At 73.7% G+C, this 46,363-nt stretch carries 42 protein-coding genes and 5 tRNA genes (1 of these 47 running past the window's edge); 10 read left to right on the plus strand and 37 right to left on the minus strand.

The features are described from left to right. The 4 genes from IE329_RS23900 to nsdA all read right to left on the minus strand — a co-directional run. A protein-coding gene (locus IE329_RS23900; protein ID WP_190213016.1) for a [protein-PII] uridylyltransferase crosses the window boundary here: on the minus strand, positions 1-2,118 show its 5' portion. The gene continues 339 nt to the left of window position 1, outside the view; only the first 2,118 of its 2,457 coding nucleotides appear in the window; it begins with the start codon at positions 2,116-2,118; its stop codon lies off the left edge, out of view. A gap of 106 nt (positions 2,119-2,224) precedes the next feature. After that, a complete protein-coding gene (locus tag IE329_RS23905) occupies positions 2,225-2,563 on the minus strand; it encodes a P-II family nitrogen regulator (RefSeq protein ID WP_073925993.1) in 339 nt (112 codons plus the stop codon). Continuing rightward, on the minus strand, positions 2,563-3,891 hold the full coding sequence (locus IE329_RS23910) for an ammonium transporter (RefSeq protein WP_190213017.1): 1,329 nt from the start codon (positions 3,889-3,891) through the stop codon (positions 2,563-2,565). The genes IE329_RS23905 and IE329_RS23910 overlap by 1 nt, the downstream gene beginning before the upstream one ends. Positions 3,892-4,318: 427 nt before the next feature. Then, complete coding sequence (gene nsdA, locus IE329_RS23915) at positions 4,319-5,806, minus strand: transcriptional repressor NsdA (RefSeq protein ID WP_373311270.1); 1,488 nt, start codon at positions 5,804-5,806, stop codon at positions 4,319-4,321. 677 nt (positions 5,807-6,483) lie between these two features. Between nsdA and IE329_RS23920 the strand changes: the two genes are divergently transcribed. Next, positions 6,484-7,137 carry a bifunctional DNA primase/polymerase gene (locus tag IE329_RS23920; RefSeq protein ID WP_190213019.1) on the plus strand — a complete coding sequence of 218 codons (654 nt, stop codon included), beginning with the start codon at positions 6,484-6,486 and terminating at the stop codon, positions 7,135-7,137. A 205-nt stretch (positions 7,138-7,342) separates the two neighbouring features. Here IE329_RS23920 and ftsY read toward each other — a convergent pair whose 3' ends face one another. From ftsY to IE329_RS23940, 4 genes are all read right to left on the minus strand, one after another. Then, positions 7,343-8,539: a signal recognition particle-docking protein FtsY gene (ftsY, locus tag IE329_RS23925; RefSeq protein WP_190213020.1), complete on the minus strand. Its 1,197-nt coding sequence runs from the start codon at positions 8,537-8,539 to the stop codon at positions 7,343-7,345. A gap of 254 nt (positions 8,540-8,793) precedes the next feature. Beyond that, positions 8,794-12,468: a chromosome segregation protein SMC gene (gene smc, locus IE329_RS23930; RefSeq protein WP_190213021.1), complete on the minus strand. Its 3,675-nt coding sequence runs from the start codon at positions 12,466-12,468 to the stop codon at positions 8,794-8,796. A gap of 215 nt (positions 12,469-12,683) precedes the next feature. Then, a complete protein-coding gene (locus tag IE329_RS23935; protein ID WP_073925999.1) occupies positions 12,684-12,887 on the minus strand; it encodes a hypothetical protein in 204 nt (67 codons plus the stop codon). Between the two features lie 470 nt (positions 12,888-13,357). Continuing rightward, the gene (locus IE329_RS23940; protein ID WP_190213022.1) at positions 13,358-13,651 is read right to left on the minus strand and encodes an acylphosphatase; all 294 of its coding nucleotides are present in this window, start codon (positions 13,649-13,651) and stop codon (positions 13,358-13,360) included. A 150-nt stretch (positions 13,652-13,801) separates the two neighbouring features. On the opposite strand from IE329_RS23940, the gene IE329_RS23945 reads away from it, so the two are divergent. Next, positions 13,802-14,689, plus strand: a complete 888-nt coding sequence (locus IE329_RS23945; RefSeq protein ID WP_190213023.1) for a CAP domain-containing protein — start codon at positions 13,802-13,804, stop codon at positions 14,687-14,689. A 72-nt stretch (positions 14,690-14,761) separates the two neighbouring features. On the opposite strand, the gene IE329_RS23950 is transcribed toward IE329_RS23945, so the two are convergent. Then, entirely contained in the window at positions 14,762-16,123 is a 1,362-nt protein-coding gene (locus tag IE329_RS23950; RefSeq protein ID WP_190213024.1) for a hypothetical protein, read from the minus strand. 260 nt (positions 16,124-16,383) lie between these two features. Between IE329_RS23950 and IE329_RS23955 the strand changes: the two genes are divergently transcribed. Then, entirely contained in the window at positions 16,384-17,301 is a 918-nt protein-coding gene (locus tag IE329_RS23955; protein ID WP_190213025.1) for a DMT family protein, read from the plus strand. A 53-nt stretch (positions 17,302-17,354) separates the two neighbouring features. Here the strand turns inward: IE329_RS23955 and mutM are convergent, their stop codons facing one another. The 9 genes from mutM to IE329_RS24000 form a co-directional block, all read right to left on the minus strand. Continuing rightward, positions 17,355-18,236, minus strand: coding sequence for a bifunctional DNA-formamidopyrimidine glycosylase/DNA-(apurinic or apyrimidinic site) lyase (mutM, locus tag IE329_RS23960; protein WP_190213026.1), 882 nt, complete (start codon positions 18,234-18,236; stop codon positions 17,355-17,357). 85 nt (positions 18,237-18,321) lie between these two features. Then, the gene (gene rnc / locus IE329_RS23965; protein ID WP_073926005.1) at positions 18,322-19,098 is read right to left on the minus strand and encodes a ribonuclease III; all 777 of its coding nucleotides are present in this window, start codon (positions 19,096-19,098) and stop codon (positions 18,322-18,324) included. A gap of 20 nt (positions 19,099-19,118) precedes the next feature. Then, positions 19,119-19,292, minus strand: a complete 174-nt coding sequence (gene rpmF / locus IE329_RS23970; RefSeq protein ID WP_030056747.1) for a 50S ribosomal protein L32 — start codon at positions 19,290-19,292, stop codon at positions 19,119-19,121. A gap of 2 nt (positions 19,293-19,294) precedes the next feature. Then, positions 19,295-19,942, minus strand: coding sequence for a YceD family protein (locus IE329_RS23975; RefSeq protein ID WP_190213027.1), 648 nt, complete (start codon positions 19,940-19,942; stop codon positions 19,295-19,297). Positions 19,943-20,144: 202 nt separating this feature from the next. Continuing rightward, a complete protein-coding gene (locus IE329_RS23980; RefSeq protein ID WP_190213028.1) occupies positions 20,145-21,389 on the minus strand; it encodes an ATP synthase F0 subunit B in 1,245 nt (414 codons plus the stop codon). Between the two features lie 186 nt (positions 21,390-21,575). After that, a complete protein-coding gene (gene coaD, locus IE329_RS23985; RefSeq protein ID WP_190213029.1) occupies positions 21,576-22,064 on the minus strand; it encodes a pantetheine-phosphate adenylyltransferase in 489 nt (162 codons plus the stop codon). A 46-nt stretch (positions 22,065-22,110) separates the two neighbouring features. Then, on the minus strand, positions 22,111-22,695 hold the full coding sequence (gene rsmD, locus IE329_RS23990; RefSeq protein ID WP_190213030.1) for a 16S rRNA (guanine(966)-N(2))-methyltransferase RsmD: 585 nt from the start codon (positions 22,693-22,695) through the stop codon (positions 22,111-22,113). 120 nt (positions 22,696-22,815) lie between these two features. Further along, positions 22,816-25,038: an ATP-dependent DNA helicase RecG gene (gene recG, locus IE329_RS23995; RefSeq protein ID WP_190213031.1), complete on the minus strand. Its 2,223-nt coding sequence runs from the start codon at positions 25,036-25,038 to the stop codon at positions 22,816-22,818. Between the two features lie 72 nt (positions 25,039-25,110). Further along, on the minus strand, positions 25,111-26,766 hold the full coding sequence (locus IE329_RS24000; RefSeq protein ID WP_190213032.1) for a DAK2 domain-containing protein: 1,656 nt from the start codon (positions 26,764-26,766) through the stop codon (positions 25,111-25,113). Between the two features lie 355 nt (positions 26,767-27,121). On the opposite strand from IE329_RS24000, the gene rpmB reads away from it, so the two are divergent. Continuing rightward, positions 27,122-27,307 carry a 50S ribosomal protein L28 gene (gene rpmB, locus IE329_RS24005; protein WP_035846000.1) on the plus strand — a complete coding sequence of 62 codons (186 nt, stop codon included), beginning with the start codon at positions 27,122-27,124 and terminating at the stop codon, positions 27,305-27,307. 243 nt (positions 27,308-27,550) lie between these two features. Here rpmB and thiD read toward each other — a convergent pair whose 3' ends face one another. The 3 genes from thiD to IE329_RS24020 all read right to left on the minus strand — a co-directional run bounded on the left by thiD (position 27,551) and on the right by IE329_RS24020 (position 30,747). Continuing rightward, complete coding sequence (gene thiD / locus IE329_RS24010; RefSeq protein WP_190213033.1) at positions 27,551-28,372, minus strand: bifunctional hydroxymethylpyrimidine kinase/phosphomethylpyrimidine kinase; 822 nt, start codon at positions 28,370-28,372, stop codon at positions 27,551-27,553. Positions 28,373-28,511: 139 nt separating this feature from the next. Continuing rightward, positions 28,512-29,537, minus strand: coding sequence for a 6-phosphofructokinase (locus IE329_RS24015; RefSeq protein WP_190213034.1), 1,026 nt, complete (start codon positions 29,535-29,537; stop codon positions 28,512-28,514). Positions 29,538-29,781: 244 nt separating this feature from the next. After that, entirely contained in the window at positions 29,782-30,747 is a 966-nt protein-coding gene (locus tag IE329_RS24020) for a thiamine-phosphate kinase (RefSeq protein WP_073926014.1), read from the minus strand. 253 nt (positions 30,748-31,000) lie between these two features. Between IE329_RS24020 and IE329_RS24025 the strand changes: the two genes are divergently transcribed. After that, positions 31,001-31,234, plus strand: a complete 234-nt coding sequence (locus IE329_RS24025) for an Lrp/AsnC family transcriptional regulator (RefSeq protein WP_190213035.1) — start codon at positions 31,001-31,003, stop codon at positions 31,232-31,234. Positions 31,235-31,283: 49 nt separating this feature from the next. Further along, positions 31,284-31,838 carry a DUF3515 family protein gene (locus IE329_RS24030; protein WP_190213036.1) on the plus strand — a complete coding sequence of 185 codons (555 nt, stop codon included), beginning with the start codon at positions 31,284-31,286 and terminating at the stop codon, positions 31,836-31,838. Between the two features lie 97 nt (positions 31,839-31,935). Here the strand turns inward: IE329_RS24030 and IE329_RS24035 are convergent, their stop codons facing one another. The 3 genes from IE329_RS24035 to IE329_RS24045 all read right to left on the minus strand — a co-directional run bounded on the left by IE329_RS24035 (position 31,936) and on the right by IE329_RS24045 (position 35,115). Continuing rightward, on the minus strand, positions 31,936-33,087 hold the full coding sequence (locus IE329_RS24035) for a D-alanine--D-alanine ligase family protein (protein ID WP_190213037.1): 1,152 nt from the start codon (positions 33,085-33,087) through the stop codon (positions 31,936-31,938). Positions 33,088-33,250: 163 nt separating this feature from the next. Beyond that, complete coding sequence (locus IE329_RS24040; protein ID WP_190213038.1) at positions 33,251-34,252, minus strand: NAD(P)H-dependent glycerol-3-phosphate dehydrogenase; 1,002 nt, start codon at positions 34,250-34,252, stop codon at positions 33,251-33,253. Next, the gene (locus IE329_RS24045) at positions 34,249-35,115 is read right to left on the minus strand and encodes a lysophospholipid acyltransferase family protein (RefSeq protein ID WP_190213039.1); all 867 of its coding nucleotides are present in this window, start codon (positions 35,113-35,115) and stop codon (positions 34,249-34,251) included. The genes IE329_RS24040 and IE329_RS24045 overlap by 4 nt, the downstream gene beginning before the upstream one ends. A 231-nt stretch (positions 35,116-35,346) precedes the next feature. On the opposite strand from IE329_RS24045, the gene cofC reads away from it, so the two are divergent. After that, the gene (gene cofC, locus IE329_RS24050) at positions 35,347-36,033 is read left to right on the plus strand and encodes a 2-phospho-L-lactate guanylyltransferase (RefSeq protein ID WP_229927707.1); all 687 of its coding nucleotides are present in this window, start codon (positions 35,347-35,349) and stop codon (positions 36,031-36,033) included. A 137-nt stretch (positions 36,034-36,170) separates the two neighbouring features. Then, positions 36,171-36,389 carry a hypothetical protein gene (locus IE329_RS24055; protein WP_190213041.1) on the plus strand — a complete coding sequence of 73 codons (219 nt, stop codon included), beginning with the start codon at positions 36,171-36,173 and terminating at the stop codon, positions 36,387-36,389. A gap of 58 nt (positions 36,390-36,447) precedes the next feature. Here IE329_RS24055 and IE329_RS24060 read toward each other — a convergent pair whose 3' ends face one another. Both IE329_RS24060 and IE329_RS24065 read right to left on the minus strand, forming a co-directional pair. Then, positions 36,448-36,783 carry a hypothetical protein gene (locus IE329_RS24060; RefSeq protein ID WP_190213042.1) on the minus strand — a complete coding sequence of 112 codons (336 nt, stop codon included), beginning with the start codon at positions 36,781-36,783 and terminating at the stop codon, positions 36,448-36,450. Continuing rightward, entirely contained in the window at positions 36,765-37,025 is a 261-nt protein-coding gene (locus tag IE329_RS24065; protein WP_190213043.1) for a hypothetical protein, read from the minus strand. The genes IE329_RS24060 and IE329_RS24065 overlap by 19 nt, the downstream gene beginning before the upstream one ends. Before the next feature lie 137 nt (positions 37,026-37,162). On the opposite strand from IE329_RS24065, the gene IE329_RS24070 reads away from it, so the two are divergent. Then, positions 37,163-37,924: a GntR family transcriptional regulator gene (locus IE329_RS24070; RefSeq protein ID WP_190213044.1), complete on the plus strand. Its 762-nt coding sequence runs from the start codon at positions 37,163-37,165 to the stop codon at positions 37,922-37,924. A gap of 299 nt (positions 37,925-38,223) precedes the next feature. Here IE329_RS24070 and IE329_RS24075 read toward each other — a convergent pair whose 3' ends face one another. The 4 genes from IE329_RS24075 to leuC all read right to left on the minus strand — a co-directional run bounded on the left by IE329_RS24075 (position 38,224) and on the right by leuC (position 41,596). Beyond that, positions 38,224-38,940, minus strand: coding sequence for an HU family DNA-binding protein (locus IE329_RS24075; protein ID WP_190213045.1), 717 nt, complete (start codon positions 38,938-38,940; stop codon positions 38,224-38,226). Between the two features lie 133 nt (positions 38,941-39,073). Next, a complete protein-coding gene (locus IE329_RS42220; protein WP_073926024.1) occupies positions 39,074-39,301 on the minus strand; it encodes an SCO5555 family protein in 228 nt (75 codons plus the stop codon). A gap of 271 nt (positions 39,302-39,572) precedes the next feature. Then, the gene (leuD, locus tag IE329_RS24085; RefSeq protein ID WP_190213046.1) at positions 39,573-40,169 is read right to left on the minus strand and encodes a 3-isopropylmalate dehydratase small subunit; all 597 of its coding nucleotides are present in this window, start codon (positions 40,167-40,169) and stop codon (positions 39,573-39,575) included. 5 nt (positions 40,170-40,174) lie between these two features. Next, the gene (gene leuC, locus IE329_RS24090) at positions 40,175-41,596 is read right to left on the minus strand and encodes a 3-isopropylmalate dehydratase large subunit (protein WP_073926026.1); all 1,422 of its coding nucleotides are present in this window, start codon (positions 41,594-41,596) and stop codon (positions 40,175-40,177) included. Between the two features lie 231 nt (positions 41,597-41,827). Here leuC and IE329_RS24095 point away from each other — a divergent pair, with 231 nt between their 5' ends. After that, positions 41,828-42,541: an IclR family transcriptional regulator gene (locus IE329_RS24095; protein ID WP_030306825.1), complete on the plus strand. Its 714-nt coding sequence runs from the start codon at positions 41,828-41,830 to the stop codon at positions 42,539-42,541. A gap of 426 nt (positions 42,542-42,967) precedes the next feature. On the opposite strand, the gene IE329_RS24100 is transcribed toward IE329_RS24095, so the two are convergent. The 7 genes from IE329_RS24100 to IE329_RS24130 form a co-directional block, all read right to left on the minus strand. Further along, a tRNA-Gln gene (locus tag IE329_RS24100) sits at positions 42,968-43,042 on the minus strand. Between the two features lie 44 nt (positions 43,043-43,086). Beyond that, positions 43,087-43,162: transfer RNA gene (locus IE329_RS24105), tRNA-Glu, on the minus strand. Positions 43,163-43,232: 70 nt separating this feature from the next. Beyond that, a tRNA-Glu gene (locus IE329_RS24110) sits at positions 43,233-43,308 on the minus strand. Between the two features lie 61 nt (positions 43,309-43,369). Beyond that, a tRNA-Glu gene (locus tag IE329_RS24115) sits at positions 43,370-43,442 on the minus strand. Positions 43,443-43,469: 27 nt separating this feature from the next. Continuing rightward, positions 43,470-43,541 (minus strand) — tRNA-Gln (locus IE329_RS24120). A 250-nt stretch (positions 43,542-43,791) separates the two neighbouring features. Next, a complete protein-coding gene (gene gltX, locus IE329_RS24125) occupies positions 43,792-45,303 on the minus strand; it encodes a glutamate--tRNA ligase (RefSeq protein ID WP_190213047.1) in 1,512 nt (503 codons plus the stop codon). A gap of 10 nt (positions 45,304-45,313) precedes the next feature. After that, positions 45,314-46,129, minus strand: coding sequence for a fumarylacetoacetate hydrolase family protein (locus IE329_RS24130; RefSeq protein WP_190213048.1), 816 nt, complete (start codon positions 46,127-46,129; stop codon positions 45,314-45,316). Between the last annotated feature and the right edge of the window lie 234 nt (positions 46,130-46,363).

Raw genomic sequence — 46,363 nt, forward strand, 5'->3', positions numbered from 1 at the left:
CAGGGCACGCCGCAGGTCGGCCCGGAGCCGGGCGGCCTCGGGCAGCTCGCCGTACTCGGCGGTGACCGTCCAGGAGATCAGCAGGACGGCCCCGACCCCGATCGGGTCGAGTTCGCGCAGGCTCGCCGCCCGGACGGTGAGCCGGTGCAGGGCCAGGACGCCGGCCACCGTGCCCAGCAGGCCGGGGCGGTCCGGGATGGCCAGGGTGAGCTCCACGCCCATCGGCTCGGTGGCGAAGGAGTCCTGGTTGCTCTGGGCGTGCAGGGACAGCGCGGGGCCGCCGGTGCGGGCCGCCTCCACGGCGAGGCGCTCCTCCTCGGCGGTCGGCTCGACGTCGGCGGGGAAGGGATAGCCGCCGGCGAGCTGGGCGGCCGCCCGGCCGACCAGGCCGTCGACCAGCGAGGCCCGCCAGCTGCTCCAGGCGGCCGGGCCGGTCGCGGTGGCGTCCGCCTCGGTCAGCGCGTGCAGCAGCTCCAGGTGCGGCAGGGTGCCGACCACCTTGGTGATCAGGTCGACGGTGGCCGGGTCGTCCGGGTCACGCCGGGTCGCGGTGTCGACCAGCGTGAGGTGGTGGCGCACCAGCACCGCGAGGGTCTCGGTGTCGGCCGTGTCGAAGCCCATCCGGACGGCCACGTCGCGGACGATCACCTCGCCGGCCTCCGAGTGGTCCCCGGGCCAGCCCTTGCCGAGGTCGTGCAGCAGTGCGGCGACCAGCAGCAGGTCGGGGCGGGCCACCCGGCGGGTCATCGCGGCGGCCTTCACCGCCGTCTCGACCAGGTGCCGGTCGACCGTCCAGCGGTGCACGGCGTTGCGCTGCGGGCGGCAGCGGACCCGCTCCCAGTCCGGCAGCAGCCGGGTGATCAGGCCCTCGGCCTCCAGCGCCTCCCAGACCGGGATGCAGGCCTCGCCGGCGCCCAGCAGGGTGATGAGCTGCTCGCGGGCCTCGTCCGGCCAGGGCACCGGCAGCGGCCGGGTCTCGGCGGCCAGCCGCCGCACGGTCGCGTAGGAGATGGTCAGGCCGGCCTGGGCCGCCGCGGCGGCGGCGCGCAGCGGCAGCACCGGGTCGGTGGCGGGGCGGGCGCCCTGGGCGAGGACGGCCTCGCCGTCCTGCTCGACCACGCCCTCGGCGAGCGGTCTGCGGTCCACCGCGCCGCGGGCCACCGCGCCGGACCCGCGGCCGGTCCCGGTGAACGGGAAGGACAGGCGGGAGGAGCGCCGGCCCCGCGAGGAGCGGGCCGCGAGCACCCGGTCGACGGCCCGCCAGGTGACGTCGCCGGCGTAGGTGATGGTGCGGGCGGCTTCGTAGACCTGGCGCAGCAGGGTGTCCGCGTCGAGCACCCCGAGGGTCGCGGCGACCTGGTCCTGGTCCTGGAGGCTGAGCCGTTCGGTGGCCCGGCCGGTGGTCAGGTGCAGCGCGTCCCGGACGTCGCTGAGACGGCGGGACGCGGCCTCCAGGCCGTCGCGGGGGGCGTCGGCGAGCCAGGAGGCGGCGATCGCATTGAGCGCGACGACGTCGCGCAGGCCGCCCCTGGCCTCCTTGAGGTCGGGCTCCAGCAGGAAGGAGAGTTCGCCGTGCCGTTCGGCCCGCTCGGCGCCGAGTTCCTGCAGCTCCGGAAGGCGGGTGGAGGCGGTGGCGCGCCAGTCGGAGAGGACGGCGGAGCGCAGCGAGGCGGTCAGGGCGGCGTCGCCGGCGATGTGCCGGGCGTCCAGCAGGCCGAGCTGGGCCTTGAGGTCCTCGGCGGCGACGGTACGGGCCTCGGCGAGGGTGCGGACGGAGTGGTCCAGGGAGGCGCCGGAGTCCCAGACCGGGTACCAGATGCGCTCGGGCAGGGCGCTGTCCACCGGGCCGTCGTGCAGCAGCAGGAGGTCGAGGTCGCTGCGCGGCGAGAGTTCGCCGCGCCCGTAGCCGCCGACGGCGACCAGTGCGACGCCCGACGGGGCGCCGGCCGCGGCGAACAGGCCGGCCAGCCAGCGGTCGGTGAGCCCGGCGAGGGCGGCCCGGCGCCGGCTGCCCGCGACGGCGGGGTCGGCGAGCAGCCGGCTACGGGCGTCGGCGTAGGCGACGGGCCCGTCCGGTCCGGCGGCGGGCGAGGAGGGAGAGCTGGCTTCGCTGGTCATTTCGGGATCCCCATCCGTCGTCCGGCGGTGCTCGGTCCTGATATGCCGTCAGCGGACCTGCGGCCGGTAGCCGGCCGCAGGTCCGCGTGAGTGATCGATGTGAATGTTAGAGGGCGTCGGGCCCGCGCTCCCCGGTGCGGACCCGGACGGCGGTCTCGACGGGGACGCTCCAGACCTTGCCGTCGCCGATCTTTCCGGTCCTGGCGGCCTTCACCAGGACGTCGATCAGCTGCTCCGCGTCGTCGTCCTCGACGAGGACCTCGATGCGGACCTTCGGCACCAGGTCGACGGTGTACTCGGCGCCCCGGTAGACCTCGGTGTGGCCGCGCTGGCGGCCGTAGCCACTGGCCTCGGTGACGGTCAGACCGTGCACCCCGAAGGCCTGCAGTGCGGCCTTCACGTCGTCCAGCCGGTGCGGCTTGATGATCGCGGTGATGAGCTTCATCAGGCGCCAACCTCGGTCTTCTCGGCGGTCTTCTCGGTCTTCCCGGCGGGGGCCGGGGTGGCGCGGGACAGGCTGGCGCCCATCGCGCTGAAGTCGTACGCGGACTCGGCGTGCTCGGCCTGGTCGATGCCGGCCACCTCGACGTCCTCGGTGACCCGGAAGCCGATGGTCTTGTGGATCGCCTGGCCGAGCAGCCAGGAGACCACGAAGGAGTAGACGGCGACCGCTGCCACGCCCATCGCCTGCTTGCCGAGCTGGTCGAAGCCGCCGCCGTAGAACAGGCCCTTGGCGGTCTGGCCGACGGTGCCGGTGGCGAACAGGCCGACCAGGAGGGAGCCGATGGCGCCACCGATGGCGTGCACGCCGACCACGTCGAGCGAGTCGTCGAAGCCGAAGCGGTACTTCAGGCTGATCGCGGCGGCACAGGCGGCGCCGGCGATCAGGCCGATGGCGATCGAGCCGAGCGGGCTGACCGAGCCGCAGGCCGGGGTGATGGCGACCAGGCCGGCGACCGCGCCGGAGGCCGCGCCGAGGGTGGTGAAGGCGCCGTGCTTGAGCTTCTCGTAGACCAGCCAGCCGAGCACCGCGGCGGCGGTGGCGATCTGGGTGTTGATCAGGGCCATCGAGGCGACGCCGTTGGCGGCCAGCGCGGAGCCGGCGTTGAAGCCGAACCAGCCGAACCACAGCAGGCCGGAGCCGAGCATCACCAGCGGCAGGCTGTGCGGGCGCATCGGGTCACGCTTGAAGCCGACCCGCTTGCCGAGCACCAGGCAGAGCGCGAGGCCCGCGACACCGGCGTTGATGTGCACCGCGGTACCGCCGGCGAAGTCGATCACGCCGTTGCGGTCGCCGAGCCAGCCGCCGTTGCCCTTGTCGAAGAAGAAGACCCAGTGCGCGACGGGGAAGTAGACCACCGTCACCCAGAGGGCGATGAACAGTGCCCAGGCGCCGAACTTGGCCCGGTCCGCGATCGCGCCGCTGATCAGCGCGGGGGTGATGATCGCGAACATCAGCTGGAACACCGCGAAGGTGGTGACCGGGATGGTGCCGGTCAGGTCGTTCAGGCCGATGCCCTGCATCCCCAGGAAGTCCAGGTTGCCGATCAGGCCCGCCCCCGCGTCCGGGCCGAAGCTCAGGCTGTAGCCGTAGAGCACCCAGAGCACGGTGACGATCGCCAGCGAGATGAAGCTCATGACCAGCATGTTGAGCGTGCTCTTGACCCTGACCATGCCTCCGTAGAAGAAGGCCAGGCCCGGGGTCATCAACATGACCAGGGCCGCACTGATGAGCACAAAGGCGGTATCGCCTGCGCTGAAGCCGTCCGGCATCGGCGTCTCCTCGTAAATGAATGCCGCTCCACCCGCGGGATACCTGTCCCGTGCCACCCGGGGTGTCGGCGATGAAGAGGAGAGTGTCGAAGTACGGTTTCGGCCGATGCGGCTCGGTGTTTCGCACCCGTGACGACGTGAACGCGCGGGTTACACCGACGTGAACTACGGCCGTGCCATGACAGAAGATGGGCTACCGTACGGCCGCACAGCACCGGACGTGCCCAGGCGATCACCGACCGTGGGGATCCGGGCCCCCGGGGCCGGCCGGGCGGCCCGCCGGACGGGTCCCGGTGGCCGGAACTCTACGGTCGCCGCGCCGCAGCCGTGCCCGAACGGCCCCGGCCCGCCCGCCCGGACGGGGGCGGGCGGGCCGGGGCCGGCCACCGGGACGGGCACGGCGGGCCGAGGGGCGGTCCGGGGCGGGTCAGACGGCCGAGGCGAACTCCGGGATCTCCTGCACCACGCGGTCCGCCAGCCGGCTGACCCCGGGCACGCCCTTGAAGTTGCGGTTGGCGGCCTCCGAGGTCTTGCGGACCCGGGTGTTGAGCCGCTCCGAGCGCACCTTGGTGGCGATGTCCACCGCCTGCTCCGCCATCACGGCGGCCTGCTCGGGCTCGTTCTGCAGCAGGTGGACGCTGGCCATGCCGACCAGGTTGAAGGCGTACGAGCGGACGTGGTCGTCGTCCTGGCGGAACAGGTCGACCGCCCGCTCCATCACCGGCGCGGCCATCGAGGCGTACAGGTCGCTGCGGCTGGAGTGGTAGGCGAGGTCGCGGTAGGAGTGCGCGTTCTCGGCGTTGAGCTCGGCGGCCGAGAAGAACTTCAGCCAGTCCGGGTCGTTGTCGCCCTCGCGGATGTCGGTGAAGGTGTCCTCCGCCAGCCGGACGGCCCGGGCGCAGCGGTTGACCTCGCCGATCGTCGAGTAGGCGCGCGCCTCCATCGCGTACAGCAGGGACTGCTGCTTGGGGGTGGCGGTGTCACGGCTGCCGTACTGGGCGAGGTGGATCAGCTCCAGGGCGTCCTCGCCGCGGTTCAGGTGGATCATCTGCCGGCTCATGTCGGTGAGGATCAGCGCGCCGAACGGGCGGTCGCCGGCCTCCTTGGCGGCGTGCAGCGCGAGCACGTAGTACTTCTGCGCGCTGGGGTGCATGCCGACGTCGTAGGACATCCAGCCGGCGAGGTGGGCGAGTTCGGCGGTGAGCCGGAACAGCCGCCGGGTGGTCTGCTCGGGGTAGCTCTCCTGCAGCAGGTCGGTGACCTCGTGCAGCTGGCCGACCACCGCCTTGCGGCGCAGGCCGCCGCCGTTCTGGGCGTCCCACTGGCGGAACGTCACCGTGGTCTGCTCCAGCAGTTCCAGCTCGGGCTCGGACAGCCGGCCGCTGAACGGCTCGCCGCCGTTGGCGGCGGCCAGGATCGGGGTCGGGGCGCCGCCGGGGCCGGGGGTGAGCCAGCGCTGCATCGGCTCGATCAGCGCCGCACCGGCCGTCAGGGCGAGCGAAGTGCCCAGGAATCCGCGCCGGTTGAGCATCAGGTCGCTGCGCGAGTACTCGCTGATCAACTGGACGGTCTGCGGGGCGCTCCAGGGCAGGTCGACGCCGCCGCCCACGGTGGAGACCGGGACGATCGCGCGCAGGCCGAGGTCCTCGATCGAGACCACCGAGCCGAAGCGCTCGGAGAACAGCTCGGACATGATCTTCGGGATGGGTTCGCGGGGTTGTTCACCGTCGAGCCAGCGACGCACCCGTGAGGTGTCGGTGGAGACGTGGTGCGCGCCGATCTGGCGTGCCCGGCGGTTGACCTGCCGGGCCAACTCGCCCTTGGACCAGCCGCTCCGGCCGAACCACGAGGCCAGCTTCTCGTTGGGTTGCTTCTCTGCCATGGGAACGTCCCCATCCCGCCCGGCCCCGCCCACGGGGCCCCGCTCGTGATGCCCGACGGTCGCGGGCGATTCCTAGACGTGCCGTACCTGTCCGTACCGCCGAGGTGCTCGCTCGTACCGCTGTTTCGCGCACCGGATGCTGTCTCATCCGGGTGCGGTCCTCCTGTGCGCCGCCGGGCCGGTCCGGTGTCCTGCCCGTGCGTCATCCTGCGTCGTCGTACTGGTGTTCAAGCACCTCGCACCGGCTGCCGGAGTCCCAACTCCCGCCCCCGGAAGGGCCGGAGCGGACACTCCGCCGTGCTCGGCGAGCTGAACGTAACGCTCTTTCGACCATCCGGGGGAGCATCGCCGGGGAAACGCCACCTTTCGCCACCCCCACGGGTGAACTATGCGCAGTCCGCACACGCTTCACTGGTACTCCGGCCCGCCCGGCATATGCGGGCCGCCAAGTCACCCGAGATATCCCGATCAGCACGGCAATCACCAGCAGCCCCAGGTGAGTTTGCCACCCCGGTCGCACCGGGGGCGCGCTCGCACCCGACGATCCGGCATCCGCGGCGGCCGCCGCAAGGCGACTCCGCGATCGCGCCGCACGAACGGGCGCACGCCGTAAGCCGCGCGCCGCCCCCGCACCACTCGCACCACATCGGACGATCCACCCGACGTCACGATCCCGTAACCACCGGCAACGAGAACCTGTTGGGGGAGGCATGGACAACCTGTTCGGCGATCTTCGACTGGGACACCTGCGGCTCGCACCACGCGGCACCCGGCGCCGCACCCGCGCCACCGCGTTCCAGGCGGCGGCGTTCCAGGCGGCGGCGGAGTACACCGGACGCTGGGGCTGGGCGGTCGCCGCCGGCGCCCCGGCCACCCCGGACGGGCCGCACCGGGGCGCACCGCACCAGGACGGGCCGACGGCCGACGGGCGCCCCGGCCCCGCGAGCGCCGTCCTCCTCCCCACCGGGCGGGCCTTCGACGTGCTGGACGTGCCCGAGCAGGCGGGGCTGCAGGCGCTGGTCCGGCTGGAGCGGATGGGCACCCAGGTCGGCCCGGTGCTGGCCCCGCCGACCGGCCGCCTGCAGTTCCTGGTCGCGGCCGGCGCCGCCCGCCGGCTGCCCGACCTGCTGTACCGGATGGGCTGGGACGACGCCGCGCTCGACCTGGCCTGCCACGGCGAGGGCGGCCACGTCGCCGCGCCGCCGACCGTCCTCGACGGCCTCGGCCCGGTCCGCTGGCTCCGCCGCCCCACCCGGGACAACGCGGGCTGTCCGCCGGAGGCCCGCCTGCTGCTCGGCACGCTCGCGTACGCCTGCCACCGCAGCCGCGAGCGCAGCTCCGAGCCCGCCTGGCTCGCCTCCTGACCGTCCCCGGACCGGCCCGGCCGGACCGCCGGGCCAGACCGCCGGGCCACGCGACCGGCCGGCGTGGCCCCGGCCGCTCCCGCGACACCCCGGGTACGACGAAGGGCCGCTCCCCCGGTCTCCCGGGAAAGCGGCCCCTGCCGCGAGGCTCCGGCCCGCCCGGCCGGCCATGGCGTCGGTCGGGTCGGTCGCCGATCAGGTCGGGTCAGTCACCGATCAGGGCGTCGACGAACGCGGCCGGCTCGAAGGGCGCCAGGTCGTCCGCGCCCTCGCCGAGCCCGATCAGCTTGACCGGGACGCCCAGCTCGCGCTGGACCGCGATCACGATGCCGCCCTTGGCGGTACCGTCCAGCTTGGTCAGCACGATGCCGGTGATGTCGACCACCTCGGCGAAGACCCGGGCCTGCACCAGGCCGTTCTGGCCGGTGGTGGCGTCCAGCACGAGCAGCACCTCGTCGACCGGGCCGTGCTTCTCGACGACCCGCTTGACCTTGCCCAGCTCGTCCATCAGGCCGGTCTTGGTGTGCAGCCGCCCGGCGGTGTCCACCAGGACGGTGTCGGCGCCCTCGGCGATGCCCTCCTTGACGGCGTCGAACGCGACCGAGGCCGGGTCGCCGCCCTCGGGCCCGCGGACGGTCCGGGCGCCGACCCGCTCGCCCCAGGTCTGCAGCTGGTCGGCGGCGGCGGCGCGGAAGGTGTCGGCCGCACCGAGCACGACCTTGCGGCCGTCGGCCACCAGGACCCGGCCGAGCTTGCCCGAGGTGGTGGTCTTGCCGACCCCGTTGACGCCGACCACCAGCACGACGGCCGGCCGGCCGTCCTCGTGCCGGGCGGTGTGCAGCGTGCGGTCGGTGTCCTCGCCGATCAGCTGGACCAGCTCCTCCTGGAGCAGGCCGCGCAGCTCGGCGGGCGTGCGGGTGCCGAGCACCTTGACCCGGGTGCGCAGCCGGTCGACCAGCTCCTGGGTGGGCTTCACACCGACATCGGCGACCAGCAGGGTCTCCTCGATCTCCTCCCAGGTGTCCTCGTCCAGCCGCTCCCGGGAGAGCAGCGTGAGCAGGCCCTTCCCGAGCGAGTTCTGCGAGCGGGAGAGCCGCGAGCGCAGCCGGACCAGGCGGCCGGCGGTCGGCTCGGGGACTTCGAGGGCCGGCAGCTCCTCGATCTCGGCGACCGGCGGGAGCTCCACCTCCTCGACGGTCTGGACCGGGGCCTCGACCGGTGGCGCCGCCTCGTCCCCCACCTGGGGTTCGGGCGCGGGCTCGGCCGGGGCCTTCGGCGCCGTGATGACCGGTGCCGTCGCCTTCGGCGGCAGCTCCTTGCGTCGCCTCCCGCTGACGACGAGGCCCGCGATCGCGCCGATGACGGCCACCGCGATGACCACGGCAAGGATCACGAATTCCACATCTAACTCCTTCGCTGGGTGCCCGTCCGTGAGGCCGGGAGTGCTGGTGATCCTTCGCCCGGCGGGCCGGAGCGCCGCCGCTTCACTGCTTGACCACCGCCCCTCGGCGGCGGTCGTGGCCGGCCGGCCCGACGTCGTCGGTCGGCTGAGTGCGCAGCCCCCCTCGCGGGCGAGGGGGAGGAGTCACAACCCTCCCAGTATCCGCGACGGGCCCTCGGAAGCGGCACATGCCCGGCCCCGGGGGCCCGGCCGTCTCAGGAGTCCCCGCCCGCCGCCGGGGCCGGCCGCCCCGGCGCGGCGCTCCCCCGCCCGGCGGACTCTCCCCCGGCCCCGCGGCCGGGCGCCGGGACCGCCCGCAGGCGCTGGCTGATCACCTGCGAGATGCCGTCCCCCTTCATGGTCACGCCGTAGAGCGCGTCGGCGGACTCCATGGTGAGCTTCTGGTGGGTGATCACGATGAGCTGGGAGCTCTCCCGCAGCTCCTCCATGATCGCGATCAGCCGCCGCAGGTTGGTCTCGTCGAGCGCCGCCTCGACCTCGTCCATCACGTAGAACGGGCTGGGTCGCGCCTTGAAGATCGAGACCAGCAGGGCCACCGCCGTCAGGGACCGCTCGCCGCCGGAGAGCAGCGACAGCCGCTTGACCTTCTTCCCCGGCGGGCGGGCCTCCACCTCGACGCCGGTGGTCAGCATGTTGTCGGGGTCGGTCAGCACCAGCCGCCCCTCCCCACCGGGGAAGAGCCGGGAGAAGACGCCCTCGAACTGCGCCGCCGTGTCGTGGTAGGCGGCCGTGAACAGCTGCTCGACCCTGGTGTCCACGTCCTTGACGATCTCCAGCAGGTCGCGCCGGCTGCGCTTGAGGTCGTCCAGCTGCTCGCCGAGGAACTGGTGGCGTTCCTCCAGGGCCGCGAACTCCTCCAGCGCCAGCGGGTTGACCTTGCCCAGCTGCTGGTACGCCCGCTCGGCGGCCCGCAGCCGCTTCTCCTGCTCGGCCCGGACGTACGGCCGGGGCTCCCCCGGCTCCTGGCCCTCCTCGGGGACCCCGGGCGGTACCGGTACGCCCGGCCCGTAGCCGGCCAGCAGTTCCCCGGACCCGATGCCGAACTCGTCCAGGGCCTTGGCCTCCAGCTGCTCGATCCGCAGCCGCTTCTCGGCCCGGAGCACCTCGTCCCGGTGGCCGGCGTCGACCAGCTTGTCGAGTTCGGCCTTGAGCTCCCGGCCGTGCTCGCGGCCGGCCCGCAGTTCGCCCTCCCGGGCGGCGCGCGCCTGCTCGGCCTCGTCACGTTCGGCGGCGGCCCTGGCCAGCGAGATCTCCAGGCAGGCGAGCAGCTGCCGGGTGCCGGCCGCGACCGCGCCGGCCACCGCGGACTCGTGCCGGGCCCGCTCCCGCCGGGCCGCGGCCCTGGCCCGGGCCTCCCGCTCGGCGCGGGCGGAGCGGTCCAGCTGGTCGGCCCGGCCGGTCAGGGCCCGGACGCGCTCCTCGTGGGTGCGGACCGAGAGCCGGGTCTCCAGTTCGGTCTGCCGGGCCCGGACGGCGGCCTCGGCGAGCCGGTCCTGCTCGGTGCTGTCGGGCTCCTGGTCGTCCGCGCCGGCCGACTCCTCGGCCGTGGCCAGCCGGCCGGCCAGCTCCTCGGCGGCCGCGGTGGCCTGCTCCAGGCCCTCCTCGGCGCGGGCGGCCGCGGCGGCCAGCCGTTCGGCCTCGCCGGCGGCGGCCTTGGCCTGTCCGCCGAGCCGGCCGAGGGCCCCGGCCACCTGGGCCCGTTCCTGCTGCGCCCGCCGTGCGCGGAGCGCCAGCTGCTCCGTCTCCGCGGCCGCGTCGGCCCGCCGGGTGGTCAGGTCGGCGAGCCGCTCGCCCAGCCGACCGCACCGGACGGAGAGTTCCTCGATCGCCCGGTCGGCCTCGTCGACGGCCGCCCGGGTCTCCAGCAGGCTGGGCGCCCCGGCCGCGCCGCCCTGGGCGAAGCCGGCCCCGAGCTGGTCGCCGTCGAGCGTGAAGGCCGTCAACTCCGGATGTTCCCGGACGAGTTCCCGGGCCTGGTCGAGGCCGGTGACCACCACGGCGGTGGCCAGCAGCCGCCGGACGGCCGGCTGCAGGCCGGGCGGCGCCGCCACCAGGTCGGCCGCCCGGCGGGCGCCGGCCGGCAGTCCGCCGGGCCGCTCCCCGGCCTCGGCCTGGTCCGACGGCCCGCCCGGCGTGGGGAGGCCGGGCCGGCCGGCGATCAGCAGGGCGGCCCGGCCCGCGTCCTCGGCGCGCAGCAGGTCCAGGGCCCGGACCGCCGCCTCCACGCCGTCCACGGCGATCGCGTCCGCCGCGGCGCCGAGAGCGGCCGCGACCGCCACCTCGTAGCCCGGTTCGGGCTTCAGCAGCGCCGCCGCCTGGCCGAGCACGCCGGCCGCCTCCCCGCCGGCGGCGAGCAGGGCGCCGCTGCCGTCCTTGCGTCGCAGGCCGAGGGCCAGCGCGTCCCGGCGGGCGGTCGTCGCGGCCCGCTCGCGGTCGGCGGCGCCCGCCGCGTCCCGGGCGTCGGCGAGTTCGCGGTCGATCGCGGCGAGCCCGGTCCGGGCCTCCTGCTGGGCCTCCTCCAGGTCCTCGTCGCCCCGGGCGAGTTCGTCGACGTGTTCCTGGAGCCCGTGGAACTCCTGGTCGGCGGCCTCGGCCCGGACCAGGGCCTCGTCCCTGGCCAGGGCGAGCCGTCCGATCTCGGCCTCCGCGCCGGCCGCCCTGGAGCGGGCCGCGGCGGCCTGCCCCTGCAACCGGGCGAGGCCCTCCCGCCGGTCCGCGACGGCGCGCGCGGCCGCCTTCAGCCGGCGCTCCTCCTCGCCGAGTTCGCGTTCGACGGCGGCGCGGGTCTCGACCGCCTCGGCGAGCGCGTAGCGGGCCTCCTCCAGAGCCTCGGCGAGCGCGGCCTCCTCCTCCCGGACGCGCTCGGCCTCGCGTTCCAGCTCCTCGGGGTCGCGGCCGCGCCGCTCCTCGGCCTGTCCGCCCGCCTCCGCGTGCCGGGCCCTGGCCTCGGCCAGGCCGATGGTGCCCCGGGCCCGTTCGGTCAGCGCGGACAGCTGGTACCAGGTCTGCCGGGCGGCCTCCAAGCGGGGCCCCAACTGTTCGACCTGGGCCTCCAGGACGGCCTCGCGCTGCTGGGCGCGGGCGAGTTCCTGCTCCACGGTGGAGCGCCGCAGCCGCAGCGCGAGTTCGTCCGCGATCTCGGCCTCGACGGCGTGCCGCAGGCCGGTCAGGTCGTCCGCGAGCAGCCGCAGCCGGGCGTCGCGCAGGTCGGCCTGGATGCCGGCCGCCCGGCGGGCGATCTTCGCCTGGCGTCCCAGCGGGCCCAGCTGGCGGCGCAGTTCGCCGACCAGGTCCTGGACGCGGTTCAGGTTGACCTGCATCGCGTCCAGTTTGCGCAGCGCCTTCTCCTTGCGCTTGCGGTGCTTGAGGACGCCGGCGGCCTCCTCGATGAAGGCCCGGCGGCCGGTCGGGTCGGCCTGCAGGACGGAGTCCAGCCGGCCCTGCCCGACGATGACGTGCATCTCGCGGCCGATGCCGGAGTCGGAGAGGAGTTCCTGGATGTCGAGCAGCCGGCAGGTGTCCCCGTTGAGCGCGTACTCGCTGCCGCCGTTGCGGAACATCGTCCGGGTGATCGTCACCTCGGCGTAGTCGATGGGCAGGGCGCCGTCGGTGTTGTCGATGGTGAGGCTGACCTCGGCCCGGCCGAGCGGACTGCGCCCGCTCGTCCCGGCGAAGATGACGTCCTCCATCTTCCCGCCGCGCAGCGATTTGGCACCCTGCTCGCCCATCACCCAGGACAGCGCGTCCACCACGTTGGACTTGCCGGAGCCGTTCGGCCCGACCACGCAGGTGATCCCCGGTTCGAAGCGGAGGGTGGTGGCGGAGGCGAAGGACTTGAAACCGCGCAGGGTCAGACTCTTCAGGTGCACGCGCCGGCTCTCCTCCGCACTCGCCAGACCCCCCGGCCTGCGACTGTATCCGGCCGTGGTGCGGGGAGGGTTTCAGGCATGCGGAGGAGGGCAAGATGGTCGGCAAAGGGTGTCGAGGACGACGAAGGGACGCCGGTCAGGGCGTCCCTTGCAAGCTGCGTCCCTTACGGGAGCTCAGTGCACAACAGCGTCGATCGACGAGGGTACGGCGATGATCAGGTGAGTGCCGGCTCGCGCTGATCCAGATCGATGCTGCTGAGCAGCGAGTGCTCGTCCGCGACAGCGATGAGAGCGTCGTTCTCGGCCTGCATCCGAATGAGCTCGGACTCCAGGTCCTGGACGCGCTGCTGAAGCCGTCGCATCTCGGAGAGCATTCGCGGGTCGGGGCCGCCGACGTACCCGAGAAGCGCCTTTGCCATGATGAGTGGTCCTCCACGCTGAGTGACCGAACCTGTGCGGTATGGGTCTAGGGGGAAGGGAAGACGCACGCGCGTCGCGCCACCGGCAGTGCTGGCTGGGCACTACGGAACAACCACTGTGAGCTGGGCTCACAGGGGCATGCGCCTACCGGGAAAACGCGGTCGTGTGCGCGGGCTTCCAGCGTCTCACCAAAGACGGAACGGGTCAACACGATCACCGCAAGCGACGACGGCCCTGTCACCTGCACGGCGGAACTGTCACGCCGGGCGGCCCTGCGGGCGGTCTCGGGCGGACCCACCGGCGTCCGGTGGATCACTGCTCGATGCGGAGTCAACCACGAGTCTGCCCAGATGGCAACCGCACGACACCGGCAGTTGCCGAAGCCCCCGCAACTTCGGCCTCCGGCCTGGTGAGGGCGTGCTCCGGACGGGTGACCGGAGTGATCGGTACGATCACCGGACCGGTGGGATCAGCGGATCGCGAAGCCCTCGTAGCCCTCGCCGGTGGCGGTCCAGATCTCGGTGACCCCGGTGACCGTGCCGGGCGTGTCCGGTCCGCGCAGCAGTGCGAGGAGCTGCTCGCAGTCGGCCGGCAGCCCCTCGGCCACCACCTGCACCCGGCCGTCGCCGAGATTGCTCGCGTAGCCGGTCAGACCGATCTCCAGCGCCCGGGCGCGCGTCCACCAGCGGAAGCCGACCTGCTGCACCCGGCCCCGTACCCAGACGGTGGCCCGTACGGGCTCGTTGCTGTCACGACCATGCATGACGGCGAGCCTATCCGGAGCGCCGGGTCACCGCCCCGGGCGGTTTCACCCCTCCCACACCTCTCCTTCTCCGCCCTTCCTCTCCCGTCACAGCCGCCATGCCCTAGAGTCCTCACCGATCGCTCACAGTTTCGGGAGGGGTTCAGCGCGATGGCACGACACGCACGCGGCGCGCGACCGGCCGAGGACGAGCAGCCCGCCGGACGGGCGGGCCGGCGCCAGGCCCGGGCGGCCGCGCAGCAGAAGCGCCGGCGCCGCACAGGCGGACTGCTGGCGATCTGCGCCACGGCCCTCGCGGCCGGCGCGGGCGGTGTGGTGAGTGGCGTCCTGCCCGCCCCGGACGCCGCGGTGGTGGCCGGTGACGCGCCCCTGGAGGCGCTCTCCCCCGACGGCACCGGTACGCCCGGCGCCTCCTCCCCCGACGCCTCCCCGAACGGCGCCACGGCCGCCGGGACGCCGTCCCCGAGCGCCGGCGTGACCCGGGCGGACGCCTCCCCGGCCGCCGACCGCGGAGAGGCCCGCTCACCGCTCGCCTCGCCGACCGCGACCGCCCCCGGCGCGACCGCGGCGCCGAGCAGCCCGGCCACCACCGCGCCCGCGCCCAGGCCGAGCCCCACCGCCACGGCCAAGCCGACCGCCACCGCGAGCCCGAGCACCAAGGCGGCCAACCCGGCCGCCGCCGTGCTCGCCCTGGTGAACGACCAGCGCAAGGCGGCCGGCTGCGCGCCGGTGACCGCGGACGCGCGCCTGGACGCGCTCGCCACGGCCTTCAGCGACGACATGGCCGCGCGCGGGTTCTTCGACCACACCGACCCGGACGGCCACACTCCCTGGGACCGCGCCAAGGCCGCCGGCATCAGCAACCTCGGGGGCGAGAACATCGCCCGCGGCCAGGCCACCGCCGAGGCCGTGATGACCGCCTGGATGAACAGCCCGGGCCACCGCGCCAACATCCTGAACTGCCAGTTCACCAAGCTCGGCGTGGGTGTCCACACCGGCTCCGGCGGCCCCTGGTGGACCCAGGACTTCGGCTTCTGAGCCGGCCGGCCGGTCCGCTCCCCACCGCCCGGCCACGGCCGGCTTCCCCGTAGGGCGGACGGCCGCCGCGGGTCAGAAACCGCCCCCGAAGTCCCCGCCGCCGCCGAAGTCCCCGCCACCGCCACCGTCGAACCCGCCGAAGTCACCGGGGTCGAAGTCCGCGCCGGAGGAGTCGCCGCCCTGGTAGCCGCCGCCGTCCCCGCCGTACCCGGGCGCGGCCCAGGCCTGGCCGCCGCCCATCGCCGAGCCGAGCATGGTGCCGACCAGCAGGCCCGGCAGCAGCCCGCCGCCGTACCCGCCGAAGTAGCCGCCCGCCCAGGGGCCGTAGGCCGGGCCGGCGTTCCAGTAGGGCTGCGGGCCCCGGGCGGTCGGCACCGTCCGGATGTCCGGGTCCCGGCCGTCCGCGAGCCGGGCCGCGTCCGCCGCGCAGACCGGGACGGTCCGGGTGGCCCCGCCGCCCGGCGCCCAGTCGGCGTCCTGCACGGACGGACCGTGGCGGGGGTCGAAGAAGCACGGCGGCCGGCGCTCGGGCAACGGCAGCTTCTCGCGCCGGGCCGCCAGGGTGGCCAGCGCGAAGCGGCCGTCCTCCAGGGCCTCGGTGACCGGCTGGACGTCCGCCGGGCCGGCCGCCGCGTCCATGGTCCGCTTGGCCCGTTCGTAGGAGTCCAGCGCGTGCGCGTAGTCGGTGCGCTGCTCGTCGTCCGCGTCGGGCGCGCCCGGGCTGAAGTCGAGCCGGTCGAGCTCCTCGCCGAAGGCGGTGATGTCCTCGTCCACGACCAGCCGCAGCTGCTCCAGCTCCGCCCGGCGCTGCTGATCCCGGCGCTTCTTCGAGCGTCGCAGGAGCAGGAGGACGCCGCCGCCGGCCAGTGCCAGCAGCGCCAGCGGGACGACCACCGAGGCGGCCGACATGCCGCTGCCGGCGCCACTGCCGCCGGAGGCCACACCGTGCCCCCTGACCTGCGAGGAGGCCTGGTCGACGAAGTCGTTGACGGTGCCGTTCACGTCGCCCGGGTGGGAGCGGAGGGCCGCGCCGGCGATCCGGGCGGCGGCCGCACCGGAGAGCGCGGCCGGGTCCGAGCGGGCGAGGAACTGGTCGCCGCGCCAGATCGCGTAGGTGCCGACGACGCCGACCTTGGTCCGCAGGTCCGTGAAGACGGTCGTCGGCGCGAACTCGTCGGTGGCGGGGAGCACCGCCACGAAGATCGGCTTGTCGGCGGCCCTGATCTTCGCGGCCAGCGCGTCGGCCTGGCTTTGGCTGAACCGGTCGGTCATCGCCGGGTCGACGTACACCTGGTTCTGCTTCAGGGCCGACGCGGCCGCGTCCAGGCCGCCGGCGGCGGTGGCGGCCGGGGCCAGCAGGAGCAGCAGCCCGAGCAGCACCGCCAGCAGGGCGGCGGGCACCGTCGCCCGGGAGCGTCGAGCGGAAGTTCTCATGCCTTCGACGCTACCGCTCCCGGCGGCCCCCGGGGATGGGCCGGCCGCCCGGGTGCCCCTGCCTTTCGTCGCGGGCGGGCGCCATCCTCGGGGATGATCCTCGGGCCGCCGGCCCGCTCGGCCCGCCGATCGGGAACCCCGGCCGCACCCTGCACGTCTGTCGCGCTGGGCGGTCGCATCCGGACCGCCCCGAGCGGGCATAGTGGTGCCTGCCGCCCCCCTCGCGCTCACGCGCCCTTCCCCACCGATCGGAGCATGTGGTGATCCTCGGCCTCGTGACCGCCGTCGGAGCCTCGGTCTGCTACGGCACCGGCTCCGTTCTCCAGGCCGTCGGTTCCCGCCGCTCCGCACGGGAGGAGGCCGCCGCCAAGGGCCGCCTGGCCGGGGTCACCGAGCACGGCGGCCCGAACCTGACCTCCACCGCCAAGGCGGCCGTGACCTGGGAGTTCATCCTCGGCACGGTGCTCGACCTGATCGGCTTCGGGCTGGGCGCGCTGGCCGCCAGGCTGCTCCCGCTGTTCCTCTCCCAGACCATCATCAGCGCCAACCTGGTGATCACGGCGCTGCTGAGCATCAAGCTGCTGGGGATCCGGCTCCGGCGCCCGGAGTGGGCCTCGATCGCGGTGCTCTGCGCGGCGCTGATCATGCTGGCGGTGGCGGCCGGCCCGGAGGGCGGGCACCACGTGGCGATGTCCGTGCACTGGTGGCTGCTGGGCGCCTCGGTGGTGCTGATCGCCGGCGGCAGCCTGGTGGTGCGCCGGCTGGGCGCGGGCGGCGCGATCGTGGCCGGCCTGCTCTCGGGCCTCGGCTTCGGCGCGCTCGGCGTGGGGGTGCGGATCCTCGACGGGCTCGACCCGTTCGCCCTCGGCACGCTGCTCAGCGACCCGGCCCTGTACGCGATCCTGATCGGCGGCCTCGGCGGGATGTACCTGCACACCATCGCCCTGCAGATCGGCTCGGTGAACGGCGCCACCGCCGCCCTGGTGGTCGGCGAGACGGTGGTGCCGGGCGTGGTGGGCGTGATCTGGCTCGGCGACTCCTCGCGGGACGGCCTCGGCTGGATGGCCGCGTTCGGCTTCGTGCTGGCGGTGACCTCCGCCGTCGGCGTCGCCTACTTCGGCCAGGGCGAGCAGGACCTCAGCGAGGAACCGCAGCCCGCCGAGCTGACCAAGCACTGAGCCCCGCCGGGCCGGGCCGGGCCGGGAGGGCCCGGGCCGGCCCCGGGCACCGCTCAGCGCGGGCGCGGGATCCGCTGGCAGCGCGGGCAGAAGTAGCTGGAGCGGTTCATCCAGGCCGCCCGGCGGATCGGGGTCCCGCAACGGCCGCAGGGCTCGCCCTCACGGCCGTAGGCGTCCAGGTCGCGGGAGAAGTAGCCGCTCTCGCCGTTCACGTTGACGTAGAGGCTGTCGAAGCTGGTGCCGCCGACCGCCAGGGCCGCATTCATCACCTCACGGGCGTGGCCGAGCAGCAGGGTGCCCTGCGGGCGGGTCAGGCCGGCGGTGGGGCGGTCGTAGTGCAGTCTCGCGCGCCAGAGCGCCTCGTCGGCGTAGATGTTGCCGACCCCGCTGATCAGCGTCTGGTCGAGCAGGGCGCGCTTGACCGTGGTGCGCTTGGCGCGCAGCGCGGTGACGAAGGCCTCGTCGTCGAAGCGCGGGTCGAGCGGGTCGCGGGCGATGTGCGCGATGGACAGCGGGGTGCCCTCGGGGTCGCCGTCCTCGGCCTCCTCGACCGCCAGGCCGCCGAAGGTCCGCTGGTCGACGAAGCGCAGTTCGCGGCCGCCGTCGGTGAACCGCAGCCGGACCCGCAGGTGGGTCTCGTCCGGCACCGAAGGGTCCTGGACGAGGAGCTGGCCGCTCATCCCGAGGTGGCCGATCAGCGAGAATCCGGTGCCGTCGCCGCCCCGGCCGCCCTGCAGCGGCACCCAGAGGTACTTGCCCCGGCGCTGTGCGGAGCCGAGGGTCGTCCCGGTCAGCCGGGCGGTGAAGTCCGCGGCGCCGGCGGGCTGGCGGCGGACGGCGCGCGGGTGCAGCACCTGGACGTCCTCGACGGTCCGGCCGGCCACCCAGTTGGCCAGTCCGCGCCGGACGACCTCCACCTCGGGAAGTTCGGGCACTTCAACGCCTCCGCTGCTCCGCTGCCTGGCGGTGCCGCCCCGGCCGGTCCGGCACCCGGAGCAGGCCGGCTGCTCCGGGCCGGTCTCAGGCCTTGTCGCCGGGGAGGCTGTCCGCGTACTTGGCCTTGATCGCGCGCCAGGCGCTCTCGGCGGCCTTCTGTTCCGCTTCCTTCTTCGAGCGTCCGACGCCGCTGCCGAAGTCCTGGCCGGCCACCCGGGCGGCGGCGGTGAAGGTCTTCTCATGGTCCGGGCCGGACTCCTCGATGACATACTCGGGCACGCCGATGCCGGCCGCCGCGGTGAGTTCCTGGAGGCTGGTCTTCCAGTCCAGTCCGGCCCCGAGCTGAGAGGACTCCTCGATCAGCGGGTCGAACAGGCGGTGGACGAACGCGGTCGCCGCGTCCAGGCCCTGGTCCAGGTAGACGGCGCCGATCACGGCCTCGACGGTGTCGGCGAGGATCGACGACTTGTCACGGCCGCCGGTTCCCTCCTCACCCTTGCCGAGCCGGATGAAGGTACCGAGTTCAAGGCCCCGGCCGACCTCCGCGAGCGCGCGGGAGTTGACCACCGCGGCGCGCAGCTTGGCGAGCGTCCCCTCGGGCACGTCCGGGTGGACGCGGTAGAGGGTGTCCGTCACCACCAGGCCCAGCACCGAGTCGCCGAGGAACTCCAGGCGCTCGTTGGTGGGCAGCCCGCCGTTCTCGTAGGCGTAGCTGCGGTGGGTCAGGGCACGCACCAGAAGGGCGCGCTCGAGCGTGTACCCGAGGCGCCCTTCCAGGACGTCGTATTCGGTCGAAGCCGGCCCGCCGCCCTTGCTTCCGTTGGCAGAAGCCTGCTTGCGGGTTGAGTTGCTATCCGACATCGATCCGTGCACCCCGCCGATCAGACCGAGAGGACCTGGCGACGGTTGTACGTGCCGCAGCTCGGGCACGCGATGTGACCCAGCTTCGGCTCGTGGCAGCGGTCGCACGCCACGAGGGCGGGGACAACGGCCTTCCAGTTGGACCGGCGGTGGCGCGTGTTGCTGCGCGACATCTTCCGCTTCGGAACAGCCACGGCTACTTCTCCTGGTTCTCGGCTCCACCCTCACGGGTGTCGCTGGTCTTGATTCCGTCACCCTCGTCGCCGTGGGCGGCGGAGAGTCCCTGCAGAGCCGCCCACCGGGGGTCGGCGGCCTCGTGGTGGTGGTCCGGGTCGTCGCTCAGGCGCGCTCCGCATTCGGAGCACAGGCCCAGGCAGTCTTCCTGGCACACCGGCTGCAGCGGCAGTGCGAGCACCACCGCGTCACGCAGCACCGGCTGGAGGTCGAAGTAATCGCCCTCCAAGCGGTAAGTCTCTTCGTCGTCGTCCTCGTCGAGATCGTCGGCGGCGGCGGTGGACCGGCCGCGCCCCTTCTCGTCGGACTCCGGGTAGTAGAACAGCTCCTGGAACTCGACGTCGATCTCGTCCTCGACCGGCTCCAGGCAGCGCACGCACTCGCCCTCGACCTTGGCCTCGGCGGTGCCCGTGACGAGGACTCCCTCGACCACGGACTCCAGTCGGAGCTCCAGCGCGATCTCGCTCTTCTCGGGCACACCGATCACGTCGATGATGCCCAGCCCCTCGAGGGCCTCCAGGGTGCGGGTCACCTTGCGCAGCGATCCGGGGCGACGGCCGAGCTCGTGCGTGTCGAACACGAGGGGGTCGCGGTGGTCGAGGCGGTTCAAGGTGTCCTGACTTCCTGAGGCGGCACGCGTGGTGCGTGGCGCGGGTGGTTCGTACGGCGTGCGGCGCTGCGCGTCCTGCGTTGCGCGGGCAGCCGGACTACCCCGGCACGAGCAGGCCGGAGTGGTCAGACTACCGGACACTCCCGTCAGGCCCAACTTCGCCCGCTCCGGGCCGGCCCCGGAGCGGGCCGGCCCGGCGCCGTCAGCGGCCGCCGAGCTCCCGCAGCCTGGTCATGTCGATCATGCTGGTGTCGAAGAAGCTGGTCTCGTCCAGGCCCGGCTGCTGCCCGTTGGCCTGCTGCGGCAGCTGCGGCTGGCCGCCCTGCGGGTAGCCGCCCGCGGCCGGCACCGGGTTGCCCCAGGCGTCGTACTGCGGGCCCTGGCCCTGCCCGGGGTAGCCGCCCTGCTGCTGGTAGCCGCCGGCCTCGGGCGCCTGGTTGCCCCAGGCGTCCTGCTGGGGCTGCTGCTGGCCGGCGTAGCCGGGCTGCTGGTAGCCGTACTGGTTGCCGTACGGGTCCTGCGAGCCCTGCCCGGACGGGTCGAACCCGCCCCCGTAGACCTCGGCGTACTGGGTGCCCTCGGGTGCGCCGTACTGGGCGGCGGCCGCGTACTGGCCCTCGCCGGGGGCCTGCCAGCCGGCCGCGGCGGGAGTCTGCTCGGGCCAGCTCTGCTGCTGCGGGACGTCGGCCCGGTACCAGGCCTCCTGGTTGGCGTCGGTGCCGTCGCCGTAGTTGTCGGCGAAGCCCGCGGCGACCGCCTCGGCGCGGTCCTTGAGCTGCTGCGCCTGGTCGGCGGCGGCCAGGTAGGCGCCCAGGTCGTCGATCGGGGCCTTGCCGAGCAGCTTGTCGCGGCCCTTGCCGACGGCCGACAGCGTCTTGCTGAGGACGGTCTCCAGGGTGGCGAGCTTCACATCGACGTACTCGTCGACCTCGGGGCTCGGGCTGACCCGCGGCTGGAACTCCTCGCCGTCGCCCTCGCCGTCGGTGTCGGTCTCGAAGACGCCGGAGTCGCCGCGCAGCTTGGTGCGGCCGCGGCCGACGGCGCCGAGCGTCTTGGTGAGCACCACCTCGAAGTTGGCAAGCTTGCTGTCGACGTAGTCGTCGGCCTCGGCGCGCTTGGTCTCCACCTCGGCGCGGGCCTCGGCGAGGATGCGGTCCGCCTCGGCCTGGGCCCGGCGGACCACCTCGGTGTCCGAGATGAGCGACCCCCGCTCGGCGTGCGCCCCCTGGATGATCCGCTCGGCCTCGGCCTCGGCGTCGGCCACCACCTGCTCGTGGTCGGCCATCACCGACTGCGCGTGCGCCAGCTCGGCCGGCAGGGCCGCGCGGAGGTCCTGGAGCAGCCCGACCAGCTCGGCGCGGTTCACCACACAGGAGGCCGACATCGGCATCGCACGGGCGTTCTCGACGGCCGCGACGATCTGGTCGACCTTGTTCTGCACGTCCACGGGGCTTCGTCTTTCCGTGTGCCGCCGACGTCCGGCGGAGGCAGGCCCGGCGCGGTGCACCTCACCGCAGGGCAGGAATACAGACTGTACGGCCACTGCGGCGGGACCTCACAACGCCCGCGTCCGGACCGGCCCGAGGGCAGGGGGACAGATGGTGACGAACCGGCAGAAACAGACCTTTCCGGGCTACTGGGCCCGGCGCTCCGCGATCCGCTCGACCAGCCGGCTGTGCACCGCCGGCGGCAGCAGGTGGGAGACGTCCCCGCCCAGCGAGGCGACCTCCTTGACCAGGCTGGAGGAGAGGAAGCTGTAGGTCGGCGAGGTCGGCACGAAGAGCGTCTCGACGCCGCTCAGGCCGTGGTTCATCTGCGCCATCTGCAGCTCGTAGTCGAAGTCGCTGACCGCCCGCAGCCCCTTGATGATGGCCGGGATGCCACGGTCCCGGCAGAAGTCCACCAGCAGGCCGCTGTGCGACTCCACCTCGATGTTCCCGTAGTGCCCGCAGGTCTCCTCGATCAGGGCGATCCGCTCGTCGACCGTGAACATCCCCTGCTTGTTCCGGTTGATCAGCACCGCGACATGCACCACGTCGTACAGCTTGGAGGCCCGCTCGATGATGTCGAGGTGGCCGTTGGTGATGGGGTCGAACGATCCGGGACAGACGGCGCGACGCATGGCGTGAGCTCCCTCGTGGGGTTCGGTGCTGCGGGTGGTGGCCCGGCTACGAGTGTTGCCGGGTCTCGGCGGCGGCGCGACCGTACCAGAGGGTGCCTTCGCCGTACCGCCGTGAGCGCAGCACGTCGAAGCCCTCGGGCCAGCCGAACTCACCGCCCCTGGTGCTGCGCTCCACGGTGACGAGTGCGTCGTCCGCGAGCCAGCCCCCGGCGCTCATTGTGATCAGCATCTCGCGCACCTCCTCGTCGGTGACGGCGTACGGCGGGTCGAGGAAGACCAGGTCGTAGCCGCTCTCCGGGGCGCGGCCGGCGAGCACCCGCTCGGCCCGGTCGGCCCGCACCTCCGCGCCGGGCAGGTTGACGATCCGTACGTTCTCCCGGATCACCTTCGCCGCCTGGGCGTCCGCCTCCACCAGCAGGACGTGCTCGGCGCCGCGGGAGAGGGCCTCCAGGCCGACCGCGCCCGAGCCGCCGAAGAGGTCGAGCATCCGGGCCCCGTGCAGGGTGCCGCGCAGCGCCTCCAGGGTGGAGAACATGGCCTCACGGGCCTTGTCGGAGGTCGGGCGGGTGCTCCGGCCGGGCGGCACGGCCAGGCGGCGGCCGCCGGCCGTCCCGGCGATCACGCGGGTCATGGTGCGGGGGGTTCCTTTCGTGGCGGAGCCCCGTCGGCCGGCCGGCGGGGCTCCCCCATTCAAGCGCGGTTCCGGTGCGGATGCGTCACCGGCGGCCGGGCCGCCGGGTGACGCGTCCGGTCAGCCCTTCTCCAGGTACTCCGCGCGGTCCTCGTCCAGCAGGCCGGCCAGCGCGGCCCGCAGGTCCGGGTGGTCCTCCAGCCGGAGGTCGACGGCGACCAGCGCGGCCGCCTCGGCCCGGGCGGTGGTGATGACCTCCTCGTCCTCCAGCACCGAGAGCACCTTGAGCGAGGACTTCACCCCGGACTGGGCCTGGCCCAGCACGTCGCCCTCCCGGCGCTGTTCGAGGTCGATCCGGGAGAGCTCGAAGCCGTCCAGGGTGCCGGCCACCGCGTCCAGCCGGGCCCGGGCCGGGCTGGCCCCCGGCATGTCGCTGACCAGCAGGCACAGGCCGGGCGCGCTGCCCCGGCCGACCCGGCCGCGCAGCTGGTGGAGCTGGGAGACGCCGAAGCGGTCGGCGTCCATGATGACCATCGCGGTGGAGTTGGGGACGTTGACGCCGACCTCGATGACGGTGGTGGCGACCAGTACGTCGACCCGGCCGGCCGCGAAGCGGCGCATCACGTCGTCCTTGGCGTCGGGCTGCAGGCGCCCGTGCAGGATCTCGATCCGCAGGCCGGCCAGCGGGCCCTTGGCGAGCATCTCGGCGGTCTCCAGCACGGCCAGCGGGGGCCGCCGGTCGTCGCTGCCGGCGCCCAGGTCCTCCGGGTCGTCGGGCACGGCCTTGCGCTTCTTCTTCGGGTCGCCCTGGTCCTCGTCGCCGATCCGGGGGCAGACCACGTACGCCTGGTGGCCCTTGCCGACCTCCTCGCGCACCCGCTCCCAGGCGCGGGCCAGGAAGTTGGGCTTCTCCAGGGCCGGCACCACGTGGGTGGAGATGGGCGAGCGGCCGGCCGGGAGCTGGTCCAGCACGGAGGTCTCCAGGTCGCCGAAGACCGTCATGGCGACCGTGCGCGGGATCGGGGTGGCCGTCATCACCAGCAGGTGCGGCGGCTGTTCGCCCTTGGCGCGCAGGGCGTCGCGCTGCTCGACGCCGAAGCGGTGCTGCTCGTCGACGACGACCAGGCCCAGGTCCTGGAACTGGACCTTGTCCTCGATCAGGGCGTGCGTGCCGATCGCGATGCCGGCGTCCCCGCAGGCCATGTCGAGCAGCGTCTGGCGGCGGGCCGGGGTGCCCATCGAGCCGGTCAGCAGCACCACCTTGGTGGCCGACTCGGCGCCGCCGAGCATGCCGCCCTCGGCGAGGTCGCCCATCATCTCGACGATCGAGCGGTGGTGCTGCTGGGCGAGCACCTCGGTGGGGGCGAGCAGGACGGCCTGGCCGCCGGCGTCGACCACGGTGAGCATGGCGCGCAGCGCGACCAGGGTCTTGCCGGAGCCGACCTCGCCCTGGAGCAGCCGGTGCATCGGGTGGGAGGTGGCCAGGTCGGCGAAGATCTCGGCGCTGACCTTGCGCTGGCCGTCGGTGAGGGTGAAGGGCAGCCGGGCGTCGAAGGCCTCCAGCAGCCCGCCGGCCCGCTCCGGCCGGGGCACCGCGGGCAGCGCCGAGTCGGCCGCCCGGCGCTGCGCCAGGGCGACCTGGAGCACGAAGGCCTCGTCCCAGCGCAGCCGGCTCTGGGCGCGCTCGCGGTCGGCGTGGCTGCGCGGGCGGTGGATGAGTTCGAGCGCCTCGGGGAGCGGGATCAGCTCGTGCTTCTCGCGCAGTTCGGCGGGCAGCGGCTCGCCGACGCCCTTCCACTCGTCCTTGGCGAGGCTGTCGAGGACGGTGCGCACGCACAGGGCCACCGTCCAGGTCTGCGCCTTGGCGCTGGCCGGGTAGACCGGGATCAGCCGGCCGGCGAACTCCTCGGCCGCCGAGGTGTCCGCCTCCTCGTCCATCAACTGATAATCAGGGGATACGAGTTGGCGGGTGCGGTTGAACTGGCCGACCTTGCCTGCGAACAGGCCCTGGGCACCCGGCCGCAGGTCCTTCTGCCGCCAGCCCTGGTTGAAGAACACCAGGCTGAGCCGCCCGCGCCCGTCGGTGACCACCACCTCCAGCCGGTCGCCCTTGCGCCCCTTGAACGGGATCAGGGTGACCTTCTCGATCCTGGCGAGCACGGTGACGTGCTCGTCGATCTCCAGGTCGTCGAGGCTGGTGAGCTGGCCGCGTTCGGCGTAGCGGCGCGGGTAGTGGTGCAGCAGGTCGCCGACCGTGCGCAGCTTGAGGCTGTCGGCGAGCACCTTCGCGGTGCGGTCGCCGACCACGGCGGTCAGGGGCGTGTCGAGAGTGAGAGCGGCCATCACGCCCTATTGGACACCACGGCACCGACAGCGCGCCGCATTCACCCGGTGCTCAGGCCGCCGCGGGCGGGCTCACTCCACCCCGATCAGCAGCGGCGCCCACTCCTGGCCCCCTTCGAAGACCACCGCGTCGACCTCCGGACGCTGCCGCCGGGCGTGCGCCACCAACTGGTCGGCGAGGCCCCGGGGGGCGCCCTCGCCGAGCACCAGGGTGACCAGTTCACCGCCGGCCGCCAGCATCCGGGCGAGCACCGTCTCGCCGGTGCCCGCCAGGTCGGCGCCGATCACCGCGACGTCCCCGTCGATCAGGCCGAGCACGTCGCCGGCCTGGCAGACCCCGGCCATCGTCCAGGACTCCCCCTCGGCGACCGCGAGTTCGGCGTACCGGGTGGCGCCGGCCGCCGAGGTCATGGCGACCACGTCCTCGTCGAAGCGCCGGGAGGCCTCGTGCACCGCCAGGGCGGCCAGGCCCTGCACCGGCGAGCGGGTGGGCAGGACGGCGATCCGCACGCCCTCCTCGCGCAGCTGGTCGGCGGCGGCGCCGGCGGCGGCCCGCAGCTCCGGGTCGTTGAGCAGCAGGATCACCTCGCGGGCGCCGGCCCTGCGGACCGCCTCGGCGAGTTCGGCGCTGGCCGGCGGGCGGTCCGGGTCGGCGTGCAGGACTGCGGCGCCGGCCTGTTCGCAGAGGTCGGCGAGGCCCTCCCCGCTGACCACGCTGAGCACCGTCCGGGCGCTGCGCTCCCGCTCGCCGCGGGAGTCGGCGGCGCCGGCCCGGGCGGCGGCCTCGGCGAAGTGCGTGATCCGGATCTGGTACGGCCGGCCGGCCCGGACGCCGGCCTCCACGGCAGCGCCCGCGTCGTCCACGTGCACGTGCACGTTCCACAGCCCGTCGCCGCCGCCGACCACCAGGGAGTCGCCGAGCTCGGCGAGCCGGGCGCGCAGGACGGGCAGCTCGGCGTCGGGGGCGTCGAGCAGGTAGATCACCTCGAAGGCGGGGTGGCCGGGGCCGGGCGGGCGGACATGGCCCTCGCAGTCGCCCGCCGCGCCGACCGGCGGCAGCGGCTGGCTGAGCGCCACCGGGCCCATCGGATGGTGGCCGGCCACGGCGTCGGCCAGCGCGCCGAGGACGGCGACCAGGCCGCGGCCGCCGGCGTCGACCACCCCGGCGTCGGCCAGCACCGCGAGCTGCTGCGGGGTGCGCAGCAGGGCCTGCCGGGCGGATCGGTAGGCGGTGTCGGCGACCTGGGCGAGGCTGCCGCCGGCCTTGTCGGCCTCCCGCGCGGCCGCGGCCGCCACCGTGAGCAGCGTCCCCTCGACCGGCTCGGCGACCGCCTGGTAGGCGGATTCGGCGGCCTTCAGCAGCGCGGCGCGCAGCTGCTCGGCGCCGCCGCCGGCCGCCGCGAGGGTCTCGGCCGTGCCGCGCAGCCACTGGGCGAGGATCACGCCGGAGTTGCCGCGGGCGCCGAGCAGCGCGCCCCTGGCCATCGCCCGCACGCTGTCGCCGAGCTCCGGGACGGCGTCGCCGGCGCCGTCCCGTGCCGCGGCGGCGAAGCTGTCCTCGACCGCGGCGGCGGCCGATTCGACGGTCAGGTAGAGGTTGGTGCCGGTGTCGCCGTCCGGAACGGGGTAGACGTTGAGTGCGTCGATCTCCTCGCGGGCCTGGCCGAGCGAGCGCAGGGCCAGCCGGCACCAGGTCCGCACGGCCGGGGCGTCGAGCGTGTGCAGCACCAGGTCTCCTCCGGGTGTACGCCGCGCATGGCTGTGGGTGGTGAACGGCGGGCGGCGCGGGGCGATGCTGGCAGGTTATCCGGGCCCGCCCGGGATCGTGGCTGGCAGGAGCCCTGCCGGACGGGCCTGCGGCGGCCTCGCCGCCCAGGTCGGCGGCCGGGCCGGTCGGTGCCCGGGGCGGGGTAAACCCTCCGGACGTGGTAGTTTCGTTGAACGGGAGCAAGCGTTGTATGCTCTTCCGGTTGCCTGGAACAGTCCAGGCTCACCCCTTGAATCGGTCCGGTCCACGTGAGTGGCCCGTTGATTCAGCCGGGGTTTTCGAACGTAAATGATCTGAAGTCTTGGAGTGACTCCTGTGGCTGCCAACTGCGACGTCTGCGGCAAGGGGCCGGGCTTCGGCAACAACATCTCCCACTCGCACCGCCGTACCCGTCGTCGTTGGAACCCCAACATTCAGACGGTGCGCGCTGTGATCGGGCGGACGCCGAAGCGGCTCAACGTCTGCACCTCGTGCATCAAGGCCGGTAAGGTCTCGCGCTGACGCGCAGACCGGTAAGCCGGTCCTCCAGTAAGTCGGTCCGTCCTCGGATGGATCGGCTTTCTGTTTTTCCGGCGGCCCTCGCCGGGTGACCGCCCATGAACGCCGCCTGCCCCGGGCCCTGTGCCCGGGCGGGCGGCGTTCGTGCGTCCGGCCCCGCCGGACGGGGCCGAGCAGCGGTCCTGCGTGGGCCCCGCCGAACGGCCCCGCCGCCGGCCGCGGGACCGTTCGGCGGGGCCGGACCGGTCAGGCCCCGCGCAGCCGCCAGCCGTGGTCCACCGGCCCGATGCCCGCCCCGAGCGCGAAGCCGGCCGCGATCGCCCCGGTGACGTACTCCTTCGCCGCGGCCACCGCCCCGGGCACGTCCTGCCCCTTGGCCAGCTCGGCGGCGATCGCGCTGGCCAGCGTGCAGCCGGTGCCGTGGGTGTGCCGGTTGTCGTAGCGCGCCGCGCGGAACCAGTGCTCCTCCCCCGGGCCGCCGTACAGCAGGTCGGCCGCCTCGCCCTCCAGGTGGCCGCCCTTGACCAGCACCCAGCGCGGCCCGAGGTCCAGCAGCGCCCGGGCGGCGTCCGCCATGTCGTCCTGGCCGAGCACGGTGATCCCGGTGAGCTGCGCCACCTCGTGCAGGTTGGGCGTGGCCACGGTGGCCACCGGCAGCAGCCGCTCCCGGACGGTGGCGACGGCCTCGGCGGCGAGCAGCGCGTCCCCGTGCTTGGAGACCCCGACCGGGTCGACCACCACCGGCGCGTCCAGCCCGGCGAGCAGCTCGGAGACGGTCTCGACCAGCTCGATCGAGGCCAGCATGCCGGTCTTGACGGCCTGGACGCCGATGTCGTCGACGACGCTGCGGAACTGGGCCCGGACGGCCTCGGCGGGCAGCTCCCAGTAGCCCTGGACACCGAGCGAGTTCTGCGCCGTGACGGCGGTGATCACGCTCATGCCGTGCACGCCGAGGGCGAGCATGGCCTTGAGGTCGGCCTGGATTCCGGCGCCGCCGCCGGAGTCGGAGCCGGCGACGGTGAGCACACGCGGAGGGGCGGCGACGGGGCCGCGCGACGGGAGAGCCATGGGCCCCAACCTACCCGGGACGGCCCGGGGCGCGGCGGGCCCGTCCGGCAGCCGGCGGGCCGGACGGCTCGGCCGGAGGACCGTCCCGGGCAGGGGCGGCCCCGGCCGGAGGAACGTCCGGGCCGGAGGGCGGCCCCGGTCAGAGGATGGCTTCGGACTCCGCCCAGCGGTCCACCGGCACCGTCTTCAGCCGGGTGACGGCCTCGGCGATCGGCACCAGTTCGATCTCGTTCCGGCGCAGCGCGGTGAAGTGGCCGAAGGCACCCTTGTGGACGGCCTCGACGGCGTGCCAGCCGAAGCGGGTGGCGAGCACCCGGTCCCGGGAGGTGGGGGTGCCGCCTCGCTGGGTGTGGCCCAGGATGACCGGGCGGGCCTCCTTGCCGAGCAGGTCCTCCAGCTCGTGGGCGAGCCGGGTGCCGATGCCGCCGAAGGTCTGGTGCCCGTACTGGTCGACCGCGCCGTGGTCGAAGCGCATGGTGCCCTCGGCCGGCGCGGCCCCCTCGGCGACCGCGATGATGGCGAACTTCTTGCCCCGCTCAAAGCGGTCCTCGACCATCCGGGCGACGGCCTCGATGTCGAAGGGCTTCTCGGGGATCAGGATGCCGTGGGCGCCGCCGGCCATGCCCGCGGTGAGGGTGATCCAACCGGTGTGCCGGCCCATCAGCTCCACCACCATCACCCGCTGGTGCGACTCGGCGGTGGTCTTCAGCCGGTCGATGGCCTCGGTGGCGACGTGCACGGCGGTGTCGAAGCCGAAGGTGACGTCGGTGGCGTCGATGTCGTTGTCGATGGTCTTGGGGACCCCGACCACCGGCAGGCCGGCCTCGCTGAACATCTTGGCGGCGGTGAGCGTGCCCTCGCCGCCGATCGCGATCAGGGCGTCGATGCCGAGGTTGCGGGCGAGCGTGGGGGCGTTCTCGACGGCCCACTCGATCCGTTCCCGCTTGACCCGGGCGGAGCCGAGGATGGTGCCGCCGAGGGTGAGCAGGCCGGTGACGTCGTCGTGCGAGACGGGCCGGCTGCGCCCCTCGATGAGACCGAGGAACCCGTCCTCGATGCCGATGATCTCGTCACCGTGGACGTCGGTGCCGCGGTGCACCACGGACCGGATCACCGCGTTGAGGCCGGGGCAGTCGCCGCCGCTGGTCAGGACGCCGATTCGCATGGTGGCTGAGCTCTCCCGCTCCATGGGCGCGTACGCCCCCGAGTAGTTGGATGCCGATCGTCGGCCGGCCCCGCCACCTGGTCCTCATGTACCGGACAAAGCGGGCAGGGCCCGACATTTGACGGCCAGCCTACGCGCTCCGCCCTGCCCCGGGCGTCTTCCCCGGCGGACGCGGCCCACTCGTCGGACCGCCCGGCGGTTCGCCCGGCCGGTCGCCCGGCCGGTCAGCCCCGGCTCACCCGGCTCACTCCGCGAAGTGGTCCCAGCCGCCGACCCGGTCCCAGGGGGCGCCGTCCACCGTGACCCGGCCGCCGCGCGAGGGGCCGGCCACCCGGACCACCTCGCCGATCACCCGCCAGCGGGCGGGCAGTTGGGCGGCCGCGGGGAAGGTCGCCACGATCGCGTGGTCCTCCCCGCCGGAGAGCACCCAGACCAGCGGGTCCACGCCGACCGCCTGGCCGATGTCCGCCATCTGGGCCGGGATGTCGAAGTCCGCCGCCCGCAGGTCGATGTCGACGCCGCTGGCCTTGGCGACGTGGCCGAGGTCGGCGACCAGCCCGTCGCTGACGTCGATCATGGCGGTGGCGCCCAACTCGGCCGCGGCCGGACCGGCGTGGTACGGCGGCTCGGGCCGGCGGTGGGCCTCGACGAAGGCCCGCGGGGAGCGGAACCCGCGCTGAAGGACGGTCAGGCCGGCCGCGGACCAGCCCAGCCACCCGGTCACCGCGACCACGTCCCCGGCCTGCGCGCCGGAGCGGACCACGGGCGCGCGCCCCTGGAGGTCCCCGAGCGCCGTGATGGCCAGGGTGATGGTGTCCCCGCGCACCACGTCGCCGCCGACCACCGCCGCCCCCGCCACCTGGCACTCGTCGCGCAGCCCGTCCATCAGCTCGGTGGCCCAGGTGGTGGGCAGGTCCGCGGGCGCGACCAGGCCGAGCAGTATCGCGGTCGGCACGGCGCCCATCGCGGCGATGTCGGCGAGGTTCTGCGCGGCCGACTTGCGGCCCACGTCGTACGCGGTGGACCAGTCCCGGCGGAAGTGCCGTCCCTCGACCAGCACGTCGGTGGTGGCCACCACCCGGCCGTCGGGCGCCCGGACCACGGCGGCGTCGTCGCCCGGACCGAGGTCGACCGCCGGGGTGGGCTGCAGCCTGGCGGTCAGCTCCTTGATGAGTCCGAACTCGCCGAGCTCGCCCACGGTCCCCTGCATGTGCCGTCCTCCCACGTCGTCCATCGTCGTCCTGGATCTCGCCGGCATCCGTCCGGCCGTACGCCCCCGCCGCGGCCTGCGGCCGGGGCGCGCCCCCAGCGCGCAGCGTACGCCCTCGGGCGGTGCAGAGGTCTCCCCTCCCCGGCCCGCGGCGCGGTAGCGTGGTGATCAGTCTGCCGGTGAACCCACCCCCACCACGCTCCACGGGCGATCACGGCGGCGATCTCCGTACCCAGCCGCCCTGGAGGTCCCCGTGGTACATGCGTACATCCTGGTCCAGACCGAGGTGGGCAAGGCCACCTCGGTGGCCCAGTCCATCGCCAAGATCCCGGGCGTCCTGCAGGCCGAGGACGTCACCGGACCGTACGACGTGATCGTCCGGGCCGAGGCGGAAACCGTCGACGACCTGGGGCGGATGGTCGTCGCCCAGGTGCAGCAGGTCGAGGGGATCACCCGCACGCTGACCTGTCCGGTGGTCCACCTGTAGGCCGCGCCCCCTCCGGCGGCCCGCCCACGGGCCGCACTACCATCGTCGGGTGACCCGAGCCGCCCGTGCGACCCACGCCCTCAAGGCCCTCCCGGCCCCCGTCCGGTGGCTGGCCGCACCGGTGGCGCTGCTCGGCTGCGTGGTCCTGCTGCTCGGCACCTGGGGAGCACCGCCGGCACCCGTCACGCCCACGCCCAGGGCGAAGGAGGTGCCGTACTGCGAGGCGCTCGCGCGCGCCCTGCCGCAACGGCTGACCGGCCACGGCCGCGAGCACTCCGACTCGCCCTACGTGGTGATCTGGAGCAGCTCGCCACGGACGGTGCTGCGCTGCGGGGTGCCCCGCCCGGACGCGCTGAACGGCCCGCAGGCGCTGAAGAGCGCGCCCGAGGTGAACGGCGTCCAGTGGTTCGACGAGCCCGACGGCGAGGGCGGCTACCGGTTCACCACCACACTGCGCGAGGCCAACGTCGAGGTGAGCGTCCCCGCCGGGGCCTACCCCAACTACGCGGACCCGCTGCCCACCCTCTCCGACGCGGTGAAGGTCAGCGTGCCGGTCTGGAACGAGCCGCTGCCGGCCTCCGCGAGCGGCTCGCCGGCGCCCTGACGGCGCCGGGCCGGGCCCCGGTGCGGGGCCCGGCCCGGACGGCCGTGACGCGTGCTGCCCGTGCCGGGACCGGGCCGGCCGGGCCCGGTGCCCGGACCTAGCGCAGGCCGGTGGAGCGGCGCAGCGCCGCCCGCAGCAGCCGGTCGACCAGCTCGGGGTAGGGCAGGCCGGAGGCCTCCCACATCTTCGGGTAGGCCGAGATGGGGGTGAAGCCGGGCATGGTGTTGATCTCGTTGACCATCCAGCTGCCGTCCTCCAGCAGGAAGAAGTCGACCCGGGCCAGGCCCTCGCAGCCGAGCGCCTCGAACGCGGCGACCGCCTGGCGGCGGATCTCGGCGGTCTCGGCCTCGCTCAGCCGGGCCGGGATCTGCACCTCGGAGGAGTCGATGTACTTGGCCTCGAAGTCGTAGAACTCGTAGCCGCCGCCGACCACGATCTCGGCGGGCACGCTGGCGCGCGGCCCGTCCTCGAACTCCAGCACGGCGCACTCGATCTCGCGGCCCGAGACGCCGGCCTCGACGATCACCTTGGGGTCGTGCCGGCGGGCCTCGTCGATCGCGGCGTCGAGGTCGGCGAGGTCCTTGACCTTGGTGATGCCCATGCTGGAGCCGGCCCGGCAGGGCTTGACGAACAGCGGCAGGCCCAGCGCGCCGACCCGCTCGCGCGCGGCGGCGCGGCCGGCCTCGGACTCCCACTCGCGCGGGCGGATCACCGTGTAGGTGCCCACGCCGATGCCGTGCGAGGCCAGGATCCGCTTGGTGAACTCCTTGTCCATGCCGACCGCGCTGGCCAGCACGCCGTTGCCGACGTACGGCACGCCGGAGAGCTCCAGCAGGCCCTGCAGGGTGCCGTCCTCGCCCCAGGGGCCGTGCAGCAGCGGCAGGACGACGTCGACCTCGCCGAGGGCCTTGGGAACGGCGCCCGGCTCGTTCCAGACCACCTCGCGGCTGCCCGGGCCGATCGGCAGGGCGACCTGGCCGTCGCCGGCTTCGGCCACCTGGGCGACGTCGGGCAGCCTGCCGTCGGTGATGGCCATCCGGGTGGGGTCGTCACTCACCAGGGCCCAGCGGCCCTCGTGGGTGATGCCGATCGGCAGCACCTCGTACTTGTCGCGGTCGATGGCCCTGAGCACACTGCCCGCGGTGGAGACCGAGATGGCGTGCTCGGAGCTTCGCCCGCCGAAGACGATCGCCACCCGCGGCTTCGTGGCGGCGGCGGACTGGTTCGGGGGGGTCTGTTCGATGCTCATATCGGGCATGAGACTACCGTGCGACTCTTTGCGCCCGTGTTACCCGCCGGGCCGTGTCCCCCGCCCCGGCCCGGGACGGCCCGCGCCGGGCGGCGGCCCCGTCCGCGCCGTCCGCGCCGGACAGGGCCGGACGCGCCGGACAGGGCCGGACGCGCCGGACCGCCTACCGGCGCTCGGGCTTGGCCGAGCGGGCCATCAGCGCGGCCAGCACCTCCTGGGTGGGGCGCCCGTTGTGCACCACGTCCACCACCGCCTCGACGATCGGCATGTCGACCCCGGTGCGCCGGGCCAGGTCCAGCACCGACTCGCAGGACTTGACGCCCTCGGCGGTCTGGCTGGTCGCCGCCACCGCCTCGGCCAGCGTCATGCCGCGGCCCAGGTTGGTGCCGAAGGTGTGGTTGCGCGACAGCGGCGAGGAGCAGGTGGCGACCAGGTCGCCCATCCCGGCGAGCCCGGCGAAGGTGTACGGGTCCGCGCCGAGCGCCGCTCCCAGCCGGGTGGTCTCGGCCAGGCCGCGGGTGATCAGCGTCGCCTTGGTGTTGTCGCCCAGGCCCATGCCGTCCGCCATGCCGACCGCCAGGCCGATCACGTTCTTGACCGCGCCGCCCAGTTCGCAGCCGACCACGTCGGTGTTGGTGTACGGGCGGAAGTAGGGCGTGTGGCAGGCCGTCTGGAGCCGCTTGGCGACCACCTCGTCGCTGCACGCCACCACCGTCGCGGCGGGCTGCCGGTTGGCGATCTCACGGGCCAGGTTGGGGCCGCTGACGACCGCCACCCGCTCTGGGCCCACCCCCGCGACCTCGGCGATGACCTCGCTCATCCGCTTCGCGGTGCCGAGTTCGATGCCCTTCATCAAGCTGACCAGCACCGTGCCGGGTTCCAGCAGCGGCGCCCAGGCGCCCAGGTTCTGCCGGAGCGTCTGGGAGGGCACCGCCAGCACGGCGAACTCGGCGCCGGCCAGGGCGGCGGCCGGGTCGGTGGTCGCCGTGATCGCGTCGGACAGCCGGACACCCGGAAGGTAGTCCGGGTTCTCGTGCGTCGTGTTGACCGCGTCGACCAGCTCCTGCCGGCGGCCCCACAGGGCCACCTCGCAGCCCGCGTCGGCGAGGATCATCGCGAAGGCGGTGCCCCACGATCCGGTACCGAACACCGCGCAACGGGTCACTTGCTGTTCTCCTCGGTGGTGCTGTCGTCGGTGCCCGTGCCGGCGCCCGCGGGGCGCTTGGGCCGGCCGTCGGCGGCGCGGTGCCGCTCGGCGGTCGCCTTCACCGCGCGGGCCCGGGCCTCGGTGCGCATGTCGTAGCGCTCGGCGGGCGGCTGCTCGCCGCGGATGCCGGCCAGCACCTCGGTGATCGCGGCCATGATGTCCTCGGTGGCGTCGCGCAGCACCTGCGGGGTCAGTTCGAGCCCCTGGTAGCGGCTGAGGTCCACCGGCGGCCCGGCGGCCACCACCACCTTGTGCCGGGGGAAGAGGTTGAACTTCCCCTTGCCGGCGGCGCCCCGGCCGTAGGGCGGGATGATCTCGTGCGCGCCCCAGTGCGCCACCGGGACGACCGGCGCCCCGGTCATCAGCGCCACCCGGGCCACCCCGCTCTTGCCGGTCATCGGCCACAGGGCCGGGTCCCGGGTGAGGGTGCCCTCGGGGTAGAACTGCACGCACTGGCCGCCGTTGACGGCGTCGATGGCCGCCCGGAACGCCTGCGCGGCGTCGGTGGAGTCCCGGAACACCGGGATCTGGCCGGTCTTGCGCAGCATGAACCCGATGAACGGCACCGAGAACAGCGTGGACTTGCCCAGTATCCGGGGCGGCCGCCCGCTGTTGTACTGCCAGTGCGCGTACACCAGCGGGTCGATGATCGAGTTGTGGTTGACCGCGGCGAGGAAGCCGCCCTCCTTCGGGAGGTGCTCCCAACCCCGCCAGTCCGGCTTCACCAGAGCGGTCGTCACCGGTTTCACCAGCACGGCCGCGAAGCGGTACCAGATGCCGTAATCGGCGTTGCCGAAAGCGGCGTACGAGCGGCGGGCCACCCCAGGTCCTCCTCATCCGGTGCGACACGTGGGGTGCCGCAGGTCAGTCGCCTCCCGGTGTCCCCGGCCGGGGGTCCGGCGCTCGGGGCCGAGCGCGGAACAGTTTCGCCCGACCGCTCACCGGCTGTCGAGCAACCCCTCCGGACCGGACCGGCTCACGTGACCAATCGCACGTCAGCCCGGACGGGGCGGCCTGGCGGGGGTTCCGGGACCGGCGCCACAATGGCGCCGATGACCCAGGACACGGTACGCCCCGACGGCACCCTCCCGCCCCCCGCACCCACCGGCGGGTGGTCACTGGTGCTCCCGCTCAAGCCGCTCGGGCTCGCCAAGAGCCGGCTCGCCCGCTTCGCCGGGCCGCACCGCGCCGACCTGGCCCTGTCCTTCGCCCTCGACACCGTCACCGCCGCGCTGGCCTGTCCGGGCGTGTCCCGGGTGCTGGTGGTGACCGGCGACCCGCTGGCCGGGGAGCGGCTGGCCGCGCTCGGGGCGGTGGTGGTCGCGGACGAGCCCGGCGGCGGTCTCAACGCCGCGCTGACGCACGGCGCAGCGTACGCCCGCAGGGCCTGGCCGGACGCCCCGCTGGCCGCCCTCTCCGCGGACCTGCCCGCCCTGCGACCGGCCGAACTCGCCCGGGTGCTGGCCGCCGTGCCCACCGGCGGGCCGGGCAACCGGGCCTTCCTCGCCGACGCCCCCGGTCTCGGCACCACCCTGTTGGCGTGCGCCCCCGGCGCGCGGCTGGCGCCGGCCTTCGGCGAGGGCTCGCGGGCCCGGCACGCGGCCGGCGGGGCGTACGAGATCACGCTGCCGGACGTGCCGTCGGTGCGCCGCGACGTGGACACCGGCGAGGACTTCGTCCAGGCCCTCGCCCTCGGGGTGGGCCCGTACACCGCGGCGGCCGCGGCGGCCCTGGTCTGACCGGGCGCCGCTCCCCCACCGGCGCCCTCCGCCCGGCAGCCCGCTCACCCAACACCCCGTTCGCCGCCCCGGCACCCCGCTGTCCCGCCGCCCCGCTCGGCCTCCGCGGGCGGACCGGCGCTCGATATGCTGCTCGCATGCAGGCCACCGCGTTCACCTTCGACCCCGACACCCGGGCGGGCTCCGTGCTGCTCGACGACGGCACCCCGGTGCCGTTCGACACCGCCGCGTTCGACGCCGGCGGCCTGCGGCTGCTGCGGCCCGGCCAGCGGGTGCGGATCCGCACCGAGGGCGACGGCGAGGCCCGCCGGGTGGTCTTCGTGACCCTGCAGACCTTTCCCGACCCGATGCTCTGAGCCTTTCCGACCCGATGCTCTGAGCCCGGGGGCCGGTCACCCGGCCCCCGGCCGCCCGTCACGCCGAGCGCCCACGGCCCCCCGCCGGCCCGGCCCGGTCCGCCGGGGCGATCCGGACCAGGTGCAGCCGGCCGGCCAGCCGGAAGCTCAGACTCAACTCGCCGTCCCGCTCGATGGATTCCTCCACCCGCCGGACCGCGCCCGGGCCGAGGAAGTGGCGGTAGGCCTCGTACTGGGTCCAGCCCAGCGGCAGCACCCGCAGCGCCTCCCAGAGCGCCGCCACCGCGTCCGGCAGCCTGCTGAAGGTCGCCGGCTCGGCGATGTCCTCGATCTCCACCGTCACCGCGCCACCGGCCCGGTCGCTCCCGTCGCTCTTCACCCTGGCTGCTCCCACTCCTCGTCCTCCTCGTCGAGTTCGGCCCAGACCGCCTGGGCCGCGTCGGTGTACCGGTGCCCGTAGCGGTCGGCCCCGGCCAGCACGGCCAGCACCGCGCCGTGCGCCTCGTCCCCCAGGTCTCCGGGCACCGCCGCCTCCACCAGGAAGCCGCCCTCCCGCCGGCACCGGACGCGGGCCCGGGTGCCCGCCGCCACTGCGAGACGAACCGCCAGGTCAAACGCCTTGGTGTGGGCACGCACCGACTCTCCCCGAGAGCAGACAGTCACAGACTGTGAATCTAAAGCATTAGATTCCACCTGATGCATTAGATTGTCAACGCTGAAATACCCGCCCTGCCGCGACCGGCAGGCGCGGAGCCTGCCGCCGGGAGAGCCAGATGCCCTCAGAGGTGCCCCCGTACCTGCAGATCTCGGACGACCTGCGCCGTCGCATCGCCGAGGGCGAATGGCCGCCCGGCGAGCGCCTGCCCTCCCGTGCGCAGCTCGCGCTGGCCTACGGGGTGGGCGCCAACGTCCTGCAGCGGGCCCAGGAACGGCTGATCGCCGAAGGCCTGCTGGAGGGGCGGGCGGGATCCGGCACCTACGTCAGGACCCCCACCGAGCGCTCCCGGATGGTCCGCGCCCGGCTCAGCGACCGGCACACCGATTCACCCTTCCGGACCCGGCTGCGCGAACAGGGCCGAACGGGCAGCTGGGAGTCGAACAGTCATGTCCGCACCCCGGCGCCGGAACACGTCGCCCAGCGGCTGAACATCGCCCCGGGCGACCTCACCGTGCGGACCTGCTACGAATTCCTCGCCGACGGCCGGCCCGCCCAGCTCGCGGAGAGCTGGGAGCCGATGGCCGTCACCGACGGAACGCCGGTGCTGATGCCCGAATTCGGGCCGCTGGCGGGCCGGGGCGTGGTGGAGCGCATGGCCTCGATCGGCGTGGTGGTCGATTTCGCGGTCGAACTCCCCCGCCCCGGCCGGGCCACCACCGAACAGGCCCACCTGCTGGGCATCTCGGCCGGCGACCTGGTCACGCTGGTCGAACGGACCTATTTCGACCTGGACGGCCGCGCGGTGGAAACCGCCGACATCGTCATTCCCGACGCCCTGTGGGAAATCGCGTACGAGTTCCCGGTCGAACGCCGCTGACCCGGTGACGGCGCCGGGCCGTCGCGGGCCGGGCGGCCGACGGCGGCCGCCGGGCTGCCCGCCCGGGCCGGGCGGGCAGGTCACGCCCGGACCGCGCGTCACCGGCCGGACATCGGGCCGGACAACCGGCCGGACAACCGGCCACCGCCCCCGGGGCCGCCCCGGCCACCCCGAGGCCGCAGGAGCGCGCGGCGCACGCAAAAGAGCCGTGGGGGCCCCCCACCCGGAGTTCCGAGTGGGCGGGCCGCCACGGCTCACGACCCCGTACGGGGTCGTCGCCCGGGGACCGTGCGAAAGGACTACTTCGCGGTGGTCTTGCGCGCGGTGGTCTTGCGCGTGGTGGTCTTCTTGGCCGGGGCGGTCTTCTTGACCGCGGTGGCCTTCTTGGCCGCCGTCGTGGTCTTCTTGGCCGCGGGGGCGGGGGTGGCCGCGGTCTTCTTGACGGCGGCGGCCTTCTTGGCGGTGGTGGCCGTGGTCTTCTTCGCGGCGGCGGTGGTGGTCTTCTTGACCGCGGCCGCCTTCTTGGCCGTGGCGGCCGTGGTGGCCGTGGTCTTCTTCGCGGCGGCGGTGGTGGCCGTCTTCTTCGCGGCCGTCTTCTTGGTCGCGGCCGGGGCAGCGGCGGCGGCGGTCGCGGCGCGCTTGGTGGCGGCACGCTTGACGGCGGCGGTCGTGCCGGACTTGCCCGGGGTGAGCGAACCCTTGGGGGCCTTCTTGACCGACGGGCCCTCCTTCGGCAGCTTCTTGCTGCCGCTCACCAGGTCCTTGAAGCCCTGGCCGGGGCGGAAGCGAGGCACCGAGGTCTTCTTGACCTTGACCTTCTCGCCGGTCTGCGGGTTGCGGGCGAAACGCGCGGAGCGCTCCACCTTCTCGAAGGTGCCGAAGCCGGTGACCGAGACCCGGTCACCCGCGACAACGGCACGCACCATGGTGTCGAGCACTGCGTCGACGGCCTCTGCGGCAGCCTTGCGACCGCCCAGCTGCTCGGCCACCGCTTCGACAAGCTGAGCCTTGTTCACGTCTTCCCCTTCAGAAACGGGCGCCGGATGATTCCATCCGTTCAATTCGCACGTTAGGTATGTATCTGCGGACTTTCAATTACCAAACGCGCGAATCACCCTAGTGTCGCAATGGATTTGCGCGTCTGCGACCTCAGCGGACGGGCGGGGGCCCCTCGTCGAGGTCCTGGACAAAGCGACTCAACCGCCGTGCCGCCTCCGGAAGATCGCGCTTGGCGGCCTCGGTGACGATCAGCAGTTGACGGGTGAGAGCGGTCTTTGCATCGGCAGACACGTTCAGCGCATGCACGCGGGCGTGAGCTTGCTTCAACCGCTCGGCCACGAGCGCGAAGAGCGCTGCGACTTCCGGGTCGTCCGGCACCTCGTCCGGCGAGGTGCCGTCGTCGTCCGGCCGATCGTCAATTCGGCGTTCGGCTCCCCGGCCCGTGGTCTCCGACGACGCGGGTTCGCGCCCCGCGTACGGAGGTTCATGGTGCCGGTGCATGTACTGATTGTGCCATCTGCGCGGAGTTGTGCTGCGCGCGGGTTTATCGGGAGCCCACGTCAGGCCCTAAGTCGGCCCCGCAACGCCGCGATGGCCCGCCCCCCCGAGGGGGGACGGGCCATCGCGGAAGGTCACCGAAAGCGCGGTCTCAGAGGACCGGCAGGGTACGCGGTTTGAAGGCCGGACGGGTGGTCTCGAAGGCCGCGATGTCACCCTCGTTCTGCAGGGTGATGCTGATGTCGTCGAGGCCGTTCAGCAGCCGCCAGCGGACATTGTCGTCCAGCTCGAATGCCGCCGTGACGCCCTCGGCGCGCACCTCGCGGGCCTCCAGGTCCACCGTGATCTCGGCGGTCGGGTCGGCCTCGGTGAGGGCCCAGAGACGCTCCACGGTCTCCTGCGGCAGCAGCACCGTGAGCAGGCCGTTCTTCAGCGAGTTGCCGCGGAAGATGTCGGCGAAGCGCGAGGAGATGACGGCGTGGAAACCGTAGTTCTGCAGCGCCCAGACGGCGTGCTCGCGCGAGGACCCGGTGCCGAACTCGGGACCGGCCACCAGCACCGTGGCGCCGTCGCGCTCGGGCTGGTTGAGGATGAACGACTCGTCCTTGCGCCAGGCTTCGAAGAGGCCGTCCTCGAAACCGGTGCGGGTGACCTTCTTCAGCCAGTGGGCCGGGATGATCTGGTCGGTGTCCACGTTGCTGCGGCGCAGCGGGACGGCCCGGCCGGTGTGGGTGGTGAACTTCTCCATGCGGCTCAGGCCTCCACGGTGATGTCGGACGTGAGGTCGGCGGGTGCGGCCAGCCGGCCCAGCAGTGCGGTGGCGGCGGCGACCTGCGGCGAGACCAGGTGGGTGCGTCCGCCCTTGCCCTGCCGGCCCTCGAAGTTGCGGTTGGAGGTGGAGGCGCAGCGCTCGCCCGGGGCCAGCTGGTCCGGGTTCATGCCCAGGCACATCGAGCAGCCCGCGTGCCGCCATTCGGCGCCGGCGGCGGTGAAGACCTTGTCCAGGCCCTCCTCGATGGCCTGCAGGGCCACCCGGACGGAGCCGGGGACGACCAGCATCCGCACGCCGTCGGCGATCCGGTTGCCGTCCAGGATGGCCGCGGCGGCCCGCAGGTCCTCGATCCGGCCGTTGGTGCAGGAGCCGACGAACACGGCGTCGACCTTGACCTCGCGCAGCGGCGTACCGGCCTCCAGGCCCATGTACTTGAGCGCGTTCTCGGCCGCGACCCGCTCCTGCGGGTCGGCGAACGAGGCCGGGTCCGGCACGTTGGCGCCGAGCGGGGCGCCCTGGCCCGGGTTGGTGCCCCAGGTGACGAACGGGGTCAGCTCGGTGGCGTCGATGAAGATCTCGTGGTCGAAGACCGCGTCCTCGTCGGTGCCGAGCGTCTTCCAGTAGGCGACCGCGTCGTCCCAGTCCTCGCCCTTGGGGGCGTGCGGACGCCCCTCCAGGTAGTCGAAGGTGGTCTGGTCGGGGGCGATCATGCCGGCCCGCGCGCCCGCCTCGATGGACATGTTGCAGATGGTCATCCGGGCCTCCATGGAGAGGCTGCGGATGGCGGAGCCGCGGTACTCCAGGACGTAGCCCTGGCCGCCGCCGGTGCCGATCCTGGTGATGATCGCCAGGATCAGGTCCTTGGCGGTGACGCCCTCGGGCAGCTCGCCCTCGACGGTGATCGCCATGGTCTTGAACGGGGCGAGCGGCAGCGTCTGGGTGGCCAGCACGTGCTCGACCTGGCTGGTGCCGATGCCGAACGCCAGCGCGCCGAAGGCGCCGTGGGTGGAGGTGTGGGAGTCGCCGCAGACCACCGTGGTGCCGGGCTGGGTCAGTCCCAGCTGGGGGCCCACCACGTGGACGACGCCCTGCTCGACGTCGCCCAGGGAGTGGATCCGGACGCCGAACTCGGCCGCGTTGCGGCGCAGCGTCTCCAGCTGCACCTTGGAGACCGGGTCGGCGATGGGCTTGTCGATGTCCAGCGTGGGGGTGTTGTGGTCCTCGGTCGCGATCGTGAGATCGGTCCGGCGGACCTTGCGGCCGGCCAGCCGGAGGCCGTCGAAGGCCTGCGGGCTGGTCACCTCGTGCAGCAGGTGCAGATCGATGAAGAGCAGGTCGGGCTCGCCCTCGGCGCGCCGGACGACGTGGTCGTCCCAGACCTTCTCTGCGAGTGTCCGTCCCATCGGGTTCCCTCCAGCCGGCCGCTCTGCCGGCCTTCTCGTGTGGTCGAGGTCACTGCCATTGCCGCCCTGGTGAGGCTCGCGCCGGGCAACCTGCACGCCGGTTCGTCGTCCCCCTGCGCGCCGCTGTTGTCGGCGTCGGCGGGGGTTTCCTCCGGGCTGCTCCCTCAAGAGTGGCGCTTTTCCTGGAAGATTGAACTTGCGTCTCGCGGAATGAGACTGCAGTATCAGGGCATGGACAACTCTAGCGGCGTCGGCGTTCTCGACAAGGCCGCTCTGGTGCTGAGCGCACTGGAGTCGGGCCCCGCCACGTTGGCGGGGCTGGTCGCCGCCACCGGTTTGGCGCGGCCCACCGCCCACCGACTCGCCGTCGCACTCGAACACCACCGCCTGGTCACCAGGGACATGCAGGGCCGGTTCATTCTCGGCCCCCGACTCTCCGAACTCTCCGCCGCGGCGGGCGAGGACCGGCTGCTCGCCACCGCGGGCCCGGTCCTGACCCACCTGCGCGACGTCACCGGCGAGAGCGCACAGCTCTACCGCCGGCAGGGCGAGATGCGGATCTGCGTAGCCGCCGCGGAGCGGCTCTCCGGCCTGCGGGACACCGTCCCGGTCGGCAGCACCCTGCCGATGAAGGCCGGCTCCGCCGCCCAGGTCCTGCTGGCCTGGGAGGAGCCCGAGCGCCTGCACCGCGGGCTGCAGGGCGCCCGGTTCACCGCCACCGCGCTCAGCGGCGTGCGGCGCCGCGGCTGGGCCCAGTCGATCGGCGAGCGCGAGCCGGGCGTGGCGTCCGTCTCGGCGCCCGTCCGCGGCCCCTCCAACCGCGTGGTGGCCGCCGTGTCGGTCTCCGGCCCCATCGAGCGCCTCACCCGGCACCCGGGCCGTCTGCACGCCCAGGCCATCATCGAGGCCGCCAACCGGCTCACCGAGGCCCTGCGGCGCAGCTGAACACGGGCCGCAGCTGAACACGGGCCGCAGCTGAACACGGGCCGCGGCGGGCAGCCGCGGCCGGCAACGACAGGAAAACGGGTCCGCCCCCGGGTCATCTCCGGGGGCGGACCCGTTTCCGGTACCGCCCGCGACCCGCACCGCCAGGGGTTTCCGGGGCCGGCACCCGGGCATTTCCGGGCCGGCCGGCCCGCCCCGTGGTCCGAGGACCGGACGTACACCCGCGGACCGGTCCGGCGCACGCAACGCACCGGCGTCCCGGCGGGCGCCGGTGGGGGCCCGTCCGGCCAGGTCGGGCCCGGTGGCGCCGGACGGCGGCGGGGCCGGGCCCGACCCGCGCCGAATTCCGCCGGAAATGCGCACGGCGGAAATTCCCGGAAATGCAAAAAGGCCCCGGTGACCGGGGCCTGCGACCTTCTGAACAACTGGCTGGGGTACCAGGACTCGAACCTAGACTAAATGAACCAGAATCACTCGTGCTGCCAATTACACCATACCCCAACAAAGCATTCAGCCGATGGGCGAGCCCACCGGCCTTCCTGCTCTGGTACCCCCGACCGGATTCGAACCGGCGCTACTGCCGTGAGAGGGCAGCGTGCTAGGCCGCTACACAACGGGGGCAAACTTAGTGATCCCGACTTCGCCGCCTCCGGGGTTTCACATCGTCCGGATGGTGACAGTGGTAAGGATCTGGTACCCCCGACCGGATTCGAACCGGCGCTACTGCCGTGAGAGGGCAGCGTGCTAGGCCGCTACACAACGGGGGCTTGTACTGCTCGATACTACTGGGTACTGCTCTGGGCCCTGCTCGGCCCCTTGCGGGACCAGTACCCCCGACCGGATTCGAACCGGCGCTACTGCCGTGAGAGGGCAGCGTGCTAGGCCGCTACACAACGGGGGCTTGTACTGCGATGGTGCTCGTACTGCGCTGGGGTACCAGGACTCGAACCTAGACTAAATGAACCAGAATCACTCGTGCTGCCAATTACACCATACCCCACCTGAGTTCAACCCCTGCGGGGCCTTGCTCGGTGTTGCGCCTGAGGTTCGGTGCTGACGAGGTTTCTGGTCCCTCGCCGTTCCCTCCCGGGCGGCGCAGAAAGAACATTACCCGATGCCGGGCGCCGCTCCAAAATCGATAACCACGAGGGGGTACCCGCCGACCCCCGGGAGCTGCGGGAACGCCCTGCGGGCGGGCACCGGGCCGGACGGCCGGGTGCCCGCCCGCAGGGAGGCGGCGCGGGAGGTGCTCAGGCGGCCGGGACGGCGTCCAGGGCGGCCACCAGCCGGCGCAGCGTCTCGGCGCGGCCGAGCAGCTCCATCGACTCGAAGAGCGGCGGCGAGACCCGGCGGCCGGTGACCGCCACCCGCAGCGGCGTGAAGGCGAACTTGGGCTTGATGCCCAGCCCGTCCACCAGCGCCTCGCGCAGGGCGGCCTGGATCGGCTCGGGGGTGAAGTCCCCGAGCGCCTCCAGCGCCTTGATGCTGGCCTCCAGCACCGGACGGGCGTCCTGGGTGAGGACCTTGGCGGCGTCCTCCGGGTCCAGCGCGAAGTCGGCCGGGGCGACGAACAGGAAGCCCGCCATGTTGACGATCTCGCTGAGGACGACCATCCGCTCCTGGGTGAGCGGGGCCACCTTCGCCAGCAGGTCGAGCTGCTCGGCGCTCGGCTCGGCCGGCAGCAGGCCGGGCGCCTGCAGGTACGGGACCAGCCGGCGGACGAACTCGTCCGGGGCCAGCTCGCGCAGGTGCCGGGCGTTGATCGCCTCGCACTTCTTCAGGTCGAAGCGTGCCGGGTTGGCGTTCACCTTCGCGATGTCGAAGGCGGCCACCAGCTCGTCCGTCGAGAAGTGGTCGTCCTCGGCGGAGAGCGACCAGCCCAGCAGGGCCAGGTAGTTGAGCAGGCCCTCGGGCAGGAAGCCGCGCTCGCGGTAGAGGTTGAGCGAGGCCTGCGGGTCACGCTTGGAGAGCTTCTTGTTGCCCTCGCCCATCACGTACGGCAGGTGGCCGAAGCGCGGGGTGGCGCCGCTGCCGACACCGATCTCGGCGAGCGCCGCGTACAGCGCGATCTGCCGCGGGGTGGAGGAGAGCAGGTCCTCGCCGCGGAGCACGTGGGTGATGCCCATCAGGGCGTCGTCCACCGGGTTGACCAGGGTGTAGAGCGGGGCGCCGTTGGCACGGACGATGCCGTAGTCCGGCACGTTCTCGGGCTCGAAGCTGAGCGTGCCGCGGACCAGGTCGTCGAAGGCGATGGTCCGGTCGGGCATCCGGAAGCGCAGGATCGGCTGCCGCTGCTCCAGCTTGTAGACGGCGATCTGCTCGTCCGTCAGCACACGGCAGTGGCCGTCGTAGCCGGAGGGCTTGCCGGCCGCGCGGGCGGCCTCGCGGCGGGCGTCCAGCTCCTCGGTGTTGCAGTAGCACTCGTACGCGTGGCCGGCCTCGCGCAGGCGCCGGGCGACGTCCGCGTAGATGTCCATCCGCTGCGACTGCCGGTACGGCTCGTGCGGGCCGCCGATCTCCGGGCCCTCGTCCCAGTCGAAGCCGAGCCAGCGCATGGCGTCGAGCAGCTGGTTGTAGGAGTCCTCGGAGTCGCGGGCCGCGTCGGTGTCCTCGATCCGGAAGACCAGCGTGCCGCCGTGGTGGCGGGCGAAGGCCCAGTTGAAGAGGGCGGTGCGGACCAGGCCGACGTGCGGGTTGCCGGTAGGGGACGGACAGAAGCGGACCCGGACCGTCGGGTCCAGGTCTGCGGGTGCGTTAGCCACGCTTACAGCCTTATCCACGCGAGATGACCTTATTGGTGAGAGTGCCGATGCCTTCGACGGAGACGGCGACCTCGTCGCCGACGTTGATGGGGCCTACCCCCGCGGGGGTGCCGGTGAGGATGACGTCGCCCGGGAGCAGGGTCATCGCCTCGGAGATGTGGACGACCAGTTCGGCGATCGAGCGGACCATCAGGGAGGTCCGGCCGGCCTGGCGCAGGTCGCCGTTGACGGTGCAGGTGATGGCGAGGTCCGCCGGGTCCAGCTCGGTCTCGATCCACGGCCCGAGCGGGCAGGAGGTGTCGAAGCCCTTGGCGCGGGCCCACTGGCCCTCGCGCTGCTGGACGTCGCGGGCCGTCACGTCGTTGGCGCAGGTGTAGCCGAAGATCACCTCGGGGACCCGCTCCAGCGGGACCTCACGGCACATCCGCCCGATGACCACGGCGAGTTCGGCCTCGTGCTGGACGTCCGAGGAGAACGGCGGGTACGCGATGGACTCGGTCGGGCCGATCACCGCGGTGGAGGGCTTGAAGAAGGTCAACGGGACGTCGGGGACGGCGTTGCCCAGTTCGGCGGCGTGCGCCGCGTAGTTGCGGCCGACCGCGACGATCTTGTTGGGGAGCATCGGGGTGAGCAGGCGCACGTCCTGCATGCGGTAGCTCTCGCCGGTCAGCTGCGGCTGGCCGAAGGGGTGGCCGGCCATCGCGTGCAGGACCAGGGAGTCCGGCTGGGAGGCGTCACCCTCGACCACGCCGAAGGAGACGCTGCCGGCGGCGGCCCCACCCTCCACGGCACGGCCTTCTCGGACGGAAAACCTGGCAATGCGCACGGTCGGGCTACCCCTCGCTTCGTCGGACGCCCGGGGCGCGCCCGGGCGCTGGCGGGCCGCTCGGCCTGACGCGGCCCCGCTCAATCGCCTCCCAGGCTATCGCGTGAGCCCTCGGGTGCCCGCTTTGCCCCTTAGGTCCCCCGGCGGCGCCGCACGGGAGGGGCCCGGCGCCGCCGGGGGACCGGCCGTGCACGCCGGAGGGCGCCGCACGCCGCGCTGGACAGCGGCGTGCGG

Origin of the sequence: Kitasatospora indigofera (genome assembly GCF_014655955.1) — a bacterium.
Classification (GTDB): domain Bacteria; phylum Actinomycetota; class Actinomycetes; order Streptomycetales; family Streptomycetaceae; genus Kitasatospora; species Kitasatospora indigofera.

Coding starts and splice junctions, on each gene's coding strand:
- IE329_RS23905 (WP_073925993.1), bottom strand. CDS start 2,563: ATGAAGCTCATCACCGCGATCATCAAGCCGCACCGGCTGGACGACGTG.
- IE329_RS23910 (WP_190213017.1), bottom strand. CDS start 3,891: ATGCCGGACGGCTTCAGCGCAGGCGATACCGCCTTTGTGCTCATCAGT.
- IE329_RS23920 (WP_190213019.1), top strand. CDS start 6,484: ATGGACAACCTGTTCGGCGATCTTCGACTGGGACACCTGCGGCTCGCA.
- IE329_RS23935 (WP_073925999.1), bottom strand. CDS start 12,887: ATGGCAAAGGCGCTTCTCGGGTACGTCGGCGGCCCCGACCCGCGAATG.
- IE329_RS23940 (WP_190213022.1), bottom strand. CDS start 13,651: ATGCATGGTCGTGACAGCAACGAGCCCGTACGGGCCACCGTCTGGGTA.
- IE329_RS23945 (WP_190213023.1), top strand. CDS start 13,802: ATGGCACGACACGCACGCGGCGCGCGACCGGCCGAGGACGAGCAGCCC.
- IE329_RS23950 (WP_190213024.1), bottom strand. CDS start 16,123: ATGAGAACTTCCGCTCGACGCTCCCGGGCGACGGTGCCCGCCGCCCTG.
- rnc (WP_073926005.1), bottom strand. CDS start 19,098: ATGTCGGATAGCAACTCAACCCGCAAGCAGGCTTCTGCCAACGGAAGC.
- coaD (WP_190213029.1), bottom strand. CDS start 22,064: ATGCGTCGCGCCGTCTGTCCCGGATCGTTCGACCCCATCACCAACGGC.
- rsmD (WP_190213030.1), bottom strand. CDS start 22,695: ATGACCCGCGTGATCGCCGGGACGGCCGGCGGCCGCCGCCTGGCCGTG.
- recG (WP_190213031.1), bottom strand. CDS start 25,038: ATGGCCGCTCTCACTCTCGACACGCCCCTGACCGCCGTGGTCGGCGAC.
- thiD (WP_190213033.1), bottom strand. CDS start 28,372: ATGGCTCTCCCGTCGCGCGGCCCCGTCGCCGCCCCTCCGCGTGTGCTC.
- IE329_RS24015 (WP_190213034.1), bottom strand. CDS start 29,537: ATGCGAATCGGCGTCCTGACCAGCGGCGGCGACTGCCCCGGCCTCAAC.
- IE329_RS24020 (WP_073926014.1), bottom strand. CDS start 30,747: ATGCAGGGGACCGTGGGCGAGCTCGGCGAGTTCGGACTCATCAAGGAG.
- IE329_RS24035 (WP_190213037.1), bottom strand. CDS start 33,087: ATGAGCATCGAACAGACCCCCCCGAACCAGTCCGCCGCCGCCACGAAG.
- cofC (WP_229927707.1), top strand. CDS start 35,347: ATGACCCAGGACACGGTACGCCCCGACGGCACCCTCCCGCCCCCCGCA.
- IE329_RS24055 (WP_190213041.1), top strand. CDS start 36,171: ATGCAGGCCACCGCGTTCACCTTCGACCCCGACACCCGGGCGGGCTCC.
- IE329_RS24070 (WP_190213044.1), top strand. CDS start 37,163: ATGCCCTCAGAGGTGCCCCCGTACCTGCAGATCTCGGACGACCTGCGC.
- leuD (WP_190213046.1), bottom strand. CDS start 40,169: ATGGAGAAGTTCACCACCCACACCGGCCGGGCCGTCCCGCTGCGCCGC.
- leuC (WP_073926026.1), bottom strand. CDS start 41,596: ATGGGACGGACACTCGCAGAGAAGGTCTGGGACGACCACGTCGTCCGG.
- IE329_RS24095 (WP_030306825.1), top strand. CDS start 41,828: ATGGACAACTCTAGCGGCGTCGGCGTTCTCGACAAGGCCGCTCTGGTG.